A 42,072-nucleotide genomic window follows, 5' to 3' on the forward strand; every position below is an offset into this window, starting at 1 on the left:
CGCTGTTGAGTTCTCAAGGAACGGACGCTTCCTTCGGACCGCCTTCCAGCGGACCCTCCGGGCTTCGTTCTTTCGTGTTCCCAGCTTATCAGATGCTTTCCGCTCCGTTTTCCGGAGTTTCATTCATCCGATTCCCGCTGGCGGGATTTCCTGCAAACTTCGCTCCGAAGCTTATCAAAGCTTTCGGTGTGCTCAGTTCGTGGGATTTGCTTCGTCGGAGGGCGCGCATTTCGTGAAACGCGCTCGCCTCGATTCGGCGGTGTCGTAGACACTAACGCCCGGGCCCGACCGTTGTCCAGTCAGTCCCAACCGTTCAAACCTACTAGCCCACCCTCACCACGTCAATGGTTTGGCCGGGATGAGAGAAGACTAGCAGGTCAGAGGAGTGCTGATCACATCGCCTCAGGCCGCGACGGGCTGCAGGTCCGCCCGGTCGGCCGCGTCCACATCACCGGATTCTCCGCCTTCCGCGGCCTTCCGGCCCAGCACGAGGGCGTACAGAAGGAAGGCCAGCTCTGCCAGCGCACCGATGGCGATGCGCGCCCAGGTGGGCAGGCCGGACGGGGTCACGAAGGCTTCGAGGATGCCGGAGACCGCCAGCACCGTCGTCAGCCCCATCGCCATTCCGATGATCGAGCGGCCCTGTTCCGCCAGGGCCACCGCACGCGTGCGCGGACCGGGGGCGATGACGGTCCAGCCGAGGCGCAGGCCGAGGCCGCCGGCCACGAAGACCGCGGTCAGCTCCAGCAGGCCGTGCGGGATGAGCAGACCGAGGAAGACGTCGAGGCGTCCGGCGGAGGCCATCAGCCCGACCCCGATGGCGAGGTTCACGACGTTGCCCCACATCACGTAGAGCACCGGAATGCCCAGCGCGATCCCGTAGAGCAGGCACTGCACGGCGATCCAGGCGTTGTTCGTCCAGACCTGCGCGGCGAAGGAGCTGGCCGGCCGGTCCGAGTAGTAGGCCTCGTACTGTCCGCCGGGGCGGGTCAGCTCCCGCAGGCGGTCGGGGGCGACGAGGCTGTTGCGGACCTCCGGGTGGGTGGCCACCCACCACGCGAGCACGGCGGTGGCGAGCAGCGAGACGATCGCGACCGGCACCCACCAGCGGCGCGCGCGGTAGAGCGCGGCCGGGAAGCTCACCGAGTAGTAGCGGGCGACGTCCTGCCAGCCGTTGGTCCGGGAGCCGGTCACCGCGCTGCGGGAACGTGAGACCAGGCTGGTCAGGCGGCTCAGCAGCACCGGGTCGGGCGCGGCGGCCTGGACCTTGGCGAGGTGGCCGGTGGTGCGCTGGTAGAGGGTGACCAGTTCGTCGGCCTCCTCTCCGCTGAGCCGGCGCCGGCGTGCGAGGGCGTCCAGCCGGGCCCACTCCCCCTGGTGGGTGGCGACGAAGACGTCCAGGTCCATTCGGCGGCTCCATGATCGGCGGTGGGCGCGGACGTGCGTGCGCGGGCGGGCGGGTACGCGGCGGGCAGGCACGTACGGACAGGTGCGGCCCAGCATGCCAGCAGGGGCCCGGGTCGCGGCCTCCGGGATCTCACTTCCCGTGCGCCCACCGGGCCCCGTATGTTTGCGGCTGCGGATCAGACTGCGGCGGGCGGAGCCTGGGGGGCCGATCCGGGCCGATTCCCTCCCCGGCGCTGCCGCCCCCGGCGGTCCCGGATCCCCATGGGCGAGCCGTACGGGCTCCAAGAACGTGAACGGACAGGTGTCTTGAGCGACCTGGTGACGGGTGAGGCGGTCGTCCTCGGCCTGCAGACGGCGAAGCTTCCGAGCCGGGCATTGGCGATCGTGCTCGACCTGCTCGTGGAGTTCGCCGCCCTGCTGGTGGTCACGCTGCTGCTGGGCGTCGTGCTGGTCGACATCGACAGCGCGGCGCTGGCGGCCGTCATGATCGGCCTGATGGTGTTCTTCCTGGTCGCTGTCCCGGTGATGGTCGAGACCTTCAGCCACGGACGCTCGCTCGGCAAGGCCGCACTCGGCCTGCGGGTGGTGCGCACCGACGGCGGCCCGGTGCGGTTCCGGCACTCGCTGGTGCGCGGGCTGGTCGGTTTCTTCGAGCTGATCGCGCTCACCGGCTCCCCGGCCGTGATCACCTCGGCGGTGCACTCGGAGGGCAAGCGGCTCGGCGACATCTTCGCCGGGACGGTGGTCGTGCGTGAGCGCACCCCGGGGGCGGGCGGCTCCGCCACCCCGCTGCCGCCGGTGCACCCGCACCTGCTGCAGACGATGGGCCACGAGCTGGTCGCGATGGACTTCTCCGCGGTTCCGGAGCCGCTCTGGCTCGCTGTCCGCCAACTGCTCGGCCGGATCGGCCAGTTGGACCCGGCGGTGATGAGCCGGATGACCGCCCGGCTGGCCGACGACCTGTCCGACCGGATCGGCCACCCGGTGCCCCCGGGGCTGCACCCGGCGGCGTACCTGGGCGCGGTGCTCACCGAACGCCAGCGGCGGGAGTGGCTGCGCGCCCAGCAGCAGCTGTGGGCGGCCGCGCCGATACCCGTGCAGCTGCCCGTGCCCCGCCCGGCCTCCGGCCCGGTGCCCGGCACGGCCGACGGACGCCCCCTCCGGGTCCTCGGCATCCCGACGGCGCCCGTACCGACCGCACCCACCCCGGCCGGACCGGTCGCACCGGTCGCACCTCTCGCACCGGCGGCCCAGCCGGCCCCGTCCTTCGACAAGCCCGCCGCCGGCACCGGCTTCGCCCCGCCCTCCTGAGGCCTCAGGCGTTCTGACGCCCGACGAGGACCCCGCTACGAGGACCCCAAGGGGGCAAACACCCGAACCCGGCGGGCCCCTACTCCTCGTCCCCCACCCGCCAGGCGTTCGGCGGAGACTCCAGTTCCTCCAGCTCGACCCCGTCCGCCGACAGCACCACGTCCCCCGCCAGGTGCACGACCTGCTGCTCCCCCGTCTCCAGGTCCGCGACCTGGTACCGCTCGACGAGCAGCGGCCCCGAGTCCGTCTCGTGGGTGTCGACGCCCTCCAGCAGCCATCCCTGGTCGAGGGTGCGGGGTGCCAGCACCGGCTCGGTGAACGCCACCAGCCGCACCCGCGCGCTCGCCCCTTCCCGCAGCCGCAGCAGCCGGGCGGTGGCGACCAGGAAGCCCGGCGAGCGGCCGGTGAAGGCGTGCGCCCGGTCGTGTCCCTCCACCGTGTGCTCGCCGCCCGGGTCGGCCGCGTCGGTCCGGACCCAGGCGACTCCGTCCACCGCGCCGCCGCGCACCTGCCAGCCCCCGGCCCGCAGTTCCATCCGCAGCGGCCGGGCCCGGGAGTCCAGGGTGAGGTCGACGCCGCCGATCACCCGGCCGTCCGGCGCGTAGGTCTTGGAGACGTACCGCCACCCGGCCGGCCCGGGAGCGCAGCTGAAGCGCTCCTCGCCGAGCAGGACGTGGTCGTGCGTGTCGGAGAGGGAGTAGCGGCCGTTGGGCATGCCCGAAAGCCTACGTGCGCACGTCGCGTGCAACCTTCTCCGGTGGTGCGCGCATTAGGGGGGTGGACGGCGCCGGAGCGGTGCCGCCGTCACGACGAGAGGGGGTGCGGATGGCGAAGCAGACGCGCGACGAGGAGTTCACGGAGTACGTGGCCTCCAGGACCGGCTGGCTGCGGAAGGTCGCCTATCTTCTGTGCGGGGACTGGCACCGGGCCGACGACCTGGTCCAGGAGACGATCACCAAGCTGTACGTGAACTGGTCGAGAGCCGCGCGGATGGAGAACCGGGACGGCTACGCGCGCCGGGTACTGGTCAACACCTTCCTGGCCGAGCAGCGCTCCCCGTGGTGGCGCCGCACCGTCCGTTCCGGGACCGATCCGGACGCGGCGGCCGGCGGTGTCGACCTGGACGCCGCCCTCGACCTGCGCCGCGCCCTCGCCGCCCTCCCGCCCCGCCAACGGGCCACGGTGGTGCTGCGCTACTACTGCGACCTGTCGATCGAGCAGGCCGCCGAGGCCCTGGGCTGCTCCTCCGGCAACGTCAAGAGCCAGAGCTCCCGCGCCCTGGACACCCTGCGCGGCAGGCTCACCGCCCGTCCCGCCGTCGCCGAGAGGATGTCATGAGCACCATCGACCCGCACGACCTGGCCAACCGTCTGGCGGCCCTGGCCGACGAACCGGCACCGCCTCCGGGCTTCGACGCCGGCCGGTCCCTGGCCGAGGGCGCGACGCGGCTTCGCCGGCGCAGGCTGGCCGTGATCGGCACCGTCGCGGGCGCGACGGCCGCGGTGGTGGCCGGCGGCGCCCTCCTGTTGCCGGGCAGCGGCACCGCCGCCCCCGTGCTGCCCGCCGCACCCACGGTGGCCACCACCGCACTCCCGACGCTCGCGCCGTCCCCGACCGCCACACCGTCCCCGACCGCCGCACCGGATCGGGCCGGGGCCGACCCGCTGACCCCCGAGCTCCGGTTCGGCTGGCTGCCGGAGTGGGCCGGCGGTGACAACGGCGTGGGGTACCAAACCGCCTTCCACGGAATCCAGTTGCAGGCGAGCGGCCGGGGCGAGGACGCTCCGCAGCTGCAGCTCTCGCAGTACCCGGCCGGGTCCCGTCCCCCGATGACCGGGGCACCCGGAAGTGCGGTCCGCACGGAGGAGGCCGAGCCGGTCGACGGCCGGACCGCCTACTGGGTGGTCTCCGACGCGCAGCCGGACTACCAGCACACCCTGCGGTGGCTGACGCCCTCGGGCCGCTGGGCGGAGCTCGCGGGCTCCGGCGGCCGGCCCGCGGACATCACGCGGGAGGTCCTGCACAAGGTGGCCGTCGGGGTCCGGTACGGCACGTGGGACGTCCCGCTGCCGGTCCGGATCACCGGACTGCCCACGGCGTTCAAGGTCACCAACGTCCGGCTGGCGCGTCCGGACGCGGACGCCAAGGTCCCCTGGAGCATGTGGCTGATGCTGGAGGCGGAGGGTAGGAATGTCTGGTTCAGCGTGAAGCCGTCCACCCCCGGGTCGCCGGCGTCGCCGACCGGGAAGAACGGGTCGCCGGACACCGGCCCGAACCCGCAGTCGTGCTCCGCGGACAACGGGGTGCAGGTGTGCGTCGGAGCCGGGGCCGAGCTGCCGCCCTCGCTGGCGCAGCTCGGCGGACTGCCGTGGATGCTCGCCCACACCAAGGCCCTCGGCCCGGACGCGAGCGCCTGGACGACCGACGTCATGCGCTGAGCCGACCGGAACGCGCCGAGCGGGACCGGAACGCGCCGGTGGCCGGCACCCCCGCGTGGGGGGTGCCGGCCACCGGCGTTCGTACCTCAGCGGCACCGCATCAGTAGCGGTACTGCTCCGGCTTGTACGGGCCCTCGACCGGAACGCCGATGTAGTCGGCCTGCTCCTGGCTCAGGGTGGTCAGCTTCACGCCCAGCGCGTCGAGGTGCAGGCGGGCGACCTTCTCGTCCAGGTGCTTCGGCAGCACGTAGACGCCGATCGGGTACTGCTCGGTCTTCGTGAACAGCTCGATCTGCGCGATCGTCTGGTTCGCGAAGGAGTTGGACATCACGAAGGACGGGTGGCCGGTCGCGTTGCCCAGGTTCAGCAGGCGGCCCTCGGACAGCATGATGATGGTGTGGCCGTCGGCGAAGCGCCACTCGTGGACCTGCGGCTTGACCTCGGTCTTCACGATGCCGGGGAGCTTGGCCAGGCCCGCGATGTCGATCTCGTTGTCGAAGTGGCCGATGTTGCCGACGATCGCCTGGTGCTTCATCTTCTCCATGTGCGAGGCAAGGATGATGTCCTTGTTGCCCGTGGTGGTGATGAAGATGTCCGCGATCGAGACGACGTCCTCCAGGGTGGTGACCTGGTAGCCGTCCATCGCCGCCTGCAGCGCGCAGATCGGGTCGATCTCGGTGATGATCACGCGGGCGCCCTGGCCGCGCAGCGACTCGGCGCAGCCCTTGCCCACGTCGCCGTAGCCGGCGACGACGGCGACCTTGCCGCCGATCAGCACGTCGGTGGCGCGGTTGATGCCGTCGATCAGAGAGTGGCGGCAGCCGTACTTGTTGTCGAACTTCGACTTGGTGACGGCGTCGTTGACGTTGATGGCCGGGAACAGCAGGTTGCCGTCACGGTGCATCTCGTACAGGCGGTGGACACCGGTGGTGGTCTCCTCGGTCACGCCCTTGATGGTGGCGGCGACCTCGGTCCACTTGTTCGGGGTGTCCTTGAGGGTGCGGTTGAGCAGCTCCAGGATGATCCGGAACTCGTCGTTGTCCGCGGTGGACGGGTCCGGCGCGGCGCCGGCCTTCTCGAACTCGACGCCCTTGTGGATCAGCAGGGTGGCGTCGCCGCCGTCGTCGAGGATCATGTTCGGGGTCTTGCCGTCAGGCCAGGTCAGCGCCTGCTCCGTGCACCACCAGTACTCGTCCAGGGTCTCGCCCTTCCAGGCGAAGACCGGCACGCCCTGCGGGTTCTCCGGGGTGCCCTCCGGGCCGACGGCGATGGCGGCGGCCGCGTGGTCCTGGGTGGAGAAGATGTTGCAGGAGCACCAGCGGACCTCGGCACCGAGCGCCGTCAGGGTCTCGATCAGCACGGCGGTCTGGATCGTCATGTGCAGCGAGCCGGTGATGCGGGCGCCGGCCAGCGGCTGCGACTCGGCGTACTCGGCACGGATCGCCATCAGACCGGGCATCTCGTGCTCGGCCAGCTGGATCTCCTTGCGGCCGAACGGCGCCAGGGAAAGGTCGGCGACCTTGAAGTCACCGGTGATGTCGGTCGACATGCGTCTGCTCCTCGCTGATGGGGTGGGGCCAAAGGTCCGGGCATGTGTCGCGCGCGGCAGGCCGTACGGGGGCACGGCCACGCCTGGGCCACCGGATCCCCGCGGTGGCGGACCGGCTCCCTACTGCGCAGCACAAACCGTCGGAGGACCTCTCTCCCTCGACCGGCGCACACGTTACGGGTGCGGACCGCCGATCGACCGCCATCAGCAGCGACGTTCTGGCTCTGGGGACGAATCTACACCGATGGCCCCATCGGCCGTCTGTCGATGACCGATTTCGGTCCCCGACCCGACCGGAGCTCGAGCCTCGCCCCAGGCCGTCCCCGGCGGCCCCGAGTCCCGCCCCGCGTCCCGCCCCGAGTCCCGTCAGTGCACGGCCCGAGGGCCGTCAGTGCGCGGCCTCCGGGCCCGGGCCGCCGGGCGTGGCGGCCGGGTCCTCGCCCGCCGCGGCCTTCTCGGCGCTGTAGACGTCGGGCTCCAGGTAGATCGCGCGGGCGATCGGGACGGCGGCCCGGACCCGCTCCTCCGCCGCGTCGATCGCCGCCGCCACCCGGGCGGCGCTGTCCTCGGCGTTGACAGCGATCTTGGCGGCGACCAGCAGTTCCTCCGGGCCGAGGTGCAGGGTCCGCATGTGGATCACTCCGGTGACTGCGCGGCCGTCCACCAGCGCCTCGCGGATCCGCCGCACCGACTCCTTGTCGGCGGATTCGCCGAGCAGCAGCGACTTGGTCTCCAGGGCGAGCACCGCGGCGATCACCACCAGCAGGAGGCCGATGCACAGGGAGCCGATGCCGTCCCAGACGCCGTCCCCGGTGATCACGGTGAGCGAGACGCCGAACAGCGCGAGCACCAGGCCGATCAGCGCGCCGGCGTCCTCCAGCAGCACGACCGGCAGCTCCGGCGCCTTGGCGGTGCGGATGAACTGCGTCCAGCTTTGGTCGCCCTTGACCTTCGCCGACTCGCGCACCGCGGTGAGGAAGGACCAGCCCTCCATCGCTATGGCGAAGACCAGCACGCCGACCGCCCAGCCCCAGGAGTCCAGCGCCTCCGGGTGGTTGACCTTGTGCCAGCCCTCGTAGATCGCGAACAGGCCACCGACGCTGAACAGCACGATGGCCACCAGGAAGCCGTACACGTAGCGCTCGCGGCCGTACCCGAAGGGGTGCTCCTCGTCCGCCACCCGGCGCGCCCGCTTGCCGCCGACCAGCAGCAGCACCTGGTTGCCGGAGTCGGCCACCGAGTGCACGCCCTCTGCCAGCATCGAGGAGGAGCCGGTGAAGCCGAAGGCGGTGAACTTGGCCGCCGCGATCGCCAGATTGGCGGACAGCGCCGCCACCAGTGCCTTGGTGCCGCCTTCGGTACTCATGCCAGGGGTCCTCACGGGTCGGTCTCGGTCAGCGTCGTCGAGCGCTTACCGTACCGGCCCGGCGGCCCGGCCCGGTCGACCGTCTCAGGACTGCGCGGCGGCGAGGCCCAGGTAGACGGCGGCGAAATCGGTCAGCGCGACCAGGTCGGCCAGCCCGTGCAGGGCGTCCGGCCGGGCGCTCGCGTACTCGGTCAGCCGGACGTCGTGCGCGGCGGCCAGCCGGTGCGCCCGGCTCACACCGAAGCTGCGCGGGCCCGCGTCCTCCTCCGGCACCTCGGCCGGTCCGTCCTGCTCCTCCGGCGACCCGCCGGCCGGGCCCGGGACGTGCCGCAGCAGCAGGACCTGGAGGTGCAGCGGGTCCGGCTCGTCGACCCGGTCGCGGAAGAAGTCGTCCGGGTCCGCGCCCGCGCCCAACTGCCCGGTGAACATGCCGCGGTGGGCGGTGAGCACCTGCGGCAGCTCCCCGGCCAGGGCCGGGCGGCCGGCCCGGTCGGCCAGCTGGGCCGCGAAGCGGGCGGCGGCCGCTCCGGCGATCGGGCCCTCGGCCCACAGCAGCGGAACCGTCCCGGCCAGCCGCGCGGCCAGGCCCTTCGCCGGGTTGGTGTACGCGGCGGCGTCGGGGCGGCAGCGGACGGCGGTGGCGTCCAGCAGGTCGGCGACGCCGGGCAGCGCGTCGTACGGCAGCTGGGTGAGGCCGATCTTCTGGGCGAGCGCCAGCAGCGGGGTGAGGTGGGACCAGAGCGCGGCCGGGTCCTCGGCCGGCAGGTCCGGCTCGGCGGCCGCGGCGGGCGGGCCGTCCTCGGGCAGCACCGAGGTCACGTACGGCAGCGGCAGCGCGCGCACCTGCAGCGCGGCCCCGGCCAGCGGGCTGCCCGCCGGGGCGGTCACGACGATCGCGCAGCCGCGCGCGTAGGCCTGCTCGGCGAGGCCGATCAGGCCCTGCTCGCCGCCGTCGGCGGAGCTGATCACCAGCAGGTCGAGCGGGCCGGCCCAGCCGGGCAGCTGCCAGCCGAGCCCGGCGGTGAAGACGGGCGGGGCGCCGGCCCGGTCGGCGCGCGGGGCGGTGGCCTCGGTCGGCGGCAGCGGGACGACCAGGCTCGCGGTGCCGGCCAGCACGGCCACCATCTCGGCGGCGGTCAGCGCGCTGCCGTGTCCGGCGATCAGGACGGCGCGCGGTCGGCCGTCCGGGCGCAGCCGGTCGAGGCCGGCCGTGTCGGCCTGCCGCAGCGCGGTGCGGACCCGGGCGCCGGCGCCGGCCAGGGCCAGCAGGGCGCGGTCCTGGTCGGCGCGCAGGAGGGCGGCCGGGTCGTCGAGCAGGGTGTCGTCGAGCATGCGGCTGGCCTCCGGCTGCGGTCCTGGGCGGCTGGCGGGGTGGGGCTTCGCCCCCAAGGATCAGGCCGGGCGGCGGGCCTCGTCCACCAGGAGGACCGGAATGCCGTCGCGGACCGGGTACGCGAGGCCGCAGTCCGCGCCGGTGCAGACCAGCTCGGGCTGCTCCTCGGTGCCGCCCTCGGTGAGCGCGGCCCGGCACTGCGGGCAGACCAGGATCTCCAGCAGGAAGGATTCGAGCTTCATGAGGCTCTCCATAGTTCGGTGACGGCACGGAGGTGCCCCGGCCGATAGGCAACCCTACCGGCCGGGGCACCACGCGCTGAGGTCAGGCGCGTCCGCTCGGGCACGTCCGCTCAGGCGCGTCCGCTCGGGCGCTCGTTCAGCCGCGGACGATGGCGAGCACGCCGTCGCGCAGCTCGGCCATCTTCGCCGGGTCCTTGGCCTCGACGTTGAGGCGCAGCAGCGGCTCGGTGTTGGAGGCGCGCAGGTTGAACCACCAGTCGGGGCCGGCCACGGTCAGGCCGTCCAGCTCGTCGACGGTGGTGCCCTCCAGGCCGACGTAGGCGGCGCGGACGGCGGCAGTGCTGGCGGCCTGGTCGGCGACGGTGCTGTTGATCTCGCCGGAGGCGGCGTAGCGGTCGTACTCGGCGGTGAGCTCGGACAGCGTGTCCGGCTGCCCGCCGAGCGCGGCGAGCACGTGCAGGGCGGCCAGCATGCCGGTGTCGGCGCGCCAGAAGTCGCGGAAGTAGTAGTGGGCGGAGTGCTCGCCGCCGAAGACGGCGTCGGTGACGGCCATCTCCTGCTTGATGAAGGAGTGGCCGACCCGGGTGCGCACCGGCTTGGCGCCCAGCTCGCGGACCACCTCGGGGACGGTCCAGGAGGTGATCAGGTTGTGGATGACGGTCGGCTCGGCCTCGCCGGCGGCCCGGGCGCGGGCGATCTCGCGGGCGGCGACCAGGGCGGTGATCGCGGACGGGGAGACCGGCTCGCCGCGCTCGTCCACGACGAAGCAGCGGTCGGCGTCGCCGTCGAAGGCCAGGCCCACGTCGGCGCCGACCTCGCGGACCTTGGCCTGCAGGTCGACCAGGTTCTTCGGGTCGAGCGGGTTGGCCTCGTGGTTGGGGAAGGTGCCGTCCAGCTCGAAGTACATCGGGACGAGCTCGATCGGCAGGCCGTCGAAGACGGTGGGCACGGTGTGGCCGCCCATGCCGTTGCCCGCGTCCACGGCGACCTTGAGCGGGCGGATCGCGGTGAGGTCGACCAGGCCCAGCAGGTGGTCGGCGTAGCCGCGCAGGGTCTCCTGCTCGGAGAGCGCGCCGGGCTTCACGTCCCTGGCCGGGATGGTGACGGTGTCGTCCTCGGCGGTCCAGGACTCGACCAGCTCGCGGATCTCGGACAGGCCGGTGTCCTGGCCGACCGGGGCGGCGCCGGCCCGGCACAGCTTGATGCCGTTGTACTGGGCCGGGTTGTGGCTGGCGGTGAACATCGCGCCGGGCAGGTCGAGCTTGCCGCTGGCGTAGTAGAGCTGGTCGGTCGAGCAGAGCCCGATCTGCACCACGTCGGCGCCGTAGGCCGCGGCGCCCTGGGCGAAGGCCAGGGTGAGCGACGGGGAGGAGGGGCGCATGTCGTGGCCGACCACGATCGCGGACGCGCCGGTGACCTGTACGAACGCGGCACCGAAGGCCCGGGACAGGCTCTCGTCCCACTGGTCCGGGACGACGCCTCGGACGTCGTACGCCTTCACGAGCTGCTTGAGGTCGCGCACTGCGGCTCCACCCTGGTCTCTGTACTGGTCGGTCGGGATACGTCGGGCCACCGCCCGCCCGGTCGACGGGCGCGGTGGCGGTAGACGGGCAGCGTACCCGGGCCGGACGAACGCCCCGTGCCAGGAGAGGCGTCAGTTGTCGGGCGAGCGCAGCACCCGGAGGTGGCCGCGGCGGCTGCCCTCGGTGGACTCGCCCTCGGGCGCGCGGCCCTGACGGGGGGTCTGCGGGCGGGCGGCCTCGCGCACGGCGTTGGCGAGGGCCTCCAGGTCGTCGCTGCTGCGGCGCAGCGGCCCGGCCTCGGCGGCGAGCCGGACGACCTCCCAGCCGCGCGGGGCGGTGAGGCGCTCGGCGTGTTCGGCGCACAGGTCGTAGCAGTGCGGCTCGGCGTAGGTGGCGAGCGGGCCGAGGACGGCGGTGGAGTCCGCGTAGACGTACGTCAGCGTCGCGACGGCCGGCCGGCCGCACGCGGTCCGCGAACAACGACGTACAGAGCTCACGAGGGTGGACGGTACCGCACTCCCCGCCGGGGAGCGAAGACCGCCTGCCCGGAGGGTGTGCCGTGTCGTCTCCGAGCGCCGGGGCCGCGTATCGACCGCCCCGGGCGATTCCCCGTCGGAGTGGTCCACTTCCGACCGTCCAAGGACTACTCTCGGCAGTGATATGGACAGCTCCGCACCGCAGTCATCGACAGGCCCCGCGCGCCGCCCCCGGCACCGCGACCGGCACGGCAGGGGGCTGCGCGGACCGCTGGCGCCGCCGCAGGTGCCGATCTCGCTCACCCGCTCCGAACTGTTCGACGACTACGTGCGCGAGTCGGTGGAGCGGTTGGAGCGGCGTTGGCCGCAGCTGATCGAGGTGGAGTTCGCCGTCCAGGAGGTGCCGCTGCGCGAGCCGGACGGCGCCGACGCCGAGGACGGTGTGCCGCTGGGGCGGGTCTCGCCGGGCAAGCAGGGACACAAGAGCCAGATCGTGGTGTACCGGCGGCCGGTGGAGATCCGGGCGAAGACCCGGGAGGACCGCGCGGCGCTGGTGCACGAGATCCTGATCGAGCAGGTCGCCGAGCTGCTGGGGCTCTCACCGGACGCCATCGACCCGCGCTACGACGAGGACTGAGCCGGGGACCGAAGCCAGGACCGAGACGGGGATCGAGCGGTCGGGGGCGGCACCCGGAAGGTGCCGCCCCCGTCGCTTGCTCGGTTTGTTCGGCGTGCTCGGCTTGCTCAGTGCAGGACGATGCCCGGGTCCTGGGCGGCCTGCGGGACCTTGACGGTGCTGTGGTCGTCGCGCAGCGCCTGGACGGTGAACATCGGCACGTCCTTGGTGGGGATGGAGAGCATCCGGGCGGCGACCACCGGGCCGCCGGAGACGGTCTCCACGGTGAGCGCGAAGACGCCGTTCAGCCCGGCGGGCTCGGGCGCCGGGAGGGCGACCGTGCCGCCGGCCGGGAGCTGGACCTCCTTGGTGGCCGGGGTGCCGCCGCCGCTGCCGGCCGAGGCGGTGACCCGGACGGTGGCGGCGTCGCCGGTGGAGGTCAGGTAGAGCGTGGAGCCGCCGGCCCGGTTGTCGGCGACGGTGGCGCGGGCGCCGACCGGATCGCTGCCGGTGAGCCAGGCCGCGTCGGTCTTGCCGTTGGCCGCCGCCCGGTCGACCCGCAGCCCGGCCACGACCGGGGTGGGGTGCTTGGGGTCGCTGGGCGACAGTCGCAGCCCGGCCACCTCGTCCCGGGTGACCTTGCCGAGGTCGACGGCGGCCACCATGCCCGCCTTGACGTGGATCGACTCGTTGCCGGCCGGGGTGAACCAGCCGTTCTTGCCGGAGAGCTGGATCTTCAGGTCGGCGTCGTCCTCCGGCGGCGCCCAGATCACCAGGCGCGCGGCGGCGGTGTCCGCGGGCAGGCCGGGCAGCGCCTGGGTGGCGGCCGGGGCGGCCGAGGCCGGGATCCAGTCGGCGCCCTTGTTGCCGTCGGCGGCGTGCAGCGCGGCGCCGACCCGGCCGGAGCGGACCACCACGTGCACGGCGAGGTCGGTGACGGCGCCCTTGCTGAGGGTCGACAGCAGGACGGACTGGGAGCTGCCGGGGGCGACGGTGAGGCCGTTGGCGGCGTCGTTCTCGATCAGGCCCTTGTCGCCGTACAGCTTGATGTCGACCACGGCGGCGGAGGACTCGGTGTTGACCATGCTCAGGTAGTCGACCCGGTCGCCGGCCGTGCTGGCCCCGGCGAACCAGAAGCTGGTGCCGGCCGGGGTGCAGGTGAGGCCGGACAGGCCGAGGCCGCGCTGCTCGGTGACCACGGTGGTCTGGGTGACGGTGAAGCCCGGGGCGAGGGCGCCGGTGGCGACCGCCCCGGTGCCGGACGCGGTGTCCCCGTTGGCCGCCGGGCCGGTGGCCGGGGTGCCGGGCTTGGTCAGGGTCAGCCGGGCGTCCGCGGGCGCGGCGTTCTTGTCCTGGGCCGGGGCGGTCGGGGCGCCCGAGCCGGTCGGGGCCGGGGTGGCGGGCGCGGTGGCCGCCGGGGCCGAGGGGGTTCCGGAGGGCTGGGCGGCGGGCACGGCTGGCGCGGCCGCGTCGGAGAGCCAGCCGGCGCCGCCGGTGGCGGAGCCCGTCCCGGGCGGGGTGTAGGCGGAGAGCGTGGTCGAGCCGGTCAGGCCCTGCAGAGGCTGCGGGCAGACCGCCCCCGTCCGCTCGACCTGCGCGGTGGTCGGGGCCGCGGCCCCGTCCGCCGTGGCCGGGGCGGCCGGCGGGCGTACCTCGGCGATGCCGAACACCGCCGCGAGCACCACGGCCGCGGCGAGCAGGGACGGGGTGGTCTTCGTCCCGCCGGTCCTCCCGGCGGGACGGCCGGCAGGATCGGCGGCGGGAGCGGACGCGGCCGGCTCCGGCGCGACGGCGGTCCCGACGGGCTCGGGGGCCTCGTCGGCGCCGGACTTCTTCCTGAATGCGGGCTTCTTCATCGCGGGTCAGCTCCCCGATCCGGGCTGGTGCGGGTACCGGCCGGTGCCGTTGGGGTCGTTCGGGTCGTAGGAGGGCTGGGCCTGCGGCTGCCCCGGGGGCCAGGGCTGCTGGTGCTCCGGCTGCTGGTACCCGTCGTAGCCGTACTGCTGGTGCTCCGACGGGTACGGCTGCTCGTAGCCCTGCTGGTCATAGCCCTGCTGGGGGTAGGCCTGCTGCTGGTGGCCGTCGTACCCCTGACTGTCGTAGCCCTGGCCGTCGTACCCCTGCCCGTCGTACCCCTGGGCCCCGTAGCCCTGGCCGCCGTACGGCGCGGCCACCGGCTGCTGGGCCGCGTACTGGTCGTAGCTGTACGGGTCGGCCTGCTGGTACGTCTGGTACGGGTCGGTGTACGGCTCGGCCTCCTGGACGGCGGCGGCCGCCTGGACCGCCTCGGTCACCGGTTCGCCGGCCGGCTGCGCCGGGATCGCGCCCGGCCGGCTCTCGTACACCCCGGCCTCGTCGGCGCCGGGCTCGCCGCCCTCGCCGCGCTCGGCCATCCGGCGGGCCCGGCGGCTGCCGGGAGCGGGAGCCTGCGCCTGGGCGGCGGCGGCCAGCGCGGCGGCGGCCACCACCTCCTCGGGCAGGTCGTCGTCCTTGTGGCTGCGGCGGCCGGGCAGGGCCAGCACCAGGATGGTCAGGCCGAGCAGCACCTGGGCCCAGATCCAGCCGGTGTGGGCGAGGCTGCCCTCCCGGGTGACGGTCAGTTTGCCGCCGCCGGCCGGGAGCTTGAAGCCCTGCGCCCAGCCGTCGACCGTGGTGGGCTCCAGCGCGGTGCCGTCCACGGTGGCCTTCCACTCGGGGGCGGCGGACTCGGCGAGGCGCAGCACCCGGCCGTCCGGGCCGGCCGGGACGGTGGCCGCGAGGTCGCGGGTCCCGGACGGGACGGCCACCGGGTCGGCGCCCGGGCTGGTGATCACCGCGCGGACTGCGGGCGCTCCGCTGACCTGCCAGAGCGCGGTGCCGTTGTCCTGGTTGGTCTTGACCAGGCCGGGCGTGGTGTCCAGGACGTCCTTGAAGACGCCGATCACCGGCTGCTCGACCAGCACGTAGGCGATGCCGTAGCCGGCCAGGGCACCGGCCTGGTCGGCGCCGGAGCCGGCCAGCAGGCTGCCGACCGTCTTGTTCAGGCCGTCCTGGGTGCCGGTCGCCGGGTCGACGGTGGACTCGGCCTGGCCGAGCGTCAGGCCGGCGCCGCGCAGCACGGTGTAGCGGACGGCGCCGCCGCTCTTCTCCCCGGTGACGACGAGGGTGCGGGCCCGGTCGGTGGTGCCGGCCTCCTCGGCGATGAAGGCGGGCACCTGGCCGGCGTCGGCGCGGTTCAGCGGCTTGCCGGCGCCGGTCAGCGCCCACCACAGGCCGGTGCCCAGCGGGGCCAGCACGGCCGCGGCCACCACCAGGGCGGCCACCGGCTGGCGCCAGCCGAAGGCGATCCCGGCGACGCGGGCGTTGGCGCCGTCGGCGCCGATCGCGGCCGCGGCCAGCAGGGCGATGCCGGCGATCAGGGTGGCCGGGCCGGCCCAGGCGGGCACCGCCTGGCCGCCGGAGGCCGGGGTGACGGAGGTGCCCGCCACCGCGACCGAGAAGACCAGGCCGGCGCCGGCCGCGCCCCAGGCGGCGAGCACCGCACGGCGGCGGTCGGCGCGCAGCAGCGCGGCGAGCGCGGCGAGCACGACACCCGCCGACAGCCAGATCGGCGGCACGCCGGCGCCGCCCGGGTTGACCAGCAGCAGGCCGGCCGCGCTCGCGCCGGTGCCGTGCAGCCCGGGCAGGCCGGCCTCCAGCAGCAGCGACTGCGGGTGCGACAGCACCTTGAGCGACCAGGGCGCCAGCACGGCGACCGGGACCGCGAGGATCACCAGGACGCGCAGGCCGAGCAGCCGCAGCGCCGTACCGCCGGAGCCGAAGGCGCCGCCGCGCAGCACCGCGACGACCAGTACCGCCAGGCAGAGCGGCACCGCGAGCGCCCAGGTCAGCGGGACGAAGGCGGTGGCCAGGGAGAGCAGCAGGACGGCCATCCAGACCGGTCGCCAGCCCGGGCGGGCGCCCTTGGCGGCGCTCTCGTCCCGGATGCCGAGGCCGGCCGCGATCGCCGCGGCGCGGGCCAGCGGCGGCAGCAGCACGGCGAGGACGGCGGTGCCGATCCGGCCCTGGGCGAGCGCGCCGGTCGCGGCGGGCAGCAGCGCGTAGGTGGCGCTGGCCCAGGCGCGGACCAGCTTGGAGTCCAGCAGCGGCCGGGACACCAGGTAGGCGCTGACCGCGGACAGCGGGACGGTGAGCACGACGAGCACGGTGAGCGCGAAGTCGGCGTGGTCGAACAGCAGCCAGGAGAGCACCGCGAGCACGCCGAGGTACGGCGGTGCGGCGGCGGTGGAGCCGGTGCCGACCGGGTGCCAGGCGTCCGCGTACATCGACCAGAGGCCGCCCGCGCCGTCGGAGGCGGGCAGCAGGGCGCCGCCGAACAGCTCGCCGCTGCCGAACAGGCCGCGGCAGGCGATCAGGGCGAACACCAGCAGGGCCGCGAACAGCACCGGCGCCGGGCGCCGGGCGAGCTTCTTGATCAGCGCGAACTGCTCGACGACCAGGTCCTCGGAGTCGTCGTCGCCGCCGGCCTCGACCGAGCCGTGCCGGCTGCCGGTGTCGTCGCCGCCCCCTATCCCGAGCGAGCCGATGACGCCCTCGACGGCCAGCCGGGTGGTGGCGCCGGGCGCCGGGAAGAGCGTGCGGTCGTCCAGGGCGTCCGCGGCCCTGGTCCGGGCGCGGCGTTTGCGGGCGGCCAACAGCCTTGGGAACCGGACCAGTTCGTGGCCGAGCCCGGCGAGTTCGTCGACGGCCTGGCGCGGGTCCTTGCCGAGCAGGTTGGTGACGGCCCGCAGCAGGGTGCCGAGCACCAGCCGCAGCAGGACGTAGGGGAAGAGCGCGCCCCGGCAGTTGGCGAGCAGGGTGTAGACGGCGCCGGCCTTGTCCACCCGGTGCGGGTGGGAGGAGGCGCAGTCGATGGCGCGGCGCTCGCGGGCGGAAGCCTCGGCGTGCCGCAGCACGGCGTCGGGGGCGACCACGACGCGGTGGCCGGCGGCGTTGACCCGCCAGCAGAAGTCGGTGTCGTCCCGCATCAGCGGGAGGGCCTTGTCGAAGCCGCCGAGCTCCTCGAAGACGTCCCGGCGCACCAGCATGCCGGCACTGGAGACGGCGAGCACCGGACGGACCTGGTCGTGCTGGCCCTGGTCCTGCTCGCGGCGGTCGAGGCCGGTCCAGCGCCGCCCGGAGCGGGCGATCGTCACGCCGACCTCAAGGAGCTGGCGGCGGTCGTACCAGCTGCGCAGCTTGGGGCCGACCACGGCCGCGCTGGGGGTGGAGTCGGCGACCTGGAGCAGGCGGCGCAGCGCGTCGGTCTGCGGCTCGCAGTCGTCGTGCAGCAGCCAGAGCCACTCGACCGGCTCGGTCTCGCGCGGGCCGCCGCGGCCGAGGTCGTCCTCCTGGGCGAGCGGGTCGCCGAAGTCGTCCCAGCCGCCGGTGACCGGGTCGTAGCCGGAGGGGTCGAGCCGGTAGGACAGGTCCTCGGGGCGCAGCGGCGGGCTGTTGAAGACGGCTTCGGCGACGGCGGTGCCGAAGCCGGCCCGGCGGCCGAGGACGAGCGGGCCGCTCTCGGGGAGCCAGTCGGCGAGGGTGTCGGCGAGCAGCTGCTGGGAGTTGTCGGTGGAGCCGGTGTCGACCGCGAGGACGCGCTGGACCTGGCGGTCCTGCCCGAGCAGGCCGGCCAGCGTCTGCGGGAGCCAGCGGGCGCCGTCGTGCGAGACGATCACGGCGGTGACCAGGTGGCGCGGGTAGGCGGGTGGCCGGGAAGCGGTGAAGCCGCTCTGGTGGCTGTAGACGGTCATCGAGTGCGCGGGCCCCAGTTCTCGGTGGACACAGCCGGTGAACGGCAACCGGATGGCGCACCACACTAACGGCTCCTGGTGGACGGTTCGTCCGGGGTGCCGGTGCGGGGACGGTGAAGGAGGCCGCGGGGGAGACCGTGGAGGAGGCGGTGGGAGGGGTGGCGGGGGAAGGGGCGGGAACACGAAAGCGCCCCACCACCGCGGTGAGGCGCCCGTACAGCTGTGCGATTGTCCGTCGCTGTCGAACGGTCAGCGGGGCCCGGGGGCCGCCCCGTCAGACCGCGCTCTTCTTGAGCCGACGGCGCTCGCGCTCGGAGAGGCCGCCCCAGATGCCGAAACGCTCGTCATTGGCGAGGGCGTACTCCAGGCACTCCGAGCGGACCTCGCAGGCGAGGCAGACCTTCTTGGCCTCGCGGGTCGAGCCGCCCTTCTCGGGAAAGAAGGACTCCGGGTCGGTCTGAGCGCACAACGCGCGCTCCTGCCAGCCGAGTTCCTCCTCTTCCTCCGCGATGCCGTCCCCGATCAACAGCTCAAAGAGCTCGCTCATGTGGCGCGCCTCCTCTGCCCCTACTTGGCGTCCCCGTGGTTGCCGTTGCCTCGTGCGGCTGACGACACGAGTGAAATTACAGTTGCGTCACTCTGGCCCAGTCAAGCCGAGCTCTGGTATTGGGGCCAGGATTCACTCCCCGGCACCAAGCCGTTACGAATAGTGTACATATCCGGACACAACGGACCTTCTGCCGTAAGGCCCTGAACAGTGCCGAACCGTCCGCAACCATTCGCCAGGTGACCCTTGGTCACCACCACAGGCCGGTCATCGGCCTGCCTTCCCGGCGATCTTCCCATCGAAACATAGAGAGTGATGAATCACCCCATCAGGGCAAGATCCGGACCGAATCCACTCGAATGCCTCATCCTTCCGTTTGACACCGACCCTGCGGATGCGGTGTCCTTTCCCCTATGTCAGAGTTCGCCAGCCCCCGGAGCGGTTCCACGCTCCGCCGTGCCGTGAACTCTTGTTGTCGCCTCTGTTCCTGCTGTATCTAGGCGCCCGCGTCCCACCGCGCGCCGCCCCCAGGAAGCACAGAGGCCGCCCGCGATTCCCGCCCCAGGACATCCCGGATCCGGCTGATCCCGACGAACCAGCCGACTCCTCCGAGGACGACTCCCGTGCGCATCATCCGCATCCGCCGGCGGAACCGCGACCGCAACAAGCTCGCCCGCCTTGGCCTCACCCCCAGCCACTCCCCCCGCCACCCTGACCGGCAGCGCCGGACGGACGGGCAGCGCTGGACGGACGGGCTCAGCGACGTCTCCATCGCCGGCGACCCGCTCGCGTTCCCGCACCTGGCCCGCACCGACCTGCCCGCCCACCCCACCACCGTCGCCGGCTACGCCCGGCTGGTCCGCGAGATCGCCGCCGACCGCGCCCGCTGGGAACCGCTCGTCCGCTACGACGCACTGACCCGCTGGTACGCCCGCCTGGCCACCGGCCCCGGCTACGAGATCTGGCTGCTCAGCTGGCTGCCCGGCCAGAGCAGCGGCTTCCACGACCACGGCGAGTCCTCCGGCGTGATGACCGTCGTCCGGGGCGAGCTCATCGAGCGCTCCCTCACGCACGCGGGCGAGGGCGCCCGCACCCTGAAGCCCGGCGGGCAGCGCGTCTTCTCCTCCGGCTACCTGCACGAGGTGGTCAACGGCGCGCTCGAACCCGCCGTCTCCATCCACCTCTACACCCCCGGCCTCACCGAGATGAACCAGTACGGCGCCACCGCCCTCCCCGAGCAGCACGCGCAGCCGCACGCGGACCAGCAGCAGGCGCAGGCCGAGGCGCACTGACGCCGGGCTGACGGACGGTCCGATCGTGGCAGGATGACCCCATGCGCATCGTGGCACTGGCAGGCGGAATCGGCGGAGCGCGCTTCCTGCGCGGGCTCCTCGCGGCGGTCGGACCGCAGGACGAGATCACCGTCATCGGCAACACCGGCGACGACATCCACCTCTACGGCCTCAAGGTCTGTCCCGACCTCGACACCGTGATGTACACCCTCGGCGGCGGCATCCACGAGGAACAGGGCTGGGGCCGGACCGACGAGACCTGGTCGATCAAGAACGAGATGAAGGAGTACGGCGTCGGCCCCGAGTGGTTCGGGCTCGGCGACCGGGACTTCGCCACCCACCTCGTCCGCAGCCAGATGCTCACCGCCGGATACAGCCTCACCCAGGTGACCGAGGCGCTGTGCGTGCGCTGGAAGCCCGGCGTGCGGCTGCTGCCGATGAGCGACGACCGGGTCGAGACGCACGTGCGGATCACCGACGAGCAGGGCACCCGGGCGATCCACTTCCAGGAGTACTGGGTCAAGCTGCACGCCGCCGTGGACGCCGAGGCGATCATCCCGGTCGGCGCCGACACCGCCAAGCCCGCGCCCGGCGTGCTGGAGGCGATCGCCGCGGCCGACATCATCCTCTTCCCGCCGTCCAACCCGGTCGTCTCGATCGGCAGCATCCTCGCCGTCCCCGGCATCCGGGAGGCCGTCGTCGCCGCCCCGGCGCCGGTCGTCGGGCTCTCCCCGATCATCGGCGGGGCGCCGGTGCGCGGCATGGCCGACAAGGTGCTCGCCGCCGTCGGCGTCGAGGCGACGGCGGAGGCGGTCGCGCTGAACTACGGCTCCGACCTCCTCGACGGCTGGCTGGTCGACACCGCCGACGAGGCGTCGGTGGCCGCGGTCGAGGCCGGCGGAATCGCCTGCCGGGCCGTCCCCCTGCTGATGACCGACATCGAGACCACCGCCCAGATGGCCTGGGCCGCGCTCGCACTGGCGGATCAGGTCCGCTCGTGACCGCGCCGCTGCAGATCCTGGGCATCGAGGGGATCCCGGAGGTCGATGCCGGGGCCGACCTCGCCGAGCTGATCGCCAAGGCCGGGACGTATCTGGACGGCGACATCCTGCTGGTCACCTCCAAGATCGTCAGCAAGGCCGAGGGCCGGCTGCAGCACGCCGCCGACCGCGAGGCCGCGATCGACGCCGAGACCGTCCGGGTCATCGCCCGGCGCGGACCGGTCCGGATCGTCGAGAACCGCAACGGCTTCGTCATGGCCGCCGCCGGCGTCGACGCCTCCAACACCGCCCCCGGCACCGTGCTGCTGCTGCCCGAGGACCCGGACGCCTCGGCCCGCGCGCTGCGGGCCCGGCTGCAGCACCTCACCGGCCGCCGGCTCGCCGTCGTCGTCACCGACACCTTCGGGCGGCCCTGGCGCAACGGGCTCACCGACGTCGCGATCGGCGCCGCCGGACTGTCCGCCCTTGACGACCACCGCGGGCGCACCGACAGCCACGGCAACGCGCTGGAAATGACCGTCACCGCGACCGCCGACGAACTCGCCGCCGCCGCCGACCTGGTGAAGGGCAAGGCCACCGGCGTCCCGGTCGCGGTCGTCCGCGGGCTCGGCCACCTGGTCACCGCCGAGGACGGCACGGGCACCCGGCCACTGGTGCGGCCCGCCACGGACGACATGTTCCGGCTCGGCACCTCCGAGGCACTGCGGCAGGCCGTCACCCTGCGGCGCACCGTCCGCTCCTTCACCGCCGAACCGGTCGACCCGGCCGCCGTCCGCCGCGCGGTCGCGGCCGCCGTCACCGCGCCCGCCCCGCACCACACCACGCCCTGGCGGTTCGTGCTGCTGGAGTCACCCGACACCCGCACCCGGCTGCTCGACGCGATGCTCGCCGCCTGGCAGCGCGACCTGCGCGAACTCGACGGCTGGGACGAGGCCAAGATCGCCCGTCGCACCGCCCGCGGCGACGTCCTGCGCGACGCGCCGTACCTGGTGGTGCCCTGCCTGGTCATGGACGGCTCGCACGACTACCCCGACACCCGGCGCGCCGGCGCCGAACGGGAGATGTTCACCGTCGCCGTCGGCGCCGCCGTACAGAACCTGCTGGTCGCCCTCACCGGCGAGGGCTACGGCTCCGCCTGGGTCTCCTCCACCATGTTCTGCCGCGACACCGTCCGCGCCGCCCTGGACCTGCCCGCCGACTGGGACCCGATGGGCGCCATCGCCGTCGGCCGCCCCGCCGAGCCGCCCCGCGAACGCCCGGAACGCAGCGCCGACACCTTCATCGAGGTGCGGTAGGGATCAGCGGCCCCGGGAGATCCCGCGGCGGTTGCCCACCGACCCACGCGGGTGTACACCGGGGCGGCCTCTCCTCAGCGGTGGCGGTGGTCGTTGGGGGTGAGGCGGGGGCCGTAGCGGGGGGCGCGGGCGCCGACGGCCAGCAGGAGGCGGCAGAGCCGGTGGCGGTGCGGGCGGAAGGGCTCCAGGAGGGCGAGCATCTGGGCGTCGTCGCTGCGGGGTCGGCCGGCCAGGGCCCAGCCGACCAGGTTGGGCAGGTGGAAATCGCCGACCGAGACCGCGTCCGGGTCGCCGTTGCTGCGCTGCAGGGTCTCGGCCGCCGTCCAGACACCGATGCCCGGCACGGCGGTGAGACGGGCGAACGCCTCCCCGTGGCCCATCGCCGACGCCTCCTCCAGGCGCGGCGCCAGCCGGACCGCCCGCATCACGGTCGCGGACCGCTTCGGGTCCACGCCCGCCCGGTGCCACTCCCAGCTCGGTATCAGCGCCCACTCCCGGGCCGACGGCGCCACCCGCATGCCCTCGGCCGGGCCCGGCGCCGGGGTGCCGAAGTCCCGCAACAGGGTCCGCCAGGCGCGGTAGGCCTCGTCGGTGGTGACCTTCTGCTCCAGGATCGCCGGGACGAGGGACTCCAGCACCAGACCGGTCCGGCTCAGCCGGACCCCGGCGGTACGGCGCTGCGCGTCCCGCAGCGGACCGGGCGGCAGCACCAGCGCCTCCGGCTCGTCCTCCGCGCCCAGCAGCACGGGAAGCCGGTCGAGCAGCCAGTCCGCGGCAGGACCCCAGGCGGTCGCCTCGACCTCGCCCGCGGCGGGGTGCGACAGCACGCGCAAGGTACCGACACCCGCCGGGGTACGGGAGGCGCGCCAGACGGCGCCGTCCCCGGCGGTCCGGTACGACGGGTCGGCGGGGCCGCGGCGCAGCGGCAGCAGCGTCCGGGCCGCGTCCAGCGGGAAACCCGGCCGCCAGCGCCGCACCGAGCCGCCGGCCGTACCGTCCGCCACTGCCGTCGCCTCCTTCGCTGCCGTCACCGACCATGGGGATATGAACGATACGCGGCTGCCGGAACTGCCCTCCGAGGACGAGATCGCGGTGCGGGCGCTGTACCGCCGGATGCTGGAGGGATGGAACCAGCGGGACGGCGCGGCCTTCGCCGGGCCGTTCGCGGTGGACGGGGAAGCGATCGGCTTCGACGGGAGCGGACACCGGGGACGGTCGGTGATCGCCGCCGAGCTGGGCCGGATCTTCGCCGACCACGCGACGCCCCGGTACGTGGCCACCGTACGGCGGGTGCGGGCCCTCGGGGCCGGGGTGGCGCAGCTGGAGGCCGTCGCCGGGATGGTGCCGGACGGCGCGCAGGAGCTGGACCCGGGGCTCAACGCGGTGCAGACGGTGATCGCGGTGAACGCCGGGGCGGGGTGGCGGATCGCGCTGCTGCAGAACACCCCCGCGCGGTACGACCTCCGGCCGGATCTGGGGGCGGGGCTGACGGAGGAGCTGCGGGGGTTGGTACGGCGGTGGAGTGAGGTGGGGGGCGGCAACTGAGCGTTCGCGATCGGGTGGCCCCGACGCGCCTGCCGCGCGCGGTTCCCCGCGCCCTGTCGGGGCGCGGGGCCAGGGGAAGGGGGGAAGGAGCCGGGCGCGGGAGGCGGCGTCGGCGGGTCAGGGGCTCTGGGTCTGGAGGCGGGTCGCTGCCGCGCGCAGGGCCGGGAGTTGGGCGTAGAGGGCGTTGCCGGGGCATTCGGTGTTGAAGGCGTCGCGGTGGCCGGAGACGGTGTCGAAGTCGACGACGGTGCCTTTGGGGTAGCGGCTGGCGTCGGAGGCCGAGGTGAGCTTGCTGTGGCCGTCGGCGGGTTGGCCGGTGAGGCCGAGTTTCCAGGCGGTGATGGCGGCGAGGCCGTCGAGGAGGGGCTGGGGCGGCTGGTCGCCGCCGTAGGTGCCGATCGCGGCGATGCCGGAGGAGTCGGTGTTGAAGCCGAGGGTGTGGGCGCCGTGGACGGGTTGGTCGACGCCGCCGGCGCGGCCCTCGTAGACGGTGCCGCAGCGGTCGACCAGGAAGTTGTAGCCGATGTCGCGCCAGCCGCTGGTTTTGACGTGGTACTGGTAGATCGCCCGGATCACTCGGGGGGCGTCGCCGCAGGCGTAGTCGGTGGCGGTGGCGGTGTGGTGGACGAAGACCTCGCGGACCGGGCCGGTGTACTCGAAGCTCTGGTCGCGCAGCGACTCGTCGGCGCCCCAGCCGGCCCGGGTGACGATGGCCGGGCGTGGGGCCTGGTGCCCGTCGGCGGGCTCGTGGGGCTCGGCGGGCAGGGTCCGTGCGGCCGGTGCGGCGGCGCCCCGGCCGGGGTCGACGAGTTCGAGCCGCAGTCCGGGCGGCGCTCCTGCCGGGCCGGTCCGGACGTCGACCGCGACGCCGTCGCTGCGACCGGTCCACAGGGGTGCGGTGGCGCCGTGCGGCGAGTGGTCGGGGCCGTCCTCGGGCTCGGCTTCGAGCCGCCGCCAGTCGCCCCAGTGGCCGGTGTCCGCGTCCCGGGTGCGGATCCGGATGTCGGCGCCGGCAAGTGCGTCCGGCGGGCCGTCCCAGCTGACACCGAGGAGTTCGAACGGCCGGGTGCCGCGCGGGGCGAGGCCGTGGCCGGCGGGCAGCGGGAACGAGGTGGTCGAGCCGCCGTCGGCGAAGTCGCGGCGCTGGGGGCCGGACGGGTCGGCGGCGGAGGCGGCGGGTTGGACGAGCAGGGCAGCGGTGCAGCCGGCGAGCAGAACGGCTGGTAGTGAAAGGCGCATAATTCGGATCGTCGCCGCAAACCGGACCGCTCGCCACGCCGCCCCGCGGCCGTTCGGCCACCCCTCCCGGCCTCCCACTCGAAGGCCGTAGGCTGGGGCGCACCATGACTGCGCCTTTCGCTGCCGATGCCCACACCCCCGTCGAGCTGCTGCACGCATTCCTGCGCGGCGGCCCCCCTTCGGTCGATCCCGCGGCCCCGCTGGTCACCTTCTACGACGACGCCACCGGCGAACGGGTGGAGTTGTCCGCCCGGACGTTCGACAACTGGGTGGCCAAGACCGCCAACCTCCTGCAGGACGAGCTGAACGCCGGCCCGGGCGACCGGGCGGCGCTGCTGCTGCCCGCCCACTGGCAGAGCGCCGTCTGGCTGCTCGCCTGCTGGTCGGTCGGAGTGGCGGCGGTGCCGGGCGGCGACCCGGCCGCCGCGGACCTGGTGGTCAGCGGCCCGGACGGGCTGGCGGCCGCCCAGGCCTGCGAGGGCGAGCGGGTGGCGCTCGCCCTGCGCCCGCTCGGCGGCCGTTTCCCGCAGCGCCCGGACGGCTTCCTCGACTACGCCGCCGAGGTGCCCGGGCAGGGCGACCGCTTCGCGCCGTACTCCCCCGTCGCCCCGGACGGGCAGGCGCTGGAGACCGCGGTGGACGGGCTGCCGCTGAAGCTGACGGGCGAGCAGACCGTCGCGCTGGCCCGGGAGGGAGCGGCCCGCCTCGGCCTGAAGCCCGGCGACCGTGTGCTGTCCACCCTCTCGTACGACGACTGGGCGGGCCTGGAGGCCGGCCTGCTGGCGCCGCTGGCGGCCGGCGCCTCGGTGGTGCTGTGCCGCAACTCGCAGGCGCTGGACGCCGAGCAGTGGGAGAAGCGGACCGAATCCGAACGGGTGACACTGCGCCTCGGGTGACCCCCCGGCCCGGGCCCGGCGGGTAGGTATCCCTGCCATGGCCGAGGACGACACCGAGCACCCCCCGACCGACGACTCCCCTACGGAGACCTCTCCGACGGACGTTCCCCCCGCGGACGCTCCCCCGGACGGGACCGGACGCCCGCGCAGGCGCCGGCGGTGGCTGATGATCACCGCCGGCGTCGTCGCGTTCCTGCTGGTCGCGACCGGGGCGCTGCTCTGGATCGCCTACCGCAAGCTGGACGGCAACATCCGGACCGACGCGGCCACCGACCGGCTGCTCGCCAAGCTGGAGGCCGAACGGCCGAGCCGCACCGCCGGCGCGCGGGGCGCCGAGAACCTCCTGCTGATCGGCAGTGACGACCGCTCCGGCGCGAACGGCTCCTACGGCACCGACGCGGGCACCCAGCGCTCGGACACCACGATCCTCCTGCACCTGGCCGCCGACCGGAAGCACGCGACGGCGGTCTCCGTCCCACGCGACGTCATGGTCAGCGTCCCCGCCTGTGAGAAGCCGGACGGCACCCACAGCAAGCCGGCGCTGATGCAGTTCAACTGGGCCTTCGAGACGGGCGGCCCGGCCTGCTCGATCCGTACCGTCGAGCAGCTGAGCGGGATCCGGATCGACCACTACGTGATCCTCGACTTCAGCGGCTTCAAGACGATCGTGGACGCGATCGGCGGGGTCGAGGTGTGCGTGCCGCAGCCGATCCACGACAAGGACGCCAAGCTCGACCTGCCCGCCGGCCGGCAGACCCTGCACGGCGAGCAGGCGCTCGGCTACGTCCGGGCCCGGGAGAGCCTGGGGGACGGCAGCGACACCCAGCGGATGGGCCGTCAGCAGCAGTTCCTGGCCGCGCTGATCCGCAAGGTGGAGTCGCAGGGCGTGCTGCTGAACCCGGCCCGGCTGTGGCCGGTGCTGGACGCGGCGACCTCCTCGGTCCGGGCGGACGGCGGACTGTCCTCGCTCGGCGCGCTGTACGACCTGACCCAGGACCTGCGCGGCGTCCCCACGGCGAACGTGACCTTCCTGACCGCGCCGCGCCGCCCGTACCGCTACGACTCGGACCGGGACGAGTTCGTGCAGCCGCAGACCACCCAGCTGTTCACGGCGCTGCGCGACGACCAGCCCGTCGCCGTCCGGCCGCCCGGGTCGGCGCCGTCGGCGGGCGCGGCGGCGAACGCGAGCCCGGGCGCGGGACCGAACGCGGGCTCCGCCGAGGCGGCGATGGCGGCGGCGTCACCTTCGGCGGGCGCCTCGCCCACGTTCGAGGGACGCACCGCCGACGTGGACGCCTGCGCGCAGCACTGAGCGGGCCCCCCGGGCCGCGCCGCGCCGCAGGTCGGCGCGGGTGTGTCCGGAAATCGTCTGGCGGAGAACGGAATTTACCTTCGCTTTGTTCACGCATGATGCAGATCACACCCGGAACGATTCCCCCATTCGGCTCGTCTACTGTGTCCGGATCGGCCCGCTCAGGACGGGTGGGCCGGAGCCGTGACCGGTCGAAGGTAGGGAACCCCCCGTGCACGAGGAGCAACCGGAATCCGGTCGGTACCGGGTGGACCCGGCGCCCGGTGTCCCCCGGCAGCGCCGCCGGGCCGCCGAGGCACCCGAGGCACCGGCCGGAGAGGGCCGCCGGGACACCCGGCGGCGGGCTGCCGCCCTCGCCAAGCGCAACCGGCGCCGGCGCGCGCTCAAGTGGACCGCCGGGACGGGCGCCCTGGTGATGGCCGCGGGCTGCGGCGGGGCGTACTACCTGTACCAGCACTTCAACAACAACCTGACCTCGGTCAAGGTCCAGCTGGGCGACGAGGCGGAGCGCCCCAAGGCCGCCGGGGAGGCGCTGAACATCCTGGTGATCGGCACCGACAGCCGGGAGGGCCTCGGCCGCGAGTACGGTGACGCGGGCAGCACCGGGCACGCCGACACCACGCTGCTGTTCCACATCGCCAAGGACCGCTCCAACGCGACGGTGGTCAGCCTCCCGCGCGACCTGATGCTGCCGATCCCGGAGTGCCAGAGCGCCCAGGGGAAGAAGATCCCGGGCTCGGCGCGGGACATGTTCAACAACAGCCTCGGCCAGGCGGGACGGGACGCGGGCTGCACCTGGAAGACCGTCGAGAAGAACACCGGGATCCGGGTCGACCACTTCGTGCAGGTCAACTTCGAGGCGGTGAAGACCCTGTCCACCGCGGTCGGCGGGGTCGAGGTCTGCGCGGCCAAGGACATCAACGACAAGGACTCGCACCTCAAGATGACCAAGGGCCGGCACGTGGTCCAGGGCGAGGAGGCGCTGGCCTTCGTCCGCACCCGGCACGCGGTCGGCCAGGGCGGCGACCTCAGCCGGATCCCGCTCCAGCAGCAGTTCATCAGCTCGATGATCCGCAAGATCAAGACCGACGACACCCTGACCAACCCCGCCAAGCTCTACAAGCTCGCGGACGCCGCCACCAAGGCGCTCACCGTGGACGACGGCATCGGCAGCGTGGACAAGCTGAAGGACCTCGCGCTGGACATCAGCAAGGTGGACACCAAGAACATCACCTTCGCCACCGTGCCCGTCGTGGACGACCCCCAGGACAAGGACCGGGTGATCTTCAAGCAGCCGGACGCCTCCCAGGTGTTCGCGATGGTCGCGGGCGACCGCTCGCTGACCGAGACGGCCGCCCCGCCCGCGCCCGACGGCGCCGGCTCGGCCGCCCCGACGACGCCCGCCGCCACCGCCCCGGCGGTGGACACCAAGGGCGTCCAGGTGACGGTCCGCAACGGCAGCGGCAAGCGCGGGCAGTCCGGGCCGACCGTCGAGAAGCTCCAGGCGAAGGGCTTCGCCAAGGCCGCGGTCGGCAGCGACGCGCCGGTCGCCGCGAGCACCACGGTCTCCTACCCGGCGGGCCAGGAGGCCGAGGCCAACGCCTTGGCCGCCGCCCTCGGGCTGCCGGGTGACGCCGTGAAGCCGGCCGCGAAGACGGACCCGAAGGCCGGGCTGCTCCTGGTGCTCGGCAAGGACGCCCTGAGCGCGCCCGCCACCCCGGGGGCGGCGCCGACCGCGGCGCCCGAGGACCTCCAGCGGGTGCAGGCGGACGACGTCGACGCCTGCGCCAAGTAGCTGCCGGGGCAGGAGGGTTCCGGCCGCCTCGCGGTGCCCTTCGCCGGTTCGGGCACCGCCGGTGGCCGCCTCCTCGTCCGGCAGCGGCTCGCCGGCGCGGCCGACCCGGCGCGACGGGGCGTCAGCCGGTCTTGGAGAGCAGGTTCTTCGAGGACGGGCTGACGCTGGCGATCACCCGGCGCGCCAGCGAGCGCGGTGAGGTGAGGAAGCCGAAGCCCCAGCTGAGGTGCATGGTCGCGAACGCCACCGGCAGCAGTGTCCTGGCCTTGACGGACAGGCCGCGGCCCTCGGTCACGGCGCCGCCGACGATGCCCAGCAGGTAGGCGCCGGGCACCGCGAGGAAGGCCGGGTGGACGGCCGCGCCGAGCACCAGCCCGAGGGTGACCGCCAGCAGCGCGGCCGGCGGGGCGAGGTAGCGCAGGTTGACCGAGCCGCGGTGGTAGCGGGTGACCACCCGGCGCCAGCGGCCGTAGTCCTTGTACTGCTTGGCCAGCGCCCGCACCGAGGGCCGGGGCCGGTACGTCACCTTGAGCTGCGGGGTGAACCAGACCAGGCCGCCGTCCTGGCGGATCCGGTAGTTCAGCTCCCAGTCCTGGGCGCGGATGAACTCCTCGTTGTAGCCGCCGAGCTTCTCCAGCACCTCGCGCCGGAACACCCCGAGGTAGACGGTGTCCGCCGGGCCGGCCAGGCCTCCGGTGTGGAAGGCGGCGTTGCCGACACCGAGCTTGGAGGTCATCGCGGCGGCGACCGCGTTCTCCCACTCGGTCTCGCCCTCGGCGTGCATGATGCCGCCGACGTTCGCCGCGTCCATCTCGCCCAGCAGCCGGACCGCGGTCGCGATGTAGCCGGGGGTGAGCAGACCGTGGCCGTCCACGCGCACCACTATCGGATGGCGGGAGCCCCGGATCGCGGCGTTCAGCCCGGCGGGCGTCCGGCCGGTGGGGTTCGCCACCGTCCGCACCCGCGGGTCCTCGGCCACCAGCTCGGCGGCGATCTCGTCGGTACGGTCGCTGGAGGGACCGAGGGCGATCACCACCTCCATCGGCCCCGGGTACTCCTGGTCCAGGATGCGCCGGACAGCCGTGCGCAGGTGACGTTCCTCGTTGAGCACCGGCATGATCACGGAAACAGCCGGCAGCTCCTCAGCAGCCTTGGTGTTCATCGGGGCCACCGTACCGGTGCGGACGCGTCCCCGTCTTGTCCCGGTCCGGGCGGCCGCGCACTCCTCGCGGCGCGGCACCGGCACTGTGATCAAGGTCACCGCGCTCTCCCGTCGGCGCGGGCCCGGACCGGGGCGGACGCGGAGTTGGTGGGGCCCTCGGCGCGGCACGCGGCAGGGGCCGGGTGCGGTGCGCACCCGGCCCCTGTCCCGCGTCCCCGTTCCGACGCCCCCCGGCGCCGGAACGGGTCCGTCGCGCTTCAGTCCGCCGCGATTCAGTCCGTGGCGATGGCGGTGAGGACGTTCATCCGTCCCGCCCGGAAGGCCGGGACGAGCGCGGCGACCAGGCCGATCACCACCGAGGAGACCAGGGTGATCGCGATCGTGGTGGTGGGGACGGAGAGCGCCCCGAGGCCCTGGTCCCGCAGGACCCCCTGGGCGGTGACGCCCCAGGCGAGGCCCAGCCCGGTGCCGAGGACGGCGCCGAACACCGCGATCACCACGGACTCCAGCCGGATCATCCGGCGCAGCTGGCGGCGGGAGAGCCCGATCGCCCGCAGCAGGCCGATCTCCCGGGTCCGCTCGACCACCGACAGCGCCAGGGTGTTGACCACACCGAGCACGGCGACCGTGATCGAGAGGGCGACCAGCCCGTAGATCAGGTAGAGCAGGGTGTCGACCTGGGACTGCACCAGCTCCTTGTAGCCGGCCCGGTCCTTGATGGTCAGCTGCGGGTACTCCTTGAGCCCGTCCTCCAGCGCGGTCAGCGTCCTGTCGACGTCGGCGCCGGAGGAGGCCTTGGCGAAGAAGGTCCACACCGGCGGCTGCCCGGCGGCGGGGACGACCTCGGCCATGGTGTCCATGGCGACGAAGGAGCCGTCGCCGAACAGCTCACCCTTGGCGAAGACCGCGCCGACCGGCAGCACCTGGGTGTGGCCCCTGCCGTAGTCGACGGTCACCTGGTCGCCGACCTTCAGGCCGTGGTCCTTGGCGAAGGTCTCGCCGATCCCCAGCGAGCCGCGGCCGACCGAGTCCGCCGCACCGGAGTTGACGGTCGGACGGAAGTCGGTGCCGAGGAATCCGGGCGGCACGGCGGTCAGGTCGGTCTTCGCCTTCTGTCCGTCCGGCAGCCGGACCTTGGCGGCCTGGAAGCCCTTCTGGATGGTGACGTGGTCGATGCCCGGGGTGCGGCGCACGATGTCCAGCATCTCCGGGGTGACCTCGGTGCCGCCGCCCGCGATGATGTAGTCCACGCCCACCGACTTGTCGATCTGTGCGCCGGCCGAGGTGACGGCCGAGGAGCTGAACACCGCGGAGGCGATCACCAGCGCCAGGCCGATCATCAGCGCGGCGGCGGTGGCGCCGGTGCGGCGCGGGTTGCGCATCGCGTTGCGCTGGGCGAGCTTGCCGGACGGGCCGAACACGGCCGGCAGCACCGCGCCGAGCACCCGGACGATGGCCGAGGCCAGCAGCGGGCCGAGCACCACGAAGCCGACCAGGGTGAGCACCACGCCCATGCCCAGGTACTGGCCGCCGGTGGCCGCCTTCTCCGACCGCGCGCCGAGCACCAGCAGGGTGCCGCCGCCCGCCGTCAGCAGCAGGCCGACCGCCGTACGGACCAGGTTGGCGCGGCCCTCGGCCGGGGTGCCGTGGTCGCGCAGGGCGGCCATCGGCGAGATCCGGCTCGCCCGGCGGGCCGGGAACCAGGCCGCGACCAGGGTGACCACGATGCCGAGCGCGTAGCCGGCGACGAACACGTCCGGCCCGATCTGCAGGTCGGCCGCCTTGAGGTCCATGCCGATCGCGTTCATCAGCTTGATCAGGCCGACCGCGACGCCCAGGCCGGCCGCGACCCCGAGGGTCGAGCCGAGCACGCCCAGGATCAGCGCCTCGACCAGCACCGAGCGGTTGACCTGCCGGCGGCTGCCGCCGATGGCGCGCAGCAGGCCGATCTCCCGGGTGCGCTGGGCGACCAGCATCGAGAAGGTGTTGATGATCAGGAAGCCGCCGACGATCGCCGAGACGAAGGCGAAGCCGAGCATCGCGTACTTCATGAAGGCGAGGCCGCTGCCGACCTGCTTGGCGTTCTCGTCCTTCTGCTCGGCCGCGGTCTTGGCCTGGTAGCCGCCGCCGACCTTGGCCAGCGCCGCGGCCTTGAGCTGGTCGTTGCTCCGGCTGCCGTCGCCGAAGGCCTCGATCGAGGTGTAGGCCGGCTCGCCGAGCAGCAGCTGCTGGGCGGTCGGGGTGTCCAGGAAGCCGAGGGCCGCGCCCGGGTTGGTGGCGGTGAAGGTGGCGATGCCGGCGATGGTGAAGTCGTGCTTGCCGCCGGAGTTCTCGACCCGGATCCGGTCGCCGAGGCCGAGCTTGGCCTTCTTCGCGGTGTCCGCGTCCAGCACCAGCTCACCGGAGTTCTGCGGCGTGTGGCCGGAGGTGATGGTGACCGGGTTGCGCGGGGTGTCGGTCCAGTTCCCGAGCAGGGTGGGCGCGCCGCTGGTCGGGCCGACCAGCTTGTTGGTGGCCGGGTTGACCAGGATCGCGTTCCCGACCATGACCTGGCCGACGGCTTTTTTCACGCCCGGCACCGCGGCGACCTGGTCGGCGAGCGCCACCGGGACGGTCGACGGCTTGGCGGCGGCCTGCTGCTCCTCGTCATCGGCCGGCTTGGGCGGCTGGACCGAGACGTCGGAGGCGGTCGCGGCGAAGAGCTTGTCGAAGGTACTGGTGGCGGTGTCGGAGAACACCAGGGTGCCGGAGACGAAGGCCACCGACAGCACGACGGCGATGAGCGAGAGCGCCATCCGGCCCTTGTGGGCGAAGAAGCTCCGCAGTGAGGTCTTGAGCAGCATGATCGTGTCGTCCCGTCGCTCAGCTGGTGCGCTTGCCGTCGAAACGGCGCATGCGTTCGAGGACGGAGTCGGCGGTGGGCGCGTGCATCTCGTCGACGATCACGCCGTCGGCGAGGAAGAGCACGCGGTCCGCGTAGCCGGCGGCGACCGGGTCGTGGGTGACCATCACCATGGTCTGGCCCAGCTCGTCCACCGAGCGGCGCAGGAAGGTCAGCACCTCGGCACCGGCCCGGGAGTCCAGGTTCCCGGTGGGCTCGTCGCCGAAGATGATCTCGGGGCGGGCGGCCAGCGCCCGGGCCACCGCGACGCGCTGCTGCTGGCCGCCGGAGAGCTGGGTCGGGCGGTGCTTGAGCCGGCCGGCCAGGCCGACGGTCTCCACCACCTGGTCCAGCCAGGCCTGGTCGGGCCGGCGGCCCGCGATGTCCATCGGCAGCGTGATGTTCTCCAGCGCGTTCAGGGTCGGCAGCAGGTTGAACGCCTGGAAGATGAAGCCGATCTTGTCCCGGCGCAGTCTGGTCAGCTGCTTGTCCTTGAGGCCGGTGATCTCGGTGTCGCCGATCCAGATCCGGCCGGTGCTCACCGTGTCGAGCCCGGCCAGGCAGTGCATCAGGGTGGACTTGCCGGAGCCCGAGGGGCCCATGATCGCGGTGAACCGGCCGCGCTGGATGTCGACGTCGACCGCGTCGAGCGCGGTGACCTTGGTCTCGCCGGAACCGTACGCCTTGGTGACCTGACGGGCCGAAGCGGCGACGGCGGAGGCTCCGCCGGGAAGCTGGGGGTCGTACACGGCTGCTGCTGCCGTCGTCACTGGAGTCTCCTAGAGGAAAAATGCGCTCACCCGTTGGCCCCCAGCCTCACGGGCCCACCCGCCTCACGATATGGCGCAGGCGGTAGTCCTCGACCGGGAGTTGTCTCCACCCTCCCGGTGGACCTGGCCACCGGACCCGACCGGATCGGGCCGCTTCCTGGCGGTGGGGATGTAGGAACCACGTTAGGAGTGGACGGCGGACCGCTCGTCATCCGACGGAATGAAGCGGCTCAACCAAGGTTCTACGGGGCGCGGCGCGCCTCCCCCTAGGGGTCGCCGCGGCCCGTCTCGGGGACGCCCCGTACGGGCCGCGGCCGCGGTTGCCGGCCGGTCAGCGCCGGTCGGCGCCGGTCGGTAGCTGGTCGGTAGCCGGTCGGTAGCCGGGTGGCAGCCCGCCAGAAGCCGGTCAGTGCCGGTACGGGCAGCCGCTCCGGGGCCGTGGCGAGGCCCTCGACGACCGGGGCCGGCAGAGCAGCGCGTACTGCCGGGCGTCCGGGCCTTGGCGGACGTTGCGGCGGAACGATCCGGTACGTGCATCAAAACTGCTACAAGAGGCCTGGCTGGGCCCCCGGGGGGAGTCAGCCCGACCGGGGTCGGGCATCCTCGACGGCATGAACACGTGGCAGGAGGGCCGCCCCGGGGGCGGCGGGAACCCGTACGGCGGCAACGGCGGAGGCAGCGGGAACCCTTACGGCGCAGGCGGCGGAGGCGGCACGGCGGCCGAGCCGCCACTGCCGTCCTCGCTGAATCCGCGCGGGCCCGGGGCGTCCACGCCGCAGCAGCTGGGGCAGGGGCAGCAGGGGCCGTCCCGGCTCGGCGGCGTCCCGCAGCAGGGGGCCGGCGCGCCCGGCGTCCGCCCCGGCGGCCCGGCCGGTCCCGGATATCCGGGCGGGCCCGGCGGCCCGGATGGGCCGAGTGGTCCCGGTGGTCCCGGTGGTCCCGGCAGTGCCCGGCCGGCCGGTGCGCCGGCCGCCAAGCGCTGGCCGCGGCGACGGATCGTGAAGTGGTCGGTCTTCGGCCTGCTGATCGCCGTCATGGTGACCTCCGTCTCCACCTGGTTCTGGGCGGACTCCAAGCTCAACCACGAGAGCGTGCTCGCCGACTACCCGGGCCGCCCGGCCGCGGGCAAGGGCACCAACTGGCTGATCGTCGGCTCCGACAGCCGCCAGGGCCTCACCGACTCCGAGCAGGACGACCTGCACACCGGGCACGACGAGGGCAAGCGCAGCGACTCGATGATGATCCTGCACGTCGGGGACAACGGGAACACCCTGATGAGCATCCCGCGCGACTCCTGGGTGCCGATCCCCGAACACCCGGGCAGCAACGGCAAGCCGGTCAAGGGCACCACCGCGAAGATCAACTCGGCCTTCGGCGCCGGCGGCGGCCGCCTGCTCGTCCAGACCGTCGAGCAGAGCACCGGCATCCACATCGACCACTACGCCGAGATCGGCTTCGCCGGCTTCGTCGGCATCGTCGACTCGATCGGCGGCGTCGAGATGAAGATCGACCAGCCCGTCAAGGACAAGGACTCCGGCCTCGACCTCCAGGCCGGCGACCAGACCCTCACCGGCAAGCAGGCCCTGGCCTTCGTCCGTCAGCGCCACCAGATGGCCGACCAGGACCTCGGCCGGATGCGCAACCAGCAGAAGTTCCTCGGCGCCCTCGCGCACCAGGCCGCCTCCCCGGGCAACCTGCTCAACCCGTTCACCTTCTACCCGCTGGTCGACTCGGCGCTCGGCACCCTGATCGTGGACGACGACTGCGGGCTGACCGACCTCGGCTCGCTCTTCCTCGCCATGAAGGACGTCAACGGCGGCAGCGGCAAGACGATCACCGTCCCGATCGGCAACGCGGACTACCGGACCAAGACCGGCGAATCCGCGGTGCTGTGGGACGCCAACAAGTCCAAGCAGGTCTTCGACGCCTTCAAGAACGACACCACGGTGCCGGACGTCAAGTGAGCGAGCGGTGACTTCGAGTGACGACGGCGCCACAATGAGTGAATGCCACTCGTCACCGCACTGATCTACCGCCGTCGCCACCGCCTCCTGGGCCGCCTGGTCCAGGAGGCGCTCGCGTTCTCCGGCATGGAGGTGCCGGCCGCCTGCGAGATCGGGCCCGGCCTCACCGTCTTCCACCGCGGCTTCGGCACCGTGCTGCACCCGTACACCGCTCGCCCGTTCCGGCCCAGTCCGCCTCGACCCGGTCCGTCTCGGGCTCTCCCGCTCCGCGCCATCCCGCTCCGGGCTATCCCGCCTCGGCCTGGCCGGCGTACGGCAGCAGGCCGGTGCCGCACTCCGGGAGGCGGACCAGCCACTCCCCCGCGCCGCCCGCGGCCTCGGTGGCACCCGCGTAGCCGTAGTGGATCGGCTGCCCGTCGCCGCCCAGCCAGCGGGCGTGCGCCAGTTGCACCGACAGGGCGGCCGGGCGGTGCGGCGCGGCCTGCTCCAGCACCAGCTCGTGCTCGGTCTCGCCGGGCCGGAAGATCACTGCGGTCTCCGTGCTCGGACGGCGGCCGAAGACCCGCGCCCCGTCCGTCCAGTACGCGGCGACCGTCACGGCGAGCGTGCCGTCCACGCTGCCGGTGTCCGGCCGGACGTACTCCTCGTCGGCGACCCAGCGCGCGTGGTGGCGGATCTCCTCCGCGCCGCGGCGCTCGTCCCAACGCGCCCAGTAACCCGCCACCCGCTTGACGGTCATGCCCTCGCGGACGACCCGGACCGCGAACCGCGCGGGGCCGACCGGCTCGCCGGAGGCCGGTTCGAGGGAGGCGGGTTCGCAGGAGGCGGGTTCGCAGGAGGCCAGGGAGACCACCGTCACCTGCTCGTACGTCACCTCGCCGTCGTCGGCGCTCTGCTCGATCATCGGTGAACCACCTTGCCGGAAAGTCGAGTTCGACCGCGGTTCGACCCGCGTCCGAGGAGCGTAAGGCGACGGCGGTGACGGCCGGCGCGATTGCCCGGTTCCGGCCCGGACGATCGCACCCCCGGCTACCCTGCCCCTCCCGCGACCCGGCCGGGCCCGCTCCGGCCCGGCCGGGCCCGCTCCGGCCCGGCCTCAGCCGGGCAGGCGGTCCAGCGCGATGCCGAAGTGCTCGCGGTAGGCGGCCGGCGTCTCGGCGGCGGTGAGCTGCCGCTCGCTGCGGGTGCCGTCGGGGGCGGTGCGGATGAGCCGGGTGCCGCTGATCGTGGTCCGGCCGCCGTCCTCGGTGGGCAGGGAGCAGGTGGTCGAGCGGGTGAAGTGCGAGTCCGGCAAGGTGCTCTGCCACCAGCAGGTCGGGGCGAAGTCGGCGAGCGGGTACGGACGCGGGTCGAGGCGGTACTGCGGGGCGCCGTCCATCCGGACGTCCAGTTCGCCGTGGGCGCCGTGCGGGGCGACGGTGAACGTGCCGTGCGGGTCGGACTGCGGGCCGCGCTCGTCCAGGCGCAGTGGGTGCCGGGAGAACCGGCCGAAGCCGACGTCGGCCAGCCAGGGCTCGTCCAGGTCGACCCGCAGCGCGAGGTGGCCGAACGGCGGGCCGGGGCGCTCCCCGTCGAAGACCCGGCCGGCCAGCAGGCTCACCCGGTAGCCCAGGGAGCGCAGCAACTCGGCGAAGGCGCCGTTCAGTTCGTAGCAGAACCCGCCGCGTCGCCGGTCCACCACCTTGGCCACCAGGGCCGCCGGGTCCAGGACGACGGGCTCGCCGAGGTGGATGCTCAGGTTCTCGAAGGGGACGGCCCGCAGGTGGGCCTGCTGCAGCCGTGCCAGCGCGCCCGCCGACGGCTCCCCGGGGTCCGGCAGGCCGATCCGCGCCAGGTAGGCCGTCCGTTCGGCGGGTGTCAGGCCCTCGCGCACCGTGTCGTGATCCATCCGCCCATTCCAGCCGGGACGGGGGCACCAGGCCATCGGTCCTTGGGCTTAGGACCTGGCGGCGGTGCTCCCGGGACCGGAAACGCCACCGCCCCGGAAAGGAAAGTCGGACCTGCCGACTTCCCACTCCGGGGCGGTACGCGTTGCCAGGGCAGCGGTGATTACTCGACCACGCCGGACTTGGCGATCTTGATCGTGGCCGAGGTGCGGCCGCTCTGCGAACCGAGCGACTCGATCTTCTTCACCAGGTCCATGCCCTCGACGACCTCGCCGAAGACGACGTGCTTGCCGTCCAGCCAGTCGGTGACGATGGTGGTGATGAAGAACTGCGAGCCGTTGGTGTTGCGGCCGGCGTTGGCCATCGACAGCAGACCCGGGCGGTCGTGCTTGAGCTTGAAGTTCTCGTCCGCGAACTTCTCGCCGTAGATGCTCTTGCCGCCGGTGCCGTTGTGGTTGGTGAAGTCACCGCCCTGCAGCATGAAGGCCGGGATGACGCGGTGGAAGCCGGAGCCCTCGTAGCCGAAGCCGTTCTGGCCGGTGGCCAGCTCGCGGAAGTTCTGGGCCGTCTTCGGGACGACCTCGTCGAACAGCTTGAAGACGATGCGGCCCGCCGGCTCGTCGTTGATGGTGATGTCGAAGAAAACGTTGGAACTCATGCAGGGATCATGGCATGAGCGGTCGGCTCCCGCGCGGTACCCCCGGGCGGGCGCGGGCGCGCCCCGCCGTGTTATCCGGCGTGCCGTCCCGCGAGCTGTCCCGCCGGCGCGGGGTAGTCGGTGTACCTCTCGGCCCCGCCGCCGTACATCAGCCCGTCGCGGAGCGGGCCGAGTGCGGAGGGCTGGAAGAGACCCGCGGTTTCCGTGTTCGTCCTCATGCCGGAACGGTGGAAGCTAACATCGATGTCAGGTTCAAGAGGCCTTCACTCGGCTCGGCCAGGCACGGATGACGGGACGGACGGCATGCGGATCGGCGAACTGGCCCGGCGGACGGGCGTGAGCGAGCGTTCGCTGCGCTACTACGAGCAGCAGGGCCTGCTGGCGGCCCGCCGCACCGCCGGCGGCCACCGGGAGTACCCGGAGGCCGCCGTCGACCGGGTGGTGCACATCCAGGAGCTGTACGCGGCCGGGCTGCACAGCCGCACCATCTACAAGATCCTCCCCTGCATGCAGGACGCCGACGGCAGCCCGAGCGAGATCGCCACCCCGCTGCTGGTCGAGGAGCTCACCGCGGAGCGCGAGCGGATCGACCGGATGATCACCGACCTGCTGCGTTCGCGCGAGGTACTGGACGAGGTGATCGTCACCGCCTCCGGGCAGCCGGCGTCCGAGGTCGCCTGACCACCCGGTCAACTACCGGCCTCCGGCTTGCGGGCCAGCAGGTAGGCCTGCTGGACCTTCTCCTCGCCGTCCGGCTCGCGGACCGTACGGCAGGTGACCGGCAGGCCCGCCTCCCGGGCCAACTCCTCGACGTGCTCGGGCCGCAGGCGACGGAAGTCCAACGACACCGGGTGGCCGAAGGGCTGCTCCAGCCGCAGGGGCTCGTCGCCGACCTGGAAGGCGACCAGCAGCCGGCCCCCGGGGGCGAGCACCCGGGCGAACTCGGCGAACACCTCCGGGAGGCGCTCCGCCGGGGTGTGGATGATCGAGTACCAGGCCACCGCGCCGGTCAACTCGCCGTCCCCGAAGGGGAGGTCGAACAGCGAGCCGACGGCGAACGGCACCTCCGGGTAGGCCGCCCGCGCCAGCTCGACCATCCGCGGCGAGAGGTCGATCCCGCACACGTCCAGGCCGAGCCCGTGCAGGTGCTGCGTCACCCGGCCCGGACCGCAGCCGAGTTCGGCCGTCCTGGCGTCCGGGCCCTCGGCGCGGACCAGGTCGGCGAAGAGCGCCAGCACGGCCCGGTCCGTCGGCATGGAGTCCATCGCGTCCCGGAAGCGGTCGGTGTACTCGATGGCGATGGCGTCGTAGAACGCCCTGGTCGTGGCGAGGAAGTCCGGCTCGGCCATGGTCCGGCACCCTACCCGCGGGCCTCGGCCCGTAGCATCACGTTCGCCAACCAACGGGAGGGGAACGGACGATGAGCACGATCGGGGTCTACCTGGCGCATCCGCGGCCGGGCAGCTTCAACCACGCACTGTACGAGGCCGTGGTCGACGAACTGCGGGAGCGCGGCTGCGAGGTACGGGCCCACGACCTCTACGCGGAGGGCTTCGCACCGCTGCTGACCGCCGGGGAGACCGGCACGGTGGACGCGGCGGACCACGCCGACGATGCCCACCTCGCCCTGCACCGCGCCGAAGTGGCCACCCTGGACGCGCTCGTGCTGATCCACCCCAACTGGTGGGGCATGCCGCCCGCCGTCCTGGTCGGCTGGACACAGCGGGTCCTGGTCCCCGGCGTCGCGTACAAGCTCGGCACGGCCGACGGCGAACCGGCCGGGCTGCTGCGGGCCGGACGGGCCCTGGTACTGAACACCTCGGACACGCCCGAGGAACGCGAGCGCAGCGAGTTCGGCGACCCCCTGGAGCGGATCTGGGCGGCCTGCGTGCTGCCGTACGTCGGCGTCACCGACGTACGGCGGACGGTGTTCCGCACGGTCACCGACTCGCCCGCCGCTGTCCGCGCCGAGTGGCTGCGGCAGGCGCGGGAGCAGGCGGCGGCGCTGCTCGACCGAGGGGGGCCGGGGGCCTGAGGGGGGAGGCTAGAGGTCCAGCTCCGCCACCGTCTGGTCGCCGCTCAGCTCGCCGGTCGGGCGGAAGCCGAGACGGTCGTAGAACTCCGCCGGGCCGTCCGGGCCGGGCACGTACGTGACGGTGGCGCGGGTGCCGCCGCGGCGGCGGATCTCGGCGCAGACCTGCTCCACCGCGAAACGGCCGTAGCCGCCGCGCTGCGCGTCGGCGTCGATCAGCAGGCGCCACAGACCGGAGCGGGCACGGTCGTCGGGCCGCTCCGGGTGGAAACGGAGGTCGAAGAAGGCCATCACGAAGCCGACCGGCACCTCGCCGTCCATGATCAGCCGGGGCCAGGCGGTCTCCCCGTACGCGTACGCCTCGGCCAGCGACTTCACCACCGGCGCGACCAGCCCCTCCTGGTCGGGGCGCACCCGCAGGGCGAGGGCAGCGTCGATGTTCCCGGGGGTGACGGCGGCCAGGCTGAGCTTGGCGGACGCGGAGGGCGTGGCGGGCGCGGAGGGCGTGGCGGAGGCGGAGGGCGTGGCGGACATGGCGGGCAGCCTAGGGAGCGGGGCTGCCCGCCGTCGCGCGGTTTTCCTCAGGAGCGGGGAGGCCCCGCCGTCACTCGCCGGCCAGGAAGTCGGTGCCGCGGCCGACCGCCGCCCAGACCTCGACTTCCTGCCGCGCGCCGTCCAGGTTGCCGAGGACGGCGTCCACGGCGTCGCTGCCGAGCGCGAGCCGCAGCGGGGTCCGCTCGGCGGCCAGGGCGGCCAGGATCGCGGCGGCGGCCTTCGCCGGGTCGCCGGGCTGCTTGCCGTCGGAGTCCGGCAGGCCGGTGCGGACCGGGCCGACCACCGGCTCGTACGCGGCGATCGGGGCGGTGTGGGCGAGCGCGCCGCCGCCCGCGAAGCCGGTCCGGAACGCGCCCGGTTCGACGACCAGCACCTTGATCCCGAACCCGGCGACCTCCTGCGCCAGCGCCTCGGACAGGCCCTCCAGCGCGAACTTGGTGGCCGAGTAGGCGCCCACGCCGGGGAACGAGAAGCGGCCGCCCATGCTGCTCATCTGCACCACCGCGCCGGAGCCCTGGGCGCGCATGTGCGGCAGCACGGCCCGGGTGAGCGCGGCCGGGCCGAAGAAGTGCAGGTCCATCAGGTCCCGCAGGTCGCGGTCGGTGTACTCCTCGACGGCGCCGATCAGGCCGCGCCCGGCGTTGTTCACCAGGACGTCGATCCGGCCGTGCCGCTGCACGGCCTCCGCGACGACGGCGGGGATCCGCTCCTGGTCGGTGACGTCCAGCCGGACCGGGATCACCCGGTCCGGATGCGCGGCGGCCAGCTCCGCCAGCGTCTCGGGGCGCCGGGCCGCCGCGACGACGGTGTCGCCGGCCGCCAGGGCGGCCTCGGCGATCGCCTGGCCGAAGCCGGAGTTGGCGCCGGTGATCAGCCAGACCTTGCCGGCCGGGTGCTGCTCGGGGGTGTTGCCCATGTTCCGTGATCTCCCGCGATTGTCGTTCGCTGCCTGCCAGTTGACGATCATTTATGACACCGGGTGCGGGGATCCGTCCAGGATGGTTCGATGCCGGACGACATGACGGGGGGCGACAGGACGTCGGACAGCAGACGGCCCCCGACCGCGGACGGGCGGTCGGGGGCCGTGGGCACCGGGGTCGCTCGTTGCGACCCGGCCGGATTACGGGAGGTTGCGGGCCATGACGATGCGCTGGACCTGGTTGGTGCCCTCGTAGATCTGCGTGATCTTCGCGTCCCGCATCATCCGCTC

General features: G+C 73.6%; 39 protein-coding genes. 15 read left to right on the top strand and 24 right to left on the bottom strand.

The window, feature by feature from the left end:
- Nucleotides 1–236 (top strand): hypothetical protein (locus ACZ51D_RS40185; protein ID WP_465665247.1); only part of this gene is annotated, 236 nt, incomplete at its 5' end.
- Nucleotides 237–402: 166 nt separating this feature from the next.
- Here ACZ51D_RS40185 and ACZ51D_RS40190 read toward each other — a convergent pair.
- On the bottom strand, nt 403–1,407 hold the full coding sequence (locus ACZ51D_RS40190) for a stage II sporulation protein M (RefSeq protein WP_465665249.1): 1,005 nt from the start codon (nt 1,405–1,407) through the stop codon (nt 403–405).
- Between the two features lie 306 nt (nt 1,408–1,713).
- Between ACZ51D_RS40190 and ACZ51D_RS40195 the strand changes: the two genes are divergently transcribed.
- Nucleotides 1,714–2,718: an RDD family protein gene (locus tag ACZ51D_RS40195; RefSeq protein WP_465665251.1), complete on the top strand. Its 1,005-nt coding sequence runs from the start codon at nt 1,714–1,716 to the stop codon at nt 2,716–2,718.
- A 79-nt stretch (nt 2,719–2,797) separates the two neighbouring features.
- Here ACZ51D_RS40195 and ACZ51D_RS40200 read toward each other — a convergent pair whose 3' ends face one another.
- Nucleotides 2,798–3,433 (bottom strand): hypothetical protein, encoded by a 636-nt coding sequence (locus tag ACZ51D_RS40200; protein WP_465625915.1) that lies wholly within the window; start codon nt 3,431–3,433, stop codon nt 2,798–2,800.
- Nucleotides 3,434–3,543: 110 nt separating this feature from the next.
- On the opposite strand from ACZ51D_RS40200, the gene ACZ51D_RS40205 reads away from it, so the two are divergent.
- Together ACZ51D_RS40205 and ACZ51D_RS40210 are read left to right on the top strand one after the other, a co-directional pair.
- A complete protein-coding gene (locus ACZ51D_RS40205) occupies nt 3,544–4,056 on the top strand; it encodes a SigE family RNA polymerase sigma factor (protein ID WP_465625917.1) in 513 nt (170 codons plus the stop codon).
- Nucleotides 4,053–5,156: a hypothetical protein gene (locus ACZ51D_RS40210; protein WP_465625919.1), complete on the top strand. Its 1,104-nt coding sequence runs from the start codon at nt 4,053–4,055 to the stop codon at nt 5,154–5,156. Before ACZ51D_RS40205 ends, ACZ51D_RS40210 begins: the two co-directional genes overlap by 4 nt.
- 100 nt (nt 5,157–5,256) lie before the next feature.
- Here the strand turns inward: ACZ51D_RS40210 and ahcY are convergent, their stop codons facing one another.
- The 6 genes from ahcY to ACZ51D_RS40240 all read right to left on the bottom strand — a co-directional run bounded on the left by ahcY (nt 5,257) and on the right by ACZ51D_RS40240 (nt 11,666).
- A complete protein-coding gene (ahcY, locus tag ACZ51D_RS40215) occupies nt 5,257–6,705 on the bottom strand; it encodes an adenosylhomocysteinase (RefSeq protein WP_360507972.1) in 1,449 nt (482 codons plus the stop codon).
- A 388-nt stretch (nt 6,706–7,093) separates the two neighbouring features.
- Nucleotides 7,094–8,071 (bottom strand): cation diffusion facilitator family transporter, encoded by a 978-nt coding sequence (locus tag ACZ51D_RS40220; protein ID WP_360507969.1) that lies wholly within the window; start codon nt 8,069–8,071, stop codon nt 7,094–7,096.
- Nucleotides 8,072–8,155: 84 nt separating this feature from the next.
- The gene (locus ACZ51D_RS40225; protein WP_465625922.1) at nt 8,156–9,403 is read right to left on the bottom strand and encodes an SIS domain-containing protein; all 1,248 of its coding nucleotides are present in this window, start codon (nt 9,401–9,403) and stop codon (nt 8,156–8,158) included.
- Between the two features lie 60 nt (nt 9,404–9,463).
- Complete coding sequence (locus ACZ51D_RS40230; RefSeq protein ID WP_280686052.1) at nt 9,464–9,646, bottom strand: Trm112 family protein; 183 nt, start codon at nt 9,644–9,646, stop codon at nt 9,464–9,466.
- A 136-nt stretch (nt 9,647–9,782) separates the two neighbouring features.
- Nucleotides 9,783–11,168 (bottom strand): phosphomannomutase/phosphoglucomutase, encoded by a 1,386-nt coding sequence (locus ACZ51D_RS40235; protein WP_465665253.1) that lies wholly within the window; start codon nt 11,166–11,168, stop codon nt 9,783–9,785.
- Nucleotides 11,169–11,300: 132 nt separating this feature from the next.
- Entirely contained in the window at nt 11,301–11,666 is a 366-nt protein-coding gene (locus ACZ51D_RS40240) for a DUF3499 domain-containing protein (protein WP_350520082.1), read from the bottom strand.
- A gap of 163 nt (nt 11,667–11,829) precedes the next feature.
- Here ACZ51D_RS40240 and ACZ51D_RS40245 point away from each other — a divergent pair, with 163 nt between their 5' ends.
- Nucleotides 11,830–12,282, top strand: a complete 453-nt coding sequence (locus ACZ51D_RS40245) for a metallopeptidase family protein (protein WP_360507960.1) — start codon at nt 11,830–11,832, stop codon at nt 12,280–12,282.
- A gap of 107 nt (nt 12,283–12,389) precedes the next feature.
- Here the strand turns inward: ACZ51D_RS40245 and ACZ51D_RS40250 are convergent, their stop codons facing one another.
- The 3 genes from ACZ51D_RS40250 to ACZ51D_RS40260 form a co-directional block, all read right to left on the bottom strand.
- A complete protein-coding gene (locus ACZ51D_RS40250) occupies nt 12,390–14,117 on the bottom strand; it encodes a DUF5719 family protein (RefSeq protein ID WP_465665255.1) in 1,728 nt (575 codons plus the stop codon).
- Nucleotides 14,118–14,123: 6 nt separating this feature from the next.
- Nucleotides 14,124–18,098, bottom strand: coding sequence for a glycosyltransferase (locus ACZ51D_RS40255; RefSeq protein WP_465665257.1), 3,975 nt, complete (start codon nt 18,096–18,098; stop codon nt 14,124–14,126).
- A gap of 208 nt (nt 18,099–18,306) precedes the next feature.
- Nucleotides 18,307–18,579, bottom strand: coding sequence for a WhiB family transcriptional regulator (locus ACZ51D_RS40260; protein ID WP_063349134.1), 273 nt, complete (start codon nt 18,577–18,579; stop codon nt 18,307–18,309).
- 770 nt (nt 18,580–19,349) lie between these two features.
- Here ACZ51D_RS40260 and ACZ51D_RS40265 point away from each other — a divergent pair.
- The 3 genes from ACZ51D_RS40265 to ACZ51D_RS40275 are packed head-to-tail and all read left to right on the top strand — an operon-like array spanning nt 19,350 to nt 22,167.
- Nucleotides 19,350–19,871, top strand: coding sequence for a cysteine dioxygenase (locus ACZ51D_RS40265; RefSeq protein WP_465665273.1), 522 nt, complete (start codon nt 19,350–19,352; stop codon nt 19,869–19,871).
- A 41-nt stretch (nt 19,872–19,912) separates the two neighbouring features.
- Nucleotides 19,913–20,872, top strand: coding sequence for a 2-phospho-L-lactate transferase (gene cofD, locus ACZ51D_RS40270; RefSeq protein WP_360507951.1), 960 nt, complete (start codon nt 19,913–19,915; stop codon nt 20,870–20,872).
- On the top strand, nt 20,869–22,167 hold the full coding sequence (locus ACZ51D_RS40275) for a coenzyme F420-0:L-glutamate ligase (RefSeq protein ID WP_465625931.1): 1,299 nt from the start codon (nt 20,869–20,871) through the stop codon (nt 22,165–22,167). The genes cofD and ACZ51D_RS40275 overlap by 4 nt, the downstream gene beginning before the upstream one ends.
- A gap of 74 nt (nt 22,168–22,241) precedes the next feature.
- Here ACZ51D_RS40275 and ACZ51D_RS40280 read toward each other — a convergent pair whose 3' ends face one another.
- The gene (locus ACZ51D_RS40280) at nt 22,242–23,171 is read right to left on the bottom strand and encodes a DNA-3-methyladenine glycosylase family protein (protein WP_465665259.1); all 930 of its coding nucleotides are present in this window, start codon (nt 23,169–23,171) and stop codon (nt 22,242–22,244) included.
- A gap of 40 nt (nt 23,172–23,211) precedes the next feature.
- Here ACZ51D_RS40280 and ACZ51D_RS40285 point away from each other — a divergent pair, with 40 nt between their 5' ends.
- Complete coding sequence (locus tag ACZ51D_RS40285; protein ID WP_465625935.1) at nt 23,212–23,712, top strand: SgcJ/EcaC family oxidoreductase; 501 nt, start codon at nt 23,212–23,214, stop codon at nt 23,710–23,712.
- A gap of 117 nt (nt 23,713–23,829) precedes the next feature.
- On the opposite strand, the gene ACZ51D_RS40290 is transcribed toward ACZ51D_RS40285, so the two are convergent.
- Nucleotides 23,830–24,951: a peptidoglycan recognition protein family protein gene (locus tag ACZ51D_RS40290; RefSeq protein WP_465665261.1), complete on the bottom strand. Its 1,122-nt coding sequence runs from the start codon at nt 24,949–24,951 to the stop codon at nt 23,830–23,832.
- 104 nt (nt 24,952–25,055) lie between these two features.
- Here ACZ51D_RS40290 and ACZ51D_RS40295 point away from each other — a divergent pair, with 104 nt between their 5' ends.
- From ACZ51D_RS40295 to ACZ51D_RS40305, 3 genes are all read left to right on the top strand, one after another.
- Nucleotides 25,056–25,847 (top strand): TIGR03089 family protein, encoded by a 792-nt coding sequence (locus tag ACZ51D_RS40295; RefSeq protein ID WP_360507939.1) that lies wholly within the window; start codon nt 25,056–25,058, stop codon nt 25,845–25,847.
- A gap of 166 nt (nt 25,848–26,013) precedes the next feature.
- Nucleotides 26,014–27,159, top strand: coding sequence for an LCP family protein (locus ACZ51D_RS40300; protein ID WP_465665263.1), 1,146 nt, complete (start codon nt 26,014–26,016; stop codon nt 27,157–27,159).
- A 211-nt stretch (nt 27,160–27,370) separates the two neighbouring features.
- Nucleotides 27,371–28,954, top strand: a complete 1,584-nt coding sequence (locus ACZ51D_RS40305) for an LCP family protein (RefSeq protein WP_465665265.1) — start codon at nt 27,371–27,373, stop codon at nt 28,952–28,954.
- 121 nt (nt 28,955–29,075) lie between these two features.
- Here the strand turns inward: ACZ51D_RS40305 and ACZ51D_RS40310 are convergent, their stop codons facing one another.
- The 3 genes from ACZ51D_RS40310 to ACZ51D_RS40320 all read right to left on the bottom strand — a co-directional run bounded on the left by ACZ51D_RS40310 (nt 29,076) and on the right by ACZ51D_RS40320 (nt 33,767).
- The gene (locus tag ACZ51D_RS40310; RefSeq protein WP_360507930.1) at nt 29,076–30,116 is read right to left on the bottom strand and encodes a glycosyltransferase family 2 protein; all 1,041 of its coding nucleotides are present in this window, start codon (nt 30,114–30,116) and stop codon (nt 29,076–29,078) included.
- 272 nt (nt 30,117–30,388) lie between these two features.
- Nucleotides 30,389–32,962, bottom strand: coding sequence for an ABC transporter permease (locus ACZ51D_RS40315; RefSeq protein ID WP_465665275.1), 2,574 nt, complete (start codon nt 32,960–32,962; stop codon nt 30,389–30,391).
- Nucleotides 32,963–32,978: 16 nt separating this feature from the next.
- Nucleotides 32,979–33,767 (bottom strand): ABC transporter ATP-binding protein, encoded by a 789-nt coding sequence (locus ACZ51D_RS40320; protein ID WP_465625943.1) that lies wholly within the window; start codon nt 33,765–33,767, stop codon nt 32,979–32,981.
- 611 nt (nt 33,768–34,378) lie between these two features.
- Here ACZ51D_RS40320 and ACZ51D_RS40325 point away from each other — a divergent pair.
- Nucleotides 34,379–35,731: an LCP family protein gene (locus ACZ51D_RS40325; RefSeq protein ID WP_465625945.1), complete on the top strand. Its 1,353-nt coding sequence runs from the start codon at nt 34,379–34,381 to the stop codon at nt 35,729–35,731.
- 286 nt (nt 35,732–36,017) lie between these two features.
- Here ACZ51D_RS40325 and ACZ51D_RS40330 read toward each other — a convergent pair whose 3' ends face one another.
- The 4 genes from ACZ51D_RS40330 to ACZ51D_RS40345 all read right to left on the bottom strand — a co-directional run bounded on the left by ACZ51D_RS40330 (nt 36,018) and on the right by ACZ51D_RS40345 (nt 38,493).
- The gene (locus tag ACZ51D_RS40330) at nt 36,018–36,635 is read right to left on the bottom strand and encodes a hypothetical protein (protein WP_465665267.1); all 618 of its coding nucleotides are present in this window, start codon (nt 36,633–36,635) and stop codon (nt 36,018–36,020) included.
- A 192-nt stretch (nt 36,636–36,827) separates the two neighbouring features.
- A complete protein-coding gene (locus tag ACZ51D_RS40335) occupies nt 36,828–37,619 on the bottom strand; it encodes an arylamine N-acetyltransferase family protein (RefSeq protein WP_465665269.1) in 792 nt (263 codons plus the stop codon).
- A 161-nt stretch (nt 37,620–37,780) separates the two neighbouring features.
- Nucleotides 37,781–38,275 (bottom strand): peptidylprolyl isomerase, encoded by a 495-nt coding sequence (locus ACZ51D_RS40340; protein WP_465625951.1) that lies wholly within the window; start codon nt 38,273–38,275, stop codon nt 37,781–37,783.
- Between the two features lie 71 nt (nt 38,276–38,346).
- Nucleotides 38,347–38,493, bottom strand: coding sequence for a hypothetical protein (locus tag ACZ51D_RS40345; RefSeq protein ID WP_465625953.1), 147 nt, complete (start codon nt 38,491–38,493; stop codon nt 38,347–38,349).
- Nucleotides 38,494–38,578: 85 nt separating this feature from the next.
- Between ACZ51D_RS40345 and ACZ51D_RS40350 the strand changes: the two genes are divergently transcribed.
- Nucleotides 38,579–38,956 (top strand): MerR family transcriptional regulator, encoded by a 378-nt coding sequence (locus ACZ51D_RS40350; protein ID WP_360507914.1) that lies wholly within the window; start codon nt 38,579–38,581, stop codon nt 38,954–38,956.
- An 8-nt stretch (nt 38,957–38,964) separates the two neighbouring features.
- On the opposite strand, the gene ACZ51D_RS40355 is transcribed toward ACZ51D_RS40350, so the two are convergent.
- Entirely contained in the window at nt 38,965–39,624 is a 660-nt protein-coding gene (locus ACZ51D_RS40355; RefSeq protein ID WP_465625955.1) for a class I SAM-dependent DNA methyltransferase, read from the bottom strand.
- A 71-nt stretch (nt 39,625–39,695) separates the two neighbouring features.
- On the opposite strand from ACZ51D_RS40355, the gene ACZ51D_RS40360 reads away from it, so the two are divergent.
- Entirely contained in the window at nt 39,696–40,310 is a 615-nt protein-coding gene (locus ACZ51D_RS40360) for an NAD(P)H-dependent oxidoreductase (RefSeq protein WP_465665271.1), read from the top strand.
- Nucleotides 40,311–40,319: 9 nt separating this feature from the next.
- Here ACZ51D_RS40360 and ACZ51D_RS40365 read toward each other — a convergent pair whose 3' ends face one another.
- The 3 genes from ACZ51D_RS40365 to ACZ51D_RS40375 form a co-directional block, all read right to left on the bottom strand.
- Complete coding sequence (locus ACZ51D_RS40365; RefSeq protein ID WP_465625959.1) at nt 40,320–40,841, bottom strand: GNAT family N-acetyltransferase; 522 nt, start codon at nt 40,839–40,841, stop codon at nt 40,320–40,322.
- Between the two features lie 70 nt (nt 40,842–40,911).
- Nucleotides 40,912–41,778, bottom strand: coding sequence for an oxidoreductase (locus ACZ51D_RS40370; protein ID WP_465625961.1), 867 nt, complete (start codon nt 41,776–41,778; stop codon nt 40,912–40,914).
- A 204-nt stretch (nt 41,779–41,982) separates the two neighbouring features.
- Nucleotides 41,983–42,072, bottom strand: a 90-nt coding sequence (locus ACZ51D_RS40375) for an acyl-CoA dehydrogenase family protein (RefSeq protein ID WP_144385854.1), incomplete at its 5' end; no start/stop codon positions are given.

It is taken from the genome of Kitasatospora sp. NPDC033851, assembly GCF_055576085.1.

Bases quoted from the DNA above. Each gene is read 5' to 3' on its own strand.
- ACZ51D_RS40190 (WP_465665249.1), bottom strand. From the start codon at position 1,407: ATGGACCTGGACGTCTTCGTCGCCACCCACCAGGGGGAGTGGGCCCGG.
- ACZ51D_RS40200 (WP_465625915.1), bottom strand. From the start codon at position 3,433: ATGCCCAACGGCCGCTACTCCCTCTCCGACACGCACGACCACGTCCTG.
- ACZ51D_RS40205 (WP_465625917.1), top strand. From the start codon at position 3,544: ATGGCGAAGCAGACGCGCGACGAGGAGTTCACGGAGTACGTGGCCTCC.
- ACZ51D_RS40210 (WP_465625919.1), top strand. From the start codon at position 4,053: ATGAGCACCATCGACCCGCACGACCTGGCCAACCGTCTGGCGGCCCTG.
- ahcY (WP_360507972.1), bottom strand. From the start codon at position 6,705: ATGTCGACCGACATCACCGGTGACTTCAAGGTCGCCGACCTTTCCCTG.
- ACZ51D_RS40220 (WP_360507969.1), bottom strand. From the start codon at position 8,071: ATGAGTACCGAAGGCGGCACCAAGGCACTGGTGGCGGCGCTGTCCGCC.
- ACZ51D_RS40225 (WP_465625922.1), bottom strand. From the start codon at position 9,403: ATGCTCGACGACACCCTGCTCGACGACCCGGCCGCCCTCCTGCGCGCC.
- ACZ51D_RS40230 (WP_280686052.1), bottom strand. From the start codon at position 9,646: ATGAAGCTCGAATCCTTCCTGCTGGAGATCCTGGTCTGCCCGCAGTGC.
- ACZ51D_RS40245 (WP_360507960.1), top strand. From the start codon at position 11,830: ATGGACAGCTCCGCACCGCAGTCATCGACAGGCCCCGCGCGCCGCCCC.
- ACZ51D_RS40250 (WP_465665255.1), bottom strand. From the start codon at position 14,117: ATGAAGAAGCCCGCATTCAGGAAGAAGTCCGGCGCCGACGAGGCCCCC.
- ACZ51D_RS40260 (WP_063349134.1), bottom strand. From the start codon at position 18,579: ATGAGCGAGCTCTTTGAGCTGTTGATCGGGGACGGCATCGCGGAGGAA.
- cofD (WP_360507951.1), top strand. From the start codon at position 19,913: ATGCGCATCGTGGCACTGGCAGGCGGAATCGGCGGAGCGCGCTTCCTG.
- ACZ51D_RS40285 (WP_465625935.1), top strand. From the start codon at position 23,212: ATGAACGATACGCGGCTGCCGGAACTGCCCTCCGAGGACGAGATCGCG.
- ACZ51D_RS40290 (WP_465665261.1), bottom strand. From the start codon at position 24,951: ATGCGCCTTTCACTACCAGCCGTTCTGCTCGCCGGCTGCACCGCTGCC.
- ACZ51D_RS40295 (WP_360507939.1), top strand. From the start codon at position 25,056: ATGACTGCGCCTTTCGCTGCCGATGCCCACACCCCCGTCGAGCTGCTG.
- ACZ51D_RS40300 (WP_465665263.1), top strand. From the start codon at position 26,014: ATGATCACCGCCGGCGTCGTCGCGTTCCTGCTGGTCGCGACCGGGGCG.
- ACZ51D_RS40310 (WP_360507930.1), bottom strand. From the start codon at position 30,116: ATGAACACCAAGGCTGCTGAGGAGCTGCCGGCTGTTTCCGTGATCATG.
- ACZ51D_RS40325 (WP_465625945.1), top strand. From the start codon at position 34,379: ATGAACACGTGGCAGGAGGGCCGCCCCGGGGGCGGCGGGAACCCGTAC.
- ACZ51D_RS40330 (WP_465665267.1), bottom strand. From the start codon at position 36,635: ATGATCGAGCAGAGCGCCGACGACGGCGAGGTGACGTACGAGCAGGTG.
- ACZ51D_RS40335 (WP_465665269.1), bottom strand. From the start codon at position 37,619: ATGGATCACGACACGGTGCGCGAGGGCCTGACACCCGCCGAACGGACG.
- ACZ51D_RS40340 (WP_465625951.1), bottom strand. From the start codon at position 38,275: ATGAGTTCCAACGTTTTCTTCGACATCACCATCAACGACGAGCCGGCG.
- ACZ51D_RS40345 (WP_465625953.1), bottom strand. From the start codon at position 38,493: ATGAGGACGAACACGGAAACCGCGGGTCTCTTCCAGCCCTCCGCACTC.
- ACZ51D_RS40350 (WP_360507914.1), top strand. From the start codon at position 38,579: ATGCGGATCGGCGAACTGGCCCGGCGGACGGGCGTGAGCGAGCGTTCG.
- ACZ51D_RS40355 (WP_465625955.1), bottom strand. From the start codon at position 39,624: ATGGCCGAGCCGGACTTCCTCGCCACGACCAGGGCGTTCTACGACGCC.
- ACZ51D_RS40360 (WP_465665271.1), top strand. From the start codon at position 39,696: ATGAGCACGATCGGGGTCTACCTGGCGCATCCGCGGCCGGGCAGCTTC.
- ACZ51D_RS40365 (WP_465625959.1), bottom strand. From the start codon at position 40,841: ATGTCCGCCACGCCCTCCGCCTCCGCCACGCCCTCCGCGCCCGCCACG.
- ACZ51D_RS40370 (WP_465625961.1), bottom strand. From the start codon at position 41,778: ATGGGCAACACCCCCGAGCAGCACCCGGCCGGCAAGGTCTGGCTGATC.